Here is a 53,555-nt window from a genome sequence, read left to right as displayed (position 1 = left end):
CCGGTTGGTGACGATCAGGTTCTCGATGTCATTCTGGAACCAGGTCGCACCGAATTGCAGGCGCTTGTCGAAGAGCGGCTGCTCGAAGCCAATGTCCCAGCCACGGCTCTCTTCGGGCTTGAGGTTCGGGTTGCCGAAGAAATTGGAGCCCGGCCGGTAGTCGATGAAGAGTTCCGCTAGCGTCGGCGCCTTGAAACCGGTCCCATAGCTCGCCTTCAGCTTGGTCTCGGTGCCCGGTATGATATAGGCCGGCGCGATGCGGTAGGTCGTGTGGCCGCCATAGCTGTCGTCATGGTCGTGGCGGATGTTCGCGGCCAGGAAGAAGCGGTCGGCAACGTTGCCTTGGTATTCGAGATAGGCCGCCCTGTTGCCGTTCGAAGCCGTCAGGCTCGTCGTCTCCAGCCGCTCACGCTCCCAGGACAGGCCGCCGATCAGCAGATGGCCCTTGGCGATCTCGAAATCGCCGCGCCAGTCGAGCTTGACACGCTCGCCGAGGTTCTCGGTCGGGCGCCCGAGGATGCCGACTGCGTTTGGCGAGCGGTTCGAGCGATCCTGGTTGGTGTAGGAGACACCGAAGCGGTTGACGAACCGCCCGCCGAGTGGATCCCAGACCACCTCGCCGCGCGTGAAGGCCTGGGCGTAGTTCGAGAGGGCACGATAGGGTGTCGGGCGGCTCGGGAAGCCGCTGTCATAGGCCGAGCGGAACTGCCCGTCGGTATAGCGGCCGACCCAGTTGACGGTGAGCGTGTCGGTCAGCGCGAAGCCGAGGCGGCCGGAATAGCTGTAGGCGTCGTAGGCATTGGGGCGCACCCGGACACCCGGCGGAATCAGATCCGGTGGCACGGAATCGGTTGAGTCTGACCGCATATGCGAGACATTGAAGGCGTAGTTGAAGCGGTCGTCGCCGCCGCTGAACCCGGCCGCCTGGTTGAAGGTGCCGTGCGAGCCGGCCTCGACGCGGGCCGTCATCCTGGACGGTCCCTCGCCGCGTTTCGTCGTGATCGAGATCACGCCGCCTATTGCGTTGGCTCCGTAGAGACCGCTTTGCGGCCCGCGCAGCACTTCGATGCGCTCGATATCGTCGGTCAGCATCGAGCCGAAATCGAAGGAGCGGTTCGGCGTCGAGGGGTCATTGGCCTCGATGCCGTCGATCAGGACCTTGACGTGGTTCGAGTTGGTGCCGCGCATGAAGACCGAGGTCTGGCCGCCCGGCCCACCGATCTGGACGATGTTCAGGCCCGGCACGGCCGCGAGCGCCTGTGGCAGGGTGCGGCGCTGCTGCTGCTCGATCTCCTGCGCGGTGACGACGGTCACGGAGCTCGCGACTTCGCGCGCCGGCGTCGGCGTGCCGGTGGCGCTGACGACGATCGGGTCGAGCTCGACGACGCTGCCCGGCGCCTGCGCACGGGCGGGCGGGGCCAGCAACACGGCAGCGGCGGCGAGAGCCAATGCAATGATGGAAGACGAGCCGCGCTGCGCGGCTTTGGAGAGGGCGATCACGATGAGACCTCGGGCGTTGACGTCTGTGGCACGTCACCGCGAACGCGATCTCCCGTTCGCCCCGATGCACGGGGCAGACAGTCGAGCAGCGATCGAAACACCCCGTCCGAACGTGTTCGCGTGTGACCACGACTGACGGCAGGTCTCCTGGCTCGCGGGTCGTGGCCTCGTCGCCGCCTTCCCAGGTCCGAGGGCCCAGTGGCGTGTGGCGATGAGGCTCGCCGCTTACAGTTGCGGGGGCAGCCGCAGCATAGAATGGCCAGGCCATCCGCACTGCGTTCCCTTTTGATCCCGTGAGGGAACCGTCGCGTTCACGAGTAAGGCGGAAAAGTGGCAGGGTCAATCGCATGGGGTTAGCCAAAACGCGGCAGGTAATCGCGATCCAGCGGAATGTCCGCTAGCGGTCGCCTCGCCAACGACCGCTCTTGGCGCGTTCCGTCAGGATTGATCGCTACTTGAAGCGCGAAGAGTCGCCAGAGAGCCAAATGACGTCTTGGACAGAAATGAGTCATGCCTGACTGGGCGATTGGCTGAGTGATCGGTCGATACCCCACCGAATCTCGCAGCAAAGGCTTCGCCGCCATCAGGGCGACCGAGCAAAAAGCCTTGGCCGATTGGACAGCCCATGCCCTCCAACAGCGCTCGCTGAGCTTGCGTCTCTACCCCCTCCGCTACGACGGTGAGTCCAAGGGCGCGCCCCAGGTCAATGATCGCACGAACGATGACGGTCTTCGAAGGGCTGGCGGTCAGGCCTCCGACGAAGTTCCGGTCGATCTTGATCTCCGTGAGGGGAAAGGCTTCAAGCGAACGGAGGTTCGAATAGCCGGTCCCGAAATCATCTACGGAGAGGCCGACGCCGAGATTCCGCAGCCGGCGGAACGCCTCCAGCACGCCGGGCGTGTCATTGAGAAACATGCTTTCGGTGATTTCGAGTGTCAGCAAGCCCGGTCGGACGCCGGACTGTTGTAAGATGCGGTCGACAACTTCCGCCATGTCGCGATGCAAAAACTCGGTCGCGGACACATTCACGGAAAAGCGCAGCGGTTTACCCCGGTGTTCGTTGATCCTGCGCGCAAAGGCGGCGACGGCGGCAAGACCACGTTCGCCGAGATCGAGCAACACGCCGCTGCGCTCCGCCGCTTCGATGAAACGGCCCGGCGGGACGATGCCAAACAAGGGGTGATTCCACCTTATCAAGGCTTCCGCGCCTACGCATTCGCCCGTCGCGAGATCGATCTGGGGCTGAAAGTGATGGATGAACTCATCCTTTGCGAGAGAGGCTCTCAACTCGCGGGTCATCTGGACCCGATTGCGCGCTTCCTCTGCATCGGCACGCTGAAACCGGCGAGGTCCGCTCAGCGGAGCTGACTTCGCCGCATGCAGTGCAGCACCGGCATTGCGGATCAAGGAGACCAGGTTGCCGCGAGGGTCGCCAAGCGCATAGCCGATGGCGAAGCGCAGACAGACATTCGCTCCCGGGATGACGAAATCGGGAGCGAGAGCGGCGCAAACCTCGGCCACGATCGGTGGCCCGCTTGCCTCCTCCGTCAGTTCGAAGGCCAGGGCAAACTCGTTTGCTCCGATCCGGGCGATCAGAACAGCCCCGGTCCCGCGCAGTCGGCGGCCGGTTTCCATCAGCAATGCGTCCCCGACGTCATAGCCGTACCCGGCGTTGATATCGTGGAAGCCGATGATGTCGCATTTCACGAACAGTACGGGGCCGGCACAGGTAGCGAAGTGCCTTTCCACACTGACGATGAAGGACTGACGGTTGAGGCAGCCGGTTGCAACGTCGAGGTTTGCAGCGCGATCGAGGGCGATCTCGGTCTGTCGCGTCGCCGAAACGTCGCGAAGAATACCAAGGTAGAGGAGTTCGCCGCCGACCGTGAAAGGTCTTAGGCTCAGATGGTTCCAGAAGACCGACCCGTCTTTCCGATGATTGCGAAGCGTGACGTCGACCGGTTCAGCGGCCCTGATGGCCTCCCCGATGCGGGCGACTTCCGGTTGATGGCGTTCATTGCCCTGTAGGTAGCGACAATCCTTCCCGAGCACTTCGTGCCGTGCGTATCCGGTCAGCCGTTCGAAGGCCCTGTTGACGTAGACAAGCGGCCCACTTCTGCCGGAAATCCGGCCGATCGCCACACCGTCGGAAAATTCCTCGACAAGCGGGGGAAGAATTGAGCGGAGCAGCGCGTCGGAGCTGAGTTCTCCATCGCCGGCGCAGGGCCGCGGCGCGAATTTCATGAATTCTAACGGCTTCAGTTCCTTGAAGTCTTTCATGCCCAAGCAATGGCGCGGCTGCTCGTTGCCGGGCAACCGGCTGGCCTGGCCGTTTCCAGACAATCGTCAGCCGATTTCGGACATAGTGGGCCTCGACCCGTCTCCAGATGTCCGGAACCGATCGCGGTAATCCGAGGGCAACGCTCCGAGATGCGCAAGAAAGGCGCGGCGCATTGCCCGCGCCGAGCCGAAGCCGCTTTTCGCGGCGATCGAATCGATCGACAGCCGGCTACCTTCGAGCAGAAAGCGCGCGACATCGATCCGTGTGAGATCGACATATTCGGCCGGCGATGTTCCCACCTCTTGGGTGAAGACCCGCGTGAAGTTGCGCGGGCTCATCGCCGCGATGTTCGCCAGGGCGTTGACGGACAGATCGGCATTCGGGTGGCTCAGGATGTACTGCTGGACCTTGTAGAGGCGGCTGCGGTCGACGCCTTGCGCCGCCAGATGCATGCTGAATTGAGACTGGTCCCCCGGCCTCTTCAAAAACACGACCAGGCGGCGGGCGACATAAAGCGCAACGTCCCGGCCGAGATCCTCTTCGACCAGCGAAAGGCCGAGATCGATCGCCGCGCTCGATCCGGCTGAGGTGACCATGGGGCCATCCCGAATGAAGACCCGGTCTCCGTCCACCTTCGCTTCTGGAAAGCGCTGGGCGAGGAGAGGCGCATACTGCCAGTGCGTCGCCACATGGCGTGCGCTGAGAAGTCCGGCTTCACCAAGCAGGAAAGCTCCGGTGCAAACCGAGCCGTAACGTCGCGTCTGCGGGGCTGCGCGTGAGAGCCAGTCGATCATGCCCTTGCCGGGCGCATTGGGTATGCCCACGCTTCCAGCCACAAGAAGGGTGTCGGGATCCTTCGGACAGTTGAGGTAGTCAAAGTCCGGCAGAACTCTCAGTCCCGACCCGCAGCGAAGCGGGCGGTTTTCTTCCGCGACGATACCGACCTCGTAGAAACCTTCGGCAACCCGCGCGTTCGCTTCCGCGAACACGTCCATCAGGCCGGCGAGTTCCAGCGAGTGAACGTCGGAAGGCGCGAAGATGATGACCAGCACGCGGATGGTCCTCGTGAAGCGCTAAGCCGAATATGCCGGTATGCCAGCACGTAGCAGGCAGTCGGTCGATAGGGGCTTCGGACGGATCCCGGCATGGCGCCGGCCGTCTTCGGCTAAGCGCGGCTGCTCGAGAAAATCAGAGGGAGACCCCGCGATCGCCCCTCGCGTGCGAAGTTGATCGTCCTCTTGCCGTCACGCTGCCATCCTCTCAGGAATTGGCGCTTTCGGCAAACTTGGAGTGGCTAAAGCCGAACATCCAGTGCCCGGTTGCAGGCGCAGTCCCAAGGTCAGTCGTCGGAGCGAGGAGCGGTTGGCTCAGCCCCGCATCTGCATGTTCGGCCGAGCCGTCGCCACTTCTGCTATAGAGCGCCGGAATGCGGGTAACGTTCCGACAGAGCAGGAGCAGATTGTGACCGACCGATTTGAACGCCATCGCCAACCCTGGACATCTGAGGAACTTCAGAAGCTGAAGCTGCTCGCTGGGAAGGGCATGGCACTCAAAGCGATTTCAAAAGCGATGACGCGCAGCGAGGAATCCATCAAAGACCGCGCCAAACTCGATGGCATCAGGATTGCCAAGCTCCGTTAGTCCGGGCTCGCGGCGCGACCTTGCAATGCAAAGCCGACGCCCACTGTTGACCAAGGGTACAACGTCTGCTCTTGGCGCGTCGCGCCCGGATTTGCGTTTGTGGAAGATAGGTGTTGCCGTTCCGCTGTTTTTCGCTGGGCCCTCTTCAAGGCGTTTAGTTGGCGCTGAGATCGGCGCAGAACATGTCGGCGGGCCGTCAGCGTACGCTTGAATCCCGACGTCGGTCCTCGGTAATTCCGAGCATTCCTTACCGACAGCGCTCATGGTTGTGGTGATCAGATAGCCGGCCAGTGCGCGCTTGCTCGCCGATGCAGCTGGCAATGCCTCCTCCATGAACCTCTTGAAACAGGCGCGCGCCAGCGGTGTGTGCCTCCTTCGCCTCGGGCGCGTCGCGATAAAGCGGGCTGTATCATTGAGCGCTCCTCGCACGGCGGCCTCTTCGCATTCGGAGCGGATAAAGGCGTGCACGATCGCGCGCAGCCGGGTCGGTGGTGGGTTCGCGGCATCTCCGAGGATGTCGGTGAGCATCGCGTGCGTCTGTCGCCGCTCGTCGTAAAAAGCTAGAGGCTTCTCGCGGTAAGCCCCTTTGCGATGATTGGTCCGGTCGGCCTGCCGGTAGGCGAGCCCGATGCCGGCTCCAGCGTGATCTCGAAGAGCTGGTTGGGGCCCAGAGGCAGATCGGTGAGCTGCAGAGGCGCGGCTTTGGCCTGGTCAATCAGGCCGACAGAGCGCGGCCCGGTTTGTCGATCCCACAGCGTCCAGATCTGGAGGGCACGCCCTTTCGGCACGGCGATGTCCTGAAGAGGCAACAGTTCGGTCCGCCCATCGGCGAAGGTGTTGACCACGGCCGCCGCAACATTGGCGTCCGTCAGCAGAACCGCCACAAGAACCGGCTGTCGATCAGCGCGGGTCGATGCGAGGAAGAGGGTTCCGCCCAAAATGGCTGTAAGTGCCAGTCCGGCGAACGCGGCCCCGCGCCAGAGCCAAAGGCTGTCCCACCACTGTTGGAGCATCGAAGCCCGGTCAGGTTCATGTGATGCTGCCTGCTTCACAATCCGGCTTTTGCTCAAGCCGGCTTCGATCCGCGGCCAAACCTCCGGTGATGGCGAGATCTCAAGAGCCGATTGATCGATCACAGCAAATCGCGCCCGCCAGCGCTCCACCGCTGTGTCGAGTTCGCGATCATGGTCGATGTCCCGCTCGAACGCTTCTCGTTGAGCACCGTCGAGGAGGCCCAGCACATATTCCCCGGCCAAGGCTTCGCGATCCTGTTCCGATGTCATCCGAGGCACTCCTTGAGCGCAATCAGCGACCGCCTGATCCATGACTTCACAGTGCCGAGCGGCATACCGAGCTTGCCGGCGATCTCGCCATGGCTGAGGCCTTGAACGAATGCCAGCAGGATCATGTCGCGCCGCTGCGCCGGCAGCGCCTGAAGGCAACCTCGCAGCGCGTCCGCGTCGGAGAGCTTTGACATGGCCGCCTCTGGATCGTCCTCCTCGCTGACAGCTTCTATGGCGCCCGCATCCGCGTCGGTGTCGAGACGCCTCTCGTCCCGCAGGATGGACAGGGAGCGGTTGCGAAGGATGGCGTAGATCCAGGTCAAACCTGCGCCGCGCTCGGGATCGAAGCGAGCCGCGTGTTTCCAGATGAGGATGAAGGTGTCTTGCACCGCTTCTTCCGCCAATGCCCGGCGTCTCAGCATCCGCTGCGCCACCCCGATCATACGCGGGCACTCCTGGTCGTAGATGCGGCGGAGCGCGTTTTTATCGCCGCCTGCACACGCTCGCAGTTCCTGTTCGAGGTTGATCGCGTGCCGCTGCCTGGCATCGCCGGCCATGCATCCCCCTTCCAAGGCGCCGCGCTCCAAGCGGGCGACATCAAGCTACGCCATCGGCAGCCCGATGGATGCAGGCGCGGAACTATATTTTTGCGGCTGCATCCATCCGCCGCGTCGACCGGTATCGGCCACGGACGCCCTGGCCCATCCGATGCCCGAGGCGTTGCCGAAACCGGAGGACATCATGACCAAGACGATCCGCTTCGCACTGGCCTTTTCCACCATGCTGGCCAGCGGCATGGCCGCACAGGCCGCTACGCTTGCAGCTCTCACGGGCGACAATACGCTGACGATGATCGACACCGGAATGCTCAAGGCCGGCAAGTCGATGAAGGTCACCGGCATCTCCGGCAAGATCGCCGGCATCGATGTCAGGCCAGCGGACGGGATGCTGTACGCTTTGGGAGTCGACGGCACGATTTACACGGTCGATCAGACCGGCAAAGCGACGATGAAGTCCAAGATGGACACGGTGCTGCCAGCCAGCGCGATGGCCACGGTCGATTTCAACCCCGCCGCGGATCGGCTGCGCGTGATCGGCTCCGATGGCACCAATCTCCGGGTCAATGTCGACGACGGCAAGACGACGGTCGACGGCAAGCTCAAATTCGCCGAGACCGACATGCACAAGGGCGAGGCGCCGATGATCGTCGCCGGGGCCTATACCAATTCGGTCAAGGGGACGAAGGAGACGACGCTCTACGACATCGACGGCAAGATCGGCGGGTTGATCAAGCAGGCGCCGCCCAACGACGGCGTACTCGGCGCGGTCGGCAAGCTCGGGGTGATGCCGAAATCGGTGGCATTCGACATCGAGACCGCATCCGACGGGTCGAACACCGGCTGGTTGCTCGCGGACGGCGCGCTCCACAAGGTAGATCTTGCGACTGGCAAGGCGAGCTCCATGGGCAAGGTCCAGGGCATGTCTGGCACCGTGCGCGACATCGCGGTCCTGCCGGGTATGTGATTGGCGAACGGGCGGGCGAGCTGATGGCATGGCTCGCCCCTTTTGGCCTGCTGCCGGTTTCGTGGACACCGAGATTAGGTGCTTCATGAAGCCGGAGGTGACGTATGAGGCGAAGACAGCTTGGGCGTGAGTTCAAGATCGAGGCGGTTCGCCTGATCAAGGACCGCGGGGCGAGTGTGGCGCAGGCGTCTCGGGATATGGATGTTCATGAGAACCAGTTGCGCAAATGGGTGAAGCTGTTTTCGGCCGATCCTGCGCAGGCCTTTCCCGGCCACGGTCATATGAAGCCGGAGCAACGTGAGATCGAGAAGTTGCGGCGAGAGGTGGCGAAGCTCAAGGCGGAGCCCGACATTCTAAAAGGCCGCGGCCTACTTCGCGAAGGACCTGACAGGAGGTTCACCGGTGTTCTTCGCCATTCTGGCCTCCTGATGGGGGCCCGTTCTGGACCGATGGGCGTCCTGTGGCTGTGTGTGACCGGTATTCTCGGGCCCCGTCTCAGCTTGGTTTGCACCTTGCCGAGACGGGGATTTTGCGGAAGTCGAAGCTCAAAAACGGGGAACTTCGCCTCTAATTTCAATTCACTCGGCCTCGTCATGCGGCCCACGCGGCGTGGATCCACAGGGGCTTCGAATGGGACAGATGCCGGCACGCAGCAAAGGGTCGCGGTCGTTTTCATAAACTGCGGCAAACTTCGCCTTCCCCACAGGACGGCAACTCCCAGGAGGCTGCAGGCCCTTGACGGCTGGACGCGAGCAAGTCTAAACTTAACTCAATGGTTAAGTTTCAGGACGCGCCGCTCGACCGCACCTTCTCCGCTCTGGCGGACCCGACACGCCGGGCCCTGCTGGCGCGGCTGGAGCAGGAGGACGGGCTGTCCGTCAGCGAGCTGGCGAAGCCGTTCCCGGTCTCGCTGCCGGCGGTGATGAAGCATCTCGACGTCCTCGCGGACGCCGGGCTGCTGACACGAACCAAGGTGGGACGCACCGTATCCTGCCACCTGAATGCCGGGCCGATGGAGGAGGCGATGGGTTGGCTCGCGCGCTATCAGCGATTCTGGACACAGCGGCTCGACGCGCTGGCGGCGCTGCTCGATGCGCGTCGCCAGGGCCGCGAGTGACGAGGGCGGGGAGGGACCACGATGCATCAGCCGGTGACGCCGAGCCTCACGATGAAGCGCCGGCTGAACGCCAGCCCGGCCGAGGTCTACCAGGCCTGGACCGATCCCGAATTGCTGGTCCGATGGTTCGGGCCGGAGAATGTGGTGGCGCAGGAGGCCGAGCTCGATCCCCGCGTCGGCGGCGCCTATCGCGTCGTGATGCTGGAGGACAATGGCGAGCGCCATGAGGTGTCCGGGCGCTATCTCGAAGTGGTGGAGAACGAGCGGCTGGTCTTCTCATGGTCCTGGGTGACGACGCCCGAGCGGGTTTCGCGGGTGACGGTGGCCCTGAAGCCGGATGGCGACGGCACGATCCTGACCCTGCTGCACGAGAAGCTGTTCGACGATGCCGCCGTCCGCGGCCACACCCATGGCTGGACCGGCACCATGGCGAAGCTCGAGGCCTATTTCGCCTGAGGCGAAGCGAGGCGCAGCCCGTCGGGCAGCGCCGGGATGAGCTGCCGGCACGGGCCGGCGGAAGCACAGGAGAGGAGACGATGGAACACAGGATCGTATCCCGTGAGGAGTGGCTTGCGGCCCGCAAGACCCACCTCGCCGACGAGAAGGCGCTCACCCGCCGGCGCGACGCGCTTTCGGCCGAGCGACGCGCGCTGCCCTGGGTCAGGATCGAGAAGGACTATGTTTTCGAGGGCTGGGACGGCGGCTTGTCGTTGGCCGATCTGTTCGCCGGCCGGAGCCAGCTGATCGTCTATCACTTCATGTTCGGACCCGGCGCCAGGGAAGGCTGCCCGAGCTGCTCCTTCCTCGCCGACCATTTCGACGGCGCCAACCTCCATCTGAAGCATCACGATGTCAGCCTGGTCGTGGTCTCTCGCGCGCCCTATGCCGAATTCCAGACCTTCCGACACCGCATGGGCTGGGACTTCCCCTGGGTCTCCTCCGCCGGCAGCGACTTCAACTACGATTTCCACGTCTCGCCCAGCCCGGCGGAGAAGGCGGCCGGCCGCTACGAATACAATTACGAGCTTCATGACGGCGAGGGTGGTGAGATGCCCGGCTTCAGCGTCTTCTACCGCAACGACGCCGGCGAGATCTTCCACACCTATTCGACTTATGCCCGTGGTGGGGACCTGCTCATCGGAGCGCACAACTTCCTCGACATGACTCCGAAGGGGCGCAACGAGGGCAGGGCCATGGATTGGGTCCGGCACCATGACCGCTACGAGGATGAGCTGAAGGAGGCCGCGAGCTTCCAGCCGTTGCTGGCCACCGGCTCCTGCTGCGGCTGACGCGAGCCATTGTCACGCAATGGCCGAAGATATGCGTTGATATCAACTTGATGGGCGCGGGCCCGTGCCGCGCCGCCAGAACGGGAGACGATGGAAATGGCTTATGTCGAAGGTTTCGTGGTCGCGGTTCCCGCTGCCAACAAGGAGATCTACCGCAAACATGCCAGCGAGGCCTTGCCGATCTTCAAGGAGTTCGGCGTTACCCGGATGGTCGAGACCTGGGGCGACGAGGTCCCGGACGGCAAGGTCACGGACTTCAAGGGCGCCGTGAAGGCGAAGCCCGACGAGGTCGTGGTCTTTTCCTGGTTCGAGTATCCCGACCGCAAGACCCGCGACGCGGCCAATGCGAAGATGATGAGCGATCCGCGGATGAAGGCGATGGGCGAATCCATGCCCTTCGACGGCCGGCGCATGATCTATGGCGGTTTCGACGCGCTGGTCGACAAGGGCGAAGGTGGAGCGGCAGGTTATGTCGACGGCGTGCTGATTGCCGTGCCGCAGGATCGCAAGGCGGATTTCCGCAACCATGCGGCGGAGCTTGCCGCGCTGTTCACCGATCACGGCGCGCGCCGCGTCGTCGACGCCTGGGGTGACGACGTGCCCGATGGCAAGGTCACGGATTTCAAGGGCGCGGTGAAGGCGAAGGATGGCGAAACGGTGGTGTTCGGCTGGGTCGAATGGGCCTCAAAGGCCGCGCGCGACGAGGCTTGGGGCAAGATTCGTCAGGATGCGCGGATGAATAATGGCGCACCCATGCCGTTCGACGGCCAGCGCATGATCTATGGTGGTTTCGCGACGCTGCTCGATGCGTGAGGCGAGCCGGCGTGCGCGCCGGGGCAGGGCAGGTCTCCGGCCAAACATGACGGGGCTGCCCGGCAGCCCTTGCTCCGGCTGACAAAATCGCCGACAGGGATAGGGGCTGGCCCACCGGAACCCTTTCCATGCTCGCAGGCATTCCTATCGGCGATCTCGCCTTTCTCGCCGTGTCTCTCGTGCTGGCGGGAGCCGTGACGGGCCTGCTCGCCGGTGTCTTCGGCGTCGGCGGCGGTGCGGTCATCGTGCCGGTGCTTTACGAGGTCTTCCGTGTCATCGGCGTGCCGGAGGAGGTCAGGATGCCGCTCAGCGTCGGCACCTCGCTCGCCGTCATCATCCCGACCTCGATCCGTTCTTTCAATGCCCATCGCGCCAAGGGTCTCGTCGATCTTTCGATCCTCAAGGTCTGGGCCGTGCCGGTCGTGCTCGGCGTCATGGTCGGCAGCTATATCGCGCGTTACGCGCCGGCCGATCTCTTCAAGATCGTTTTCGTCGTGGTGGCGACGATCTCGGCCATCCGCCTGCTCTTCGCCGCCGATCGCTGGAAATTCGGCGAGGACATGCCGGGCAAGCCGCTGATGGTAGCTTACGGCAGCGTCATCGGCGTGCTCTCGGCCCTGATGGGCATCGGCGGCGGCCAGTTGTCCAGCCTGTTCATGACCTTTTACGGCCGGCCGATCCACCAGGCCGTCGCGACCTCCTCGGGGCTGGGCGTGCTGATCTCGATCCCGGGGGCGCTCGGCTTCATCTATGCCGGCTGGCCGAAGATGGACATCCTGCCGCCGCTCTCCCTGGGCTATGTCTCGCTGATCGGCATGATCCTGTTCATTCCGACCTCGATCTGGACGGCGCCGATCGGCGCGAGCCTGGCCCACAAGCTGTCGAAGCGCCGTCTGGAAGTGGCTTTCGGCCTGTTCCTGCTCTTCGTCGCCGCCCGCTTCATCTGGTCCCTGCTGCACTGAAGGCTGCGGAACCCCGGCAATGAACGAGGTCGCGATCCGCCTGTTGCAGCCGGCCGATCACGCCGCGCTCGCCGCGCTGATGGTCGAGATGCAGGGGCACTACGCCGTGCCGCGCCCGCCGCTCGCGGAAATCCGCGCCGGGCTCGCCGATCTTCCGGCCGGGGTCGAAATCCTCGTCGCGGTCGAGGGCAAGGCGCTTCTGGGCTTCGCCTCGGCCTGCAATCTCTACCCGGGACCGGGGCTGAAGACCGGCTTTTTCCTGAAGGAGATCTACGTCGCAGACGCCGCGCGCGGTAAAGGGCTCGGCCGTGCGCTGATGACCGCGCTGGCCAGACTGGCGGTGGAGCGCGGCCACAGGCGCCTCGACTGGACGGCTGACGCCGACGATCCGGCCCTGCTGCGCTTCTATGAAAGCCTCGGCGCCGTCGCTCAGACGAAGAAGGTGTTCTACCGGCTCACGGGCCCAGCGCTGGAAGCGGCTGCCGAGGGCAAATAGGGCCGAAGCCGCCGCAGACATTCTAGGGTTTCGGCTGGCGCAACCGCTCCGGTAATCGGGCCATGATCGTCAGCCGCTCGGTCTCGCTCAGTCGAGCCCATTGCGCGATTTCGGCGAGCGTGCGGCCGCAGCCTTCGCACAGCTTGGTCTGCGGGTCGATGATGCAAACCTTGATGCAGGGGGAGGAGGCGGCGCTCACCGCCCCACCCATCCCAAGGAGAGGGCTAAGCCGAGATAGATCGCGATTTCGCCGAGTTGCTGCGCCGCGCCGAGGATGTCGCCGGTTTGCCCGCCGATCAGCCGCTGTGCCAGCCGCGCCAGCACCGCGGCGGCCGCGTGGGCCAGAGCGAAGCCGAGCAGCAGGCCGGGCAGGGGTAGATGAGCGGCAAGGCAGAGCCCGGCCGCGAGGATCAGGCTGAGGCCCAGCGCGATCCGGGCCGTTGCGAGGCTGGGCCGGCCGACGGCGGCAGCGGCGCCGACGCTGCGGGCCGGCGGTTGCGTCGCGAGCAGGAACAGGCCTTCGGCGCGCGACCAAGGCGCGGCGGCGAGCACCGCGCCTGCCGCTCCCAAAGGGCCAGCCCGATCGAGGATCATCGCGATCAGGCCGGCGCGCAGCAGCAGCGAGAGCCCCAGCGCCATCGCGCCATAGGAGCCGATGCGGCTGTCCTTCATGATCTCCAGCCGCCGCTCGGGCGAAGGCCCGCCGAAGAGCCCGTCGGCGGTGTCGGCAAGCCCGTCCTCGTGGAAGGCCCCGGTGCTCAGAGCAAGCGCCGTCAGCACGAGGGTGCCGGTGACCAGTCCGCTCAAGCCCGCCAGGCCGGCCGCGAGCGCGACGGCCGCGGCAGGCAGCGCGATGACCAGCCCCGCGAACGGCAGGGCGCGCGGCACGAGCCTGAAGTCGGGGACGCCGTGCAGATCGCCTTCGCCGCGCAGCGGGGGCACAGGCAGGCGCGAATAGAAGCGGATGCAGATCGCGGTCGCGATCGCCCAGCCCGGCCAGGCGGAGCCTTCGTCAGCCGTCGGTTCCGTACTGGTGTCGGCTTCCGCCATGCCGGCTTCGCGCTCCCGTCGATTGTCTTCTGCCGGCCGAGCCTATAGCAGCAACGCCAACCTTGCCGCCATGGCGCCGCGCCTGGCGCCGCTCTTGTGGACGGACTTGACCATGGCCGCTTCCGGTTTGCCCTTCGACGATATCCGCGAGCTCATCGCCGCGATGCCCGGCCCCGACATGGCGGCCGCGAACGCTGTGCGCGCCCGGGATGCCAATCTCACCAAGCCGGCCGGCAGCCTCGGCCGGATGGAAGAGATCGCCGAATGGCTTGCGGCCTGGCAGGGCAAGGCGCCGCCGGCGGTGAACCGTCCGCTGGTCTGCGTCTTCGCCGGCAATCATGGCGTGGTGGCGCAAGGCGTCTCGGCCTATCCCCAGACCGTGACCCGCCAGATGCTCGAGAATTTCGCGGCTGGCGGTGCAGCCATCAACCAGATCTGCGCTGCCTTCGACCTCGGCTTCAAGGTTTTCGACCTGGCGCTCGACTTGCCGACCGGCGACTTCACGCAAGGCGATGCGCTCGACGAGCGCGCCTGCGTCGCGACCATGGCCTTCGGCATGGAGGCGCTGGCTGGCGGCGCCGACCTGCTCTGCCTCGGAGAGATGGGCATCGGCAATACCACGTCGGCCGCAGCGATCTACGCCGCGCTCTATGGCGGTGACGCGGCCCGCTGGTGCGGGCGCGGTACTGGCATCGACGATGAGGGACTGAAACGCAAGGTCGCGGCCGTGGAGAAGGGCCTGGCCCTGCACCGCGCCCATCTCAAGGACCCGCTCGAAGTGCTGCGCCGCCTCGGCGGGCGCGAGATCGCGGCGATCTGCGGGGCGATCATCGCCGCGCGTTCTCAGCGTATCCCGGTGATCCTCGACGGCTATGTCGTCACCGCTGCCGCCGCGATCCTGCACGCCATCGAGCCTTCCGCGATCGATCACTGCCTGGCTGGCCACCTCTCGGCCGAGGGCGCCCATGCCGAAGTGCTGGCCCGGCTCGGCAAGGTGCCGCTGCTGGCGCTTGACATGCGCCTCGGCGAGGGTTCGGGCGCCGCGCTGGCAGCAGGCCTCGTCAAGGCCGCGGCCGCCATCCATTCCGGCATGGCGACTTTTGAGCAGGCGCAGGTGGCCCGAAAGGATTAGAGCGTCGGCCCGAAAAGTGGAACGCGGCTTTCGAAAAAAGCCGACGCAAAATCAAAGAGCTAGAGTATCGGGCCGAATAAGATATTCAGTCCGATACTCTAGCTGGCACTCCCGGATTTCGGGCGTGCGAAAAGCCAGCGCTCAAGCTCGGGAACGTAACGCTCCTGCGTGAAGCCGGCCTTCTCGAGCACGCGCCGGGACGCAGCGTTGTCCGGCCGTGCGAACGCCCGCAACTGCGGCAGCCCAAGCTGCTCGTCCGCGAAGGTGACGGCCGCGGCGGCCAGCTCGGAGGCATAGCCCTGGCCCCAGCTCGCTCGGTCGAACCAGTAGCCGAGCTCGATGCCCCAGCCTGGGTCGAAGGGGTCGTCGAACAGGCCGCCCCAGCCGATGATCCGGTGCTCCGCTTTGGTACGGATGACCCAGGGCGCGCAGCCGTCCCGGCGGCGGCACCATTCATGGACCGCGACGCGGCGGCGGCAATCCTTCAGCGAGCGCACGACGTGCGTGTGGCGCATCGCGTCCGCGTCGCCGAGGAACGCGAACAGGCGCGGGACGTCCGCCAGCTTCGCGTGGTCCAGCAGAAGGCGCCGGGTTGCGATCGTCATGGGCTGGCCGCTGCGCTGGGCCGCATCGGGTCAGCCGTCGTAGTCGGTCTTCAGCGCCGCGCGCTCGGCATGGCGCTCGAGCGCAAGCTCGACCAGCCGGGTGATCAGGTCGCGATAGGCCATGCCCGAAGCCTCCATCATCTTCGGGTACATGCTGATGGCGGTGAAGCCGGGTAGGGTGTTGATCTCGTTGAAGTAGAACTCGCCGCTCTTCCGGTCGAGGAAGAAGTCGACGCGGGCAAGCCCGCTGCATTCCAGCGCGAGAAAGGCCGTCTTCGCCAGCTCGCGGACCCGCTCCATCTGCCCCGGTTCCAGCTTCGCCGGCAGGTCGACTGTCGCGCCGTCCTGGTCGATGTATTTCGCCTCGTAGGAGTAGAATTCATGCTTGGGATCGGCGTTGAGCTCGCTCGCCAGGCTGACGAAGGGCGGGTCGCCGTCGAGCACCGCGACCTCGATCTCGCGGGCGTCGATGCCCTGCTCGATCAGCACGCGCGTATCATAGCGGAAGGCATCGGCGAGGGCGGCGTCGAGATCCTCCCAGCGCTTGACCTTATGGACGCCGACGCTGGAGCCCATGTTGCAGGGCTTGATGAAGACGGGCAGCGTCAGCTTCGCTTGCGCCGCCGCAGCCACGGCCACAGGATCGCGGGCGAATTCGCGCTTGCTCGCCATCACATAGGGCGCGACCGGCAGGCCCGCGAGCGCGGCGAGGCGCTTGGCGATGTCCTTGTGCATGCCGACGGCGGAGGCGAGCACGCCCGAGCCGACATAGGCCGCCCCGCTCAGCTCCAGCAGACCCTGGACGGCGCCATCCTCGCAGAGCGGGCCATGGATCACCGGAAACACCACGTCGATGCCGTGACCGGCCGAGCTGCCGTCTAGCCCGATGGCCTCGAGCCGACCGGCATCGTCGGCGGCGAGGCGGATGGCCGGGGCGTCGGCATGGATCGGCAGGCTCTCGGCGTTCCATTCTGCGAGGCGCTTCGGGTCCTGCTGCTGCCAGCGGCCCTGCTTGTCGATGCTGATCGGGATCAGCTCGAAGCGCTCTCGGTCGAGATGGCGCACGACCGAGGCGCCCGACTTGAGCGAGACTTCATGCTCGCCGGACTTGCCGCCATAGAGCACCGCGACGCGGGTTTTTCCGTTCATGATCCGATGCTTCCAGTGTTCGGCGGGGGCAGAAGGAGGCGGGAGCGCATTGCGGCGCGCCGGGACGATCTGTGCTGGCCGATGGCGGCGTAATGATGGTGTTCAGGCGGCCCGCACGCGCGGCTCCGGCAGGGCCGGGAGGGCATCCATCACCCGCTCGGCCGGCAGGGTGATCGTGACTTCCGTGCCGGCGCGCGGCTTCGACTTGAGATGGAAGCCGCCGCCATGCAGCTCGACCAGCCCCTTGACGATCGGTAGGCCGAGGCCCGAGCCCTGCTCGGCCGTCTTGATCGCCAGCGAGCCGCGCCCGAAGCTCTGCATCACGATCGGGATCTCGTTCTCGGGGATGCCGGGGCCGGTGTCGGTGACCGTGACATACTGGCCGCCGGCCGCCGTCCAGCCGACCTTGATCGTGATCTCGCCGCCCTGCGGCGTGAACTTGATCGCGTTCGACAGCACGTTGAGCACGACCTGGCGGATGGCGCGCTCATCGGCCCAGACGCGTGGCAGCTCCGGCTCCGCCAATTCGCGGATCGTCTGGCCCTTCGCCTTGGCGCGCATCGCCAGCATGTGCCGGCAATCGTCGACCACGGCCGTCAGCGAGATCGCCTCCTCGTTCAGCTCGTATTTGCCGGCCTCGATGCGCGAGAGGTCGAGAATCTCGTTGATCAGGTTGAGCAGATGCTGGCCCGAGCCGTGGATGTCGGCCGAATATTCCTTGTAGGCGGCATTGGCATGCGCACCGAAGATCTCGTTCTTCATCACCTCCGAGAAGCCGAGAATGGCGTTGAGCGGGGTGCGCAGCTCGTGGCTCATCGTTGCCAGGAAGCGGGACTTGGCGAGGTTCGCCTCCTCGGCCTTGCGCCGCGCCTCGTCGGAATTGGCATTGGCGGTTTCGAGCTCGGCGATCAGCGCGTCCTTCTCGGCCCTGAAGCCGATCGTCGCGACCGAGCTGGCATAGAGCCGGTTGGCCAGAAAAATGAAGAAGAGCTGTGCCGAGGCCGCCATCAGCGCCATGGTGACGCTGTCGATGTCGCGCTTGTCCCAGAAGAACAGCATGATGCCGAGGATGATCGGGCTCAGGCCGGCATAGACCGCGATCGGGATCGAGGCGGACAGCATCACCGTCAGGGCGCTGACGATCAGCAATGCGGTCGTGACGAAGACCTTGGCGCCCGGCGCATCGACATGCGCAAAGAGGAACAGGATCGAAGCCCAGCACAGGCCGTGCAGTCCTTCCCCGAGCGTGAACAGGCGCCGCCATTGCATCGGCCGGATATCCTCCGGTCGCTTGTGGAGGTAGCGGCGCGACAGGGCGACGATGACGAGGGAGCTCGCCAGGACCGAGCCGCTCCAGACGGCGGCGAGATAGACCGGCAGCCAAAGGCAGGCTGCTGCCGCGATGCCGAGCGCGAGCACCATGGTGCCGACGGAGCCGGAGACCCGGTATTGGGCGAAGCTGCGCAACAGCTCGTTGTCGAAGGCGCGTTCGAGGCCGGTGGAGGAGGTGAGCCGCTCGCGCACCGTCTTCACCTCGCGGGTGAGCAGCTTGCGGCGCGCGACGGCGGCCGGGTCCGGCCCGCGCCCGCGCTGCACCTGTTCGGCCGTCACTTCCGCCATGATAGAGCGTACGCATCCTCGTTCGGCCGCACAGGCTGCGCGGCCGGCTCGCCATCATGGACACCAAATCGTTAAGCTCTTCCTGATGACGCGTCTCGGATTCGGTCGGTCTCCCTTTGGTCCCTTCGGTTGGCGCCGCGTCGGCCGCTTCACCGACCTCGTCGTTGCGCTCGGAATCCTCGGTTTCCTCGCGCTGGCTGGAGCGATCCTGCAATATCGCCTCGGCCCCGCCCGGGAGCTGATCGGCCCGGCCAGGGCGATCGACGGCGATTCCATCCGCCTGCTCGGCGAGGAGTTGCGGCTCGAAGGACTGGATGCCCCGGAATACCGCCAGTCTTGCATGGATGCGGCCGGCCGGAGCGTCGCCTGCGGCCGGGAGGCGCGGCGGGCGCTGCAGGCGCTGCTGGCACGGGGGCTCACGACCTGCGAAATCGGCAAGGCCGACCGCTACGGGCGCGGCCTTGCCCGGTGCCGGCAGGGCGACGAGGATATCAATGCGACGATGGTGCGGACCGGGCAGGCCGTGTCCTACGGTGCGTATCGCCGCGAGGAGGCTGAAGCGCGCGCGGCGGGCAGAGGGCTCTGGGCCCTGCGCTTCGAGCGGCCGGAGGCCTGGCGCCGTGGCCATCCGCGCTGAGGCGGCGCCCCGGGTCGGAGCGCGGCCATCCTGGCGTCAAGAACCACGAGGATACGGTTGACCGTCCGGTGCCGGCCGTGATCCGGTGCGGCCGGAGACGGAGAGGGTCGGATGAAGCTCTATGATGGCGGGCGCGCGCCGAATCCGCGCCGGGTCCGCATCTTTTTTGCGGAGAAGGGCGTGCCGCTGCCCGAGCTCGTCCCGGTCGACATCGCGAAGAAGGAGCACAAGAGCGCCGCCTTCACCCGGCTCAACCCGTTGCAGCGGTTGCCGGTGCTCCAGCTCGACGACGGGACTGCCCTGGCCGAGACCATCGCGATCTGCCGTTATGTCGAGGGCCTGCACCCGCATCCGCCGCTTTTCGGCCGGGAGGCTCGCGAGCAGGCGCTGATCGAGATGTGGAACCGCCGGATCGAGCTGGGCCTGTTCGGCAGCGTCGCGTCCGTCTTCCGCCACAGCCACCCCTCGATGGCGGAGCTCGAGGCCCAGGTGCCGGAATGGGCCGAGGCCAACCGCGAGCAGATCGACGATCATCTCTGGGTTCTGGAACTGCAACTGGCCGCCAATGCCTTCGTCTGCGGCGACAGCCTGACCGTGGCCGATATTACCGCCGGCATCGCAATCGACTTCATGAAGCCGTCGCGCATCCCGCTGCCGGAGGATTTCGTGCACATCCGCCGTTGGCATGGCGAAATCTCGGCCCGCCCGAGCTGGAAGGCGTGATGCGCGGCCTCGCACTCCTCCTGTCGATGCTGTGCGGGCTGGCGCTTCAGGCCCAGGCCGCGGAACGCCTCAATGGCGAGCAGATCCAGCGGGCCTTCGAGGGCAATACCGTGACCGGCCGCTACACCAATGGCGGCTTCTTCACCGAATACCATGCCGCCGACGGGCGCGCGCTCGGCCACAATGGCTGGCAGCCCAACACCGATGCCTGTTGGATCACCAAGCGCGACCAGGTCTGCTATTATTATGGCCCGCCGGAGAACCGCACGGTCCATTGCTTCACCGTCGAGGTCAGCGGCGATCTCTACGTGCTGCGCAACAGCGGCAACGGCATGGTCAACGCGCTTGCCAAGGTCGAGATCGGCAATCCGCGCAACCACACGGACAACGGCAAGCCCTGGTATTGCGACGGCCTGATCTCGCAGGTGCCGGCCGCGCCGATGAGCCGGCGGCTGGCGCGGCGATGAAGCCGTCCGCCGCCCGATGCATCCTCGCCGGTCTTGCCCTGCTCGCCGCCGGCGCGGCCGGGGCGGCAGAGCGCCTGACGGGCGCGCAGATCAGGCAAGCCTTCGAGGGGAACACCGTCACGGGGCGCTACACAGGCTCCAACCTGCCGTTCAGCGAATATCATCATCCCGACGGTCGGGCCCTCGGCCACAACCGCAACCTCCCGAACACGGATGCCTGCTGGACCACGACAGAGGACGCCGTCTGCTATTATTACGGCCCGCCCGACAAGCGCCGCACCTATTGCTTCACCATCGAGACCAGTGGAGCGCTCTACGTGATCCGCAGCCGCCCCAGCGGCCGGATCAACGGGCTGGCCCGTGTCGAGCCCGGCGACCCGCATGATTTCAGCCGCAAGTCCGGGAACTGGTTCTGCGACGGGCTGATTTCGCGGGCCCTTCCGCGCGCGCGGTTGGCGAAGGTGGCGCTGGATGGCGCCCGCGCCCGCCGGAGCGATGGCGCGCTGGGCCGAGATGGCGGGCGATGACCGCTGACGAAGGCCTGGAGGCCATGCTGCACGCGGTGCGGGCCTGCCGGATCTGCCGCGATGCGCCGCGCCGCCTGCCGCCGCTGCCGCACCAGCCCCGCCCCGTCATCCAGGCCTCGGCGACGGCGCGGCTGTGCGTCGCCGGCCAGGCGCCGGGCACCCGTGTCCATGCCAGCGGTCGGCCGTTCACCGATCCGTCGGGCGTCCGGCTGCGGCGCTGGCTCGGCATCGACGAGACGGTGTTCTACGATCCCGCGCGTGTCGCGGTGGTGCCGATGGGCTTCTGCTTTCCCGGCCAGGACGCCAAGGGCGGCGACCTGCCGCCGCGGCGCGAATGCGCGCCGACCTGGCACGCACGCGTCTTCGCGGCCATGCCGCAGATCGAGCTCGTCCTGGCGATCGGGCGCTATGCCCAGGACTGGCATCTCGGTGACCAGAAGGGCCGCGATCTCACCGCAATCGTCGCCGACTGGCGCGCTTTGCTCGATCGCCCCGCCATGCCTCGCGTGTTGCCGCTGCCGCACCCGTCATGGCGCAACAATGCCTGGCTGCGCCGCAATCCCTGGTTCGAGTCCGAGCTCGTGCCGGTTCTGCAGCGGGAGGTCGCGCGGCTGATCGCCTGAACGGAGGAGGCCTCAGCGAAACGGGGCCGCGTCGAGGTTGCGGTCGATTCCGCGCCGGACGCTGATCACCGAGCGGACCGGCCCCAGCTCCGTCTGTCCGCGGCTTTCCAGATAGAGCATGCCGTCTGCCCGGCTGCCGTAGCCGTTCCGCGAGCTCTTCCCGATTTCCGCCCGGACGGCTCCGCCGGCGCGCACGCAGAAGCTCGAGCCTTCCAGCCGCACGAAGCCGGCACCGTATTCGGGGCAGGGGCGCGCGCCCTTTGGGGCAGCCGGCGCAGGCCTGTTGTAGGACTCGCGCGGCTGCGCGCGGCCGGGCAGCGCCTGCCCGATCGACTGGGCGAGGGCGGCGCCTGGCAGCGCGGCGAGAAGCAGGGGGGCGATGAGACGGAGCATGGTCGATTCCCGTGGCGACGACGCAGTCTGGCGGTGCCGCAAGGCGCAGTTATGGCATTCGCGCCTATGGCATGTGCGCAGCTTGCCGTCACGATATCGTGCGGCCCCGACCGCGCGTGTCGGCAGCCGGCGCGAGAGGCGGCGGCGGGAGGTCATCGAAAAACCCCGGCTTGCGCCGGGGTTTTCAAGGTGGGCCGTTGCCGGCAGGTCGCTCTCTGTCAGAGCTGATTCGAGACGCGCGAGCGGATCAGGAAGTTGTCGTAGGTGTATTCGGCGACCTGGAACCAGAGGTATTCGTCGCCGCGGAACGCCGACATCGCCTCGTAGATCTTCTTGAAGTCGGGGTTCTTCGCGCTGGTTTCGGCATAGACCTCCTTCGAGGCCTTGAGACAGGCTTCGAGGATGTCCTGCGAGAACGGGCGAAGCTGCGCGCCGCCACCGACCAGCCGCTTGAGGGCGGCCGGGTTCCGGGCGTCGTACTTCGCCTGCATGTCGACATTGGCGAGCCCGGCGGCCGTGGTCAGCAGTGACTTGTAGGTCTTCGGCAGTTCTTCCCACTTGGCGGTGTTGATGAAGAAGTGCAGCGCCGCGCCGCCCTCCCACCAGCCGGGATAGTAGTAATAGGGCGCGACCTTGTTGAAGCCGAGCTTCTCGTCATCGGCGGGGCCGACCCATTCGGCTGCATCGATGGTGCCCTTCTCCAGCGCGGGGTAGATGTCGCCGCCGGCGATCTGCTGTGGAACGACGCCGAGCTTGCTAAGCACCTGTCCTGCGAAGCCGCCGATGCGCATCTTGACGCCCTGCAGATCCGCTGCCGTCTTGAGTTCCTTGCGGAACCAACCGCCCATCTGGCAGCCGGTGTTGCCGCCCGGCAAGGCGTAGATGTTCGATTTCTTGTAGAATTCGTTCATCAGCTCCATGCCGCCGCCATGGTAGAACCAGGCGTTCTGCTGGCGGGCATTGAGCCCGAAGGGAACCGCCGTGCCGAAGGCGAAGGTCGGATCCTTGCCGACGTAGTAATAGGAAGCGGTGTGGCACATCTCGACGGTGCCGTTCGTGACCGCATCGGCGGCCTGCAGGCCGGGAACGACCTCGCCGGCGGCGAAGACCTGGATCTGGAACTTGCCGTCGGTCGCCTCCGACACCGCCTTCGCGAGGACCTCGGAAGCGCCATAGATCGTGTCGAGCGATTTCGGGAAGGAGGAGGTGACCCTCCATTTGACCTCCGGCATCGACTGGGCGATGGCCGGGCTGGCGATGATGCCGGCGGCGGCGCCGGCTCCTGCTGCGGTCAGAAAGTGACGACGCTTCATCAGTAATGTTTCCCCCTGAGTTTGCGCGCCGGTTGATCCGATCGTCGCGTCGCGCCAGCAAATCAGGTCTGTCGCTTCATGCAAGTCAAAAATGCATGGGGTGCATGTATTTTTTTCATGAATTGCGGCAACTCGTCGCAATGGGGTGGTCGGCAGGCTCCTTGGCGTGCGGACAGTTTGCGTCTTTCCGATCCACGCCGCGTCGCTGTCGAATGTCTCATGACCCAAGTATGCCGACGCGTGGTCACTCGCGAGCGAGGCGCGCGAGTGACTCTGAATATTTGATCTGTACATGTTTTTCTGAAGATAACGGCCTGAATCACGCGGGATTTGACATTGAAGTCCGAAAGTTGCATCTTAGAAAAATCGATGTAGGCCGAACGAATTGGCCCCGCGTCATAGGACGCATTGCTGACGAACTTCCTGCTCAAATCGAAACGCGCGTCACATACGTGGCGCGTGACCGGTCGCTTTTACAGGAGGTCGTCATGGCCAGCGGCACAGTTAAATGGTTCAACACCGATAAGGGCTTCGGCTTCATTCAGCCGGAAGATGGAGGCCAGGATGCCTTCGTTCACATCAGCGCCGTCGAACGGGCGGGGCTTCGCACGCTCACCGAGGGCCAGAAGGTCTCCTACGAGCTGGTGCAGGACAAGCGCTCCGGGAAGGTCTCTGCGGATAATCTGCAGGCCGAGTAAGCGGAATCGCTATCCCTTGCGACACTCGATCAAGGTGGCGACCGCGGATGTGTCGGCGCCGGATCCTATCGCGATGGATGGCTGCGAGGGTCGGGGGTTCGCCCGGCCCTTTTTCATGTCGTCGAAAGGAATTTCGCATGCAGGTTTTGGTGCGCGACAACAATGTCGATCAGGCACTGCGCGTCCTCAAGAAGAAGATGCAGCGTGAAGGCGTGTTCCGCGAAATGAAGGCGCGCCGCGCCTACGAGAAGCCGTCGGAACGACGGACCCGCGAGAAGGCGGAAGCCATCCGCCGTGCGCGCAAGGCTGCACGGAAGCAGGCGCAGCGGGAAGGTTTGCTCCCGGCACCGAAGCGGGTCGAGCGTCCGGTTCGTTCTGCCCAGCAGCCGCGATAGGCGAGGGTTCAGATTGAGTTTCAGTCCCCATAGCTTTGCGGATCGTCAGGCCAGTTCGACCGCTGCCAAAAAGGCATTGCTGGAGCGATTCAAGGCTCGTCCCAGGGCGGATGATCCGGTCATGATCCAGCGCCGGGCCGAGCGGGAAGCTGTCGCGACCGCCCGGTCCGCGCGCGAAGCGGTCAAAGCCGCGGAGCGTGCCGCCGAGGCGCGTCTCGCGGCCGCTGAGCGCGAGCGCATCGCCGAACTGGCGCATCTGGAAGAACTGACCCGCCAGGCTGCAGCTCAGGCCGAGCTGGCCAGGATCGAAGCGGAGCGGCCCCGCAAGGTTCTGCTCGAGGCCGTTCAATACATGCAGGCTCGCACCGCAGGGAAGCGTCGTTGACGCGTTGCCGGGCTGGGTGCCTGGAAGGAGTTGTCGATGTCAGGCAGCAGGATTTCGCCGGAGGAGGCGCAGTTGCGGGCGCAGAGCAAGGCGACGCTCGCGGCGCAGCGTCGCGCCGAGGCCGAAACCGCATTGGAGGCGCTGCGAGCCGAGCAGCTTGCGGTCCGGGAGCGCACTGCAAGGTTGCGCGCCCTTAGGCTTGCCAAGGAGGCAGCCGATGCCGAAGCCGCGTCCGCTCTTCAAAGCGCGCTGCCGCGCCGCGGCTCCGCCAAGAGCGGGGCTCGATCACGACGCGTTTCATCCTGATCTTCCGCGAGGAGAGGCGGCAATGGATACGACCGTACGGCCCAACCTCTCCAATCGCTGGGGCGTTACCGACCTGCTGGAGCGCTCGATCTGCTCGATCGTTCGAGACCCCAACGACCAGTTCTGGATCGTGATGACCGCGGACGAACTGCCTCAGATGAACGATGTCCGGCGGGGTCCATTCAAGACCGTCGAAGGCGCAATGACTGCCATCGAGAAAAACCTGAACGGATCGTGCCGGCATGGGACGGCGATCAGACTGATCGACGCCTTTCCCTGACCGCGAAACCATCGCGGAACGGACATAATGGGCCGGTAACGAGTGGAGCGCCTGCGATAGGCTGGCCCTCGGCAGATATGCTTGGGCCGATTTCTCCTCTTTACCGACAATTGAAATGCCGTTTGGCGGTATTTCTGCCGCTTGGGCTTTGCCAGGCGGCCTGACCGGCAGCGCATCGAACGCGCGCCAATGAATCTCTATGAAGAACAAAACGCGATACGAATATAAGAAGACTCGAACTCATGGGGCAGCGGCATCGCAACCCCTGCCGTCCAAATCCTTGCCGGATTGGAGGCCCGAAACCTCTCCTCTTTCGCGCGAGGAGCTGCGCGAGATCGTCGTCCAGATCATGGGTTGAAAGACCATCGCCGGGCGCCGCAAGATATGGGTTCGGCAGGCACGCAGGCCATCTTGCACAAGGTCAGGAAGCGGCGGTTCGACAAGCGGTCGAGCGCCTTGGAGCGCGCTCAACGATTGCAGCCTTCGGGTCGAGCGTCCCGGCCGAGGAGGAGAAGACGTCATGTCGGATCAGAAGACCGTCGATGCCGCTCTTATCGAAAATGTGGAATGGATCACGCCTGCGGGCCAGCATCACGTTGCCTTCAAGTTCACGGCGCCGGGGCACAGTCAGGTCTTTCTGCTCGATCAGCTTCAGGCTGAGAAGCTGGCTGCCGGTCTGATCGCCTACATGCCCGCTCCAATGAGCGATGAGGTCCAGATCGACATCCCGGCCGGCCTTGCGGGAGAACAGGAGGCGACCGCCACGTCCGTCGATGCAGTCGGCCCAACAACCGGCGATGAGCTGACCGGCGAGTTCCATCTACGTCTCACCGTCGGCGATCGCGACGTGACGGTCACGATGCCCCATAGCGAATTGCTGAGGCTCGTCGGTCAGATGCAGATGAGGCTTCAGGAACATCGGGCGCGCACCGCCAACTGAAACTGCGCGCCTCCGCCGCCATCGGCCACGGGTGGCGCTGCGGGCGGGATGTTAGCGGAGAGGTCTGCTGTCTCGTTCTGCCTGCATGAAACGGGCGGGGTCGCGTGACCTGGTCCGTTCCGTCCGAAAAAAAGCCCGGCCGAGGCCGGGCTTTGGGGTTTCCCGCCGGTAGGACCCGGCTGTCGAGCGCGTCAGCGCGCGCGGGTGCGCACCTGGAAGACGTCGAAGGTCAGCTCGGCGATCTGCCACCACAGATATTCGTCGGAGCGGAAGGCGGCCATCGCGTCGATGGCCTTCTTGAAATCGGCGTTCTTGGCCGAGATTTCGGAGTAGAGCTCGTTCGAGGCCTTGAGGCTCGCTTCCAGCACGTCCTGCGGGAAGGGGCGCAGCTGCGTGCCGGCCGCGACGAGGCGCTTCAGCGCGCCCGGGTTCACCACGTCGTACTTCGCCGCCATCTGCGTGTTGGCGTAGGTGCAGGCGGCGGTCAGCGCGGCCTGGTAGGCCTTCGGCAGCGCGTTCCACTTTTCCAGATTGACGAAGGCGTGCACCGTCGGGCCGCCTTCCCAGAAGCCCGGGTAGTAGTAGTACGGCGCGACCTTGGCGAAGCCGAGCTTCTCGTCGTCATAGGGGCCGACCCACTCGGCGCCGTCGATGGTGCCCTTTTCCAGCGCCGGGTAGATGTCGCCGCCGCCGAGCTGCTGCGGCACGACGCCGAGCTTCTGCAGCACCGAGCCGGCGATGCCGCCGATGCGCATCTTCAGGCCCTGCAGGTCGGCCGTGGACTTGATTTCCTTGCGGAACCAGCCGCCCATCTGAGCGCCGGTGTTGCCGCAGGGCAGGCCGTAGGCGTTGAACTTCTTGTAGAACTCGTTGAACAGCTCGTTGCCGCCGTTCTGGAACAGCCAGGCGTTCTGCTGGCGCGCGTTGAGGCCGAACGGCACCGAGGCGGCGATGGCGAAGGTCGGATCCTTGCCGACGTAGTAGTACGAGACGGTGTGGCACATCTCGACGGTGTTGTTGCTCACGGCGTCGAGCGCCTGCAGCGCCGGGACGATCTCGCCCGCCGCGAAGACCTGGATCTGGAACTTGCCGTCGGTCAGCTCGGAGACCATCTTGGCCATGACCTCGGCGCCGCCGTAGATCGTGTCGAGCGACTTCGGGAAGGAGGAGGCGAGGCGCCACTTCACTTCAGGATTCGACTGCGCGACCGCCGGCATGGCGACTGCACTGGCGGCCGCGCCGGCCGCCGCGGTCTGGATGAACTGACGACGCTTCATGGGGGGACATCTCCTCGGAAGTCACTCGATTTTTCGAGCTTGTACGGGCGCGACGCGGCACATGCCGAGCATGCGCCGGGGTTCTAGCCGAAGGCTGCATGAATCGCGAGGGGATTCAACCGCCTGGACTGAGACTTTCGGCTAAACCGCCGTAGCGGAAGCGGTTCTCATGCCGGTCGTCGCGGCCTTGGCTCGCGGCGGCCGTGCTGGTTTAAGGACGGCATGATCGAGACAGAGCGACTCCTCCTGCGCCGCCCCTCCCGCGAGGATCTCGATGCGATCCACCGGATGCGTTCCGACCCGGCGGTGGTGCGCTTCATCGGCGGCAAGCCGCTGTCGCGCGAGGAGGCCTGGCAAAGGCTGACGCGCAGCGCGGGCAACTGGGCCCTTCTCGGCTACGGCTTCTTCGCGGTGATCGAGCGGGCGAGCGGGCGCCTGGTCGGGGAGGCCGGGTTGATGCAGGCCCATCGCGGGCTGGGCACCTCGTTCGACCCGTTTCCCGAGGCCGGCTGGGTCTTGTCGCGCGACGTGCAGGGCAGGGGCTATGCGACCGAGGCGGGCCTGGTGGCGCATGACTGGTTCGAGCGATCCTTCGGGCACCAGCGCACGGTTTGCATCATCGCGCCGGAAAACGCCGCTTCGCTGCGCGTCGCCGCCAAACTGGGGTACACACCCTTCGGGTCTGCCTGCTATCACGATTCGCCGGTGACCATGCTCGAGCGTCGGGCCGGCTGACGCCTCGGTTGCGGGCGTGCCGCGAGGGAGACACTAATGGATCAGGACAAGCTCGGGAAGCTTCGGGCGCGCTACGCCGGGGCGAGCGGCGGCGACATTCACGATCCTCGCTTCGCCAAGGTCGCGGCCGACCAGTTCCAGGGCGACAGGCGCAAATGGCCCTTCGCCGACGTCGCGACCTTCATCGGTGCTCCCTACCGGCCCGATGCGCTGTCCAAGGCGGACCTCGGCGGGCTCGACGTCGCCATCATCGGCCTGCCGATGGATCTGGGCGTGACCAATCGCGCCGGCACGCGGCTCGGGCCTCGCGCGGTGCGCGCCATCGAGCGCATCGGGCCCATGGACCATGTCCTCGGCACGGCGCCGTTCGGCATGGTCAAGGCGGCCGACATCGGCGACGTGCCCTTCCGCTCCCGCTACTCGCTGGAAAGCTGCCACGAGGATATCGAGGCGACCTTCCGCACGATCGTCGAGGCCGGCGTCTCGCCGCTGGCGGTCGGCGGGGATCATTCGATCACCTATTCGATCCTCAGGGCGGTCGGCGCCAGGCGCCCGGTCGGCATGGTCCACATCGACGCCCATTGTGACACGTCCGGCCCCTACGAGGGCTCGAAATTCCATCACGGCGGGCCCTTCCGGCAGGCGGTGCTCGACGGCGTGCTCGACCCCGAGCGCGTCATTCAGATCGGCATCCGGGGCGGGGCGGAGTACCTCTGGGAGTTCTCCTATGAGTCCGGCATGACGGTGATCCATGCCAATGAGGTCGACGATCTCGGCCTCGAAGCCGTGATCGCGAAGGCGCTGGCGGTCATCGGCGACGGCCCGACCTATGTCTCTTTCGATGTCGATTCGCTCGACCCGGCCTTTGCGCCGGGCACCGGCACGCCGGAGGTCGGCGGGCTGACGCCGCGCGAGGCGCTGGCGATCCTGCGCGGCTTGAAGGGACGAGACATCGTCGCCGCCGACGTCGTCGAGGTCGCGCCGCAATACGATTCCACGAGCAATACGGCGCAATGCGCGGCGCAGGTGCTCTTCACCGAACTCTGCCTGCTGGCCGAGGCGCGCGCTGCAGGAAAAGGAAGACCATGATGATGCGACGTTCGATAGCCCGGATCGCCGCCATCGGCGGCGTGTGCCTGCTCGGCTTCGCGGCGCGCGCCGAGGTGCCGCCCAACGGCTCGGCCTATATCGACGCTTCGGTCGACGCCCTCGACAGCATGATCAAGGTCGAGCGGGGCAAGGGCGGTTTGCCGCGCCTGGCCGATCCGGTCGACGGCAAGGTGCTGGAGGATGTCTGGAACGAAGCCGCGATCCTGGGCAAGGGGCCGTATACGGCTGCCGACGTCCCGGGGCTCCTCAATATCGTGCAGAAGCAGACGCGCGTTCTGCAGGCTTACGAGCTCTATTCGCCCGATCCGGGCAAGGCGCCGGATTCTGCCCGCAACACGGTAGAGTACCAGGACGAGATTGTCCGCTCGCGTGCCTTCCTGCTGAAGGCGATCGCCGCCTCCGTGGAGGCCGTCAACGATTTCGACGCCCATCTGAAGAAGGAGGAGCGGACGGAGGAGCGCATCCAGGGGCTGCGCAAGATGCGGCTCGGCCTGCTGGAGATCGTTTCCGGCGCCGTTCTGCTGCTGCGCAATCCCGCGCTGCGCGAGCCCAACCAGACGCTGCTGGCGAATGCACTCGCGGAGAGCGCGGCGTCCGTCGTGGCCGGCATCGCCCCGCCGGACCGCAAGGCGCTGGTCACGGCGCTGCACGCGGCCAAGCCGGTCCTGAAGCCTGCCGCGGAAAAAGCGGTGTCGACCTTCGTGGCGGCCGCGGGCAAGCCCGGCTGCGAAGGGCTCTGCCGGTTGCCGTAGCGCGCTCGGGAGAGGTCTCGCAGCCCGCCCTCCGATCTCCGTTCAGCGGCGGGTCGCGAGCCAGATCACATGGCGCGCGCCCCGGCGCGAGCGGCTCGCGCGCACTGAGATCTCGTCTGCGGCGAAGCCGGCATCCCGCAGCCGGCGGGTGAAGCCGTGATCCGGGCCCGAGGACCAGACCGCCAGCACGCCGCCCGGGCGCAGCGCCGCCTTGGCTGCGCCGAGGCCCGCAAGGCCGTAGAGCCGGTCGTTGGCTGCGACGGTCAAGCCTTCCGGACCGTTGTCGACGTCGAGCAGGATGCCGTCATAGCGAGCCCGGCCGGCTGCGATCACCGCGGCCACATCGCCGATCGTCAATGTCACCCGCGGATCGTCGAGGCAGCCCGCGAAGACCGGTGCCATCCGCCCGCGCGCCCAGCCGGCCACGGCCGGGATCAGCTCGGCCACCTCGATCGTCGCCGCGTCCGGCAGCGCGGCGAGCGCCGCGCGCAGCGTGAAGCCCATGCCGAGCCCGCCGATGAGCAGGGAAGGGGGGCGCTGCCGCAGGCGCTCGCAGGCCAGCCGCGCCAGCGCTTCCTCCGACCCGCTCAGCCTGCTGTTCATCAACTCGTTGCTGCCGAGCATGATCGAGAACTCGCCGCCGCGCTGCTTCAGCCGCAGCGTGCCGCTGCCATCGGGCAGATCGGCGGTGTCGAGCACGGTCCAGGGCAGCATGCGCTTCTCGCGAGCGGAGTGGGAACGCCGATCCTATAGCCTGCTGCGGCACAGCGGGAGACCGCGAGCTTGCTGCAGTGCGGTATGCGTGCGGGACATGCGTGGAGAGGGATTCGACGGTTGTCATGACGTCCCTGTCGCGCCTATTTGATGTTGCGGCGCAGCATCGCGCCCGAGCCCTTTCCGAAAGCCCCCGACGATGACCCTTGCCGCGCATGATCGCAGCCTGACCGCTTCCGCGCCCGCGACGGTTCCGGTTGGCCTGGTGATCTTTGCGCTCGCAATGGGCGGGTTCGCGATCGGCACCACCGAATTCGCCTCGATGAGCCTGTTGCCCTTTTTCTCCGCCGGGCTCGGCGTCGACGAGCCGACGGGCGGGCACGTCATCAGCATCTATGCGCTTGGGGTTGTGGTGGGCGCGCCGTTGATTGCGGTGCTGGCGGCGCGGGTGCCGCGCCGGACGCTGCTGATCGCTCTGATGGGGGTCTTCGCCCTCGGCAATCTTTTGAGCGCGCTCGCGCCGAGCTATCACTGGATGCTGGCCTTCCGCTTCCTGAGCGGTCTGCCGCACGGCGCCTATTTCGGCGTCGCGGCCTTGGTCGCCGCCTCGCTCTCGCCTCCGAACCGGCGCGCCCAGTCGGTCGCACGGGTCATGCTGGGCCTGACGGTCGCCACGATCCTCGGCGTACCGGTGGCGAGCTGGATGGGGCAGGCGCTCGGCTGGCGCGCGGGCTTCGCGGTCGTGGCGGCGCTTGCGATGTTGACCGTGCTGCTGGTCGCATTGTTCGCGCCGCGCGATGCGGTGGCGCCCGGCGCGAGCCCGCTGCGCGAACTGGGAGCGCTGAGGCGCCGGCAGGTCTGGCTGACGCTCGCCACCGGTGCGATCGGCTTCGGAGGGCTGTTCGCGGTCTACACCTACGTCGCCTCGACGTTGATGGAGGTGACGGGAGTGGCGCCGGCCGTCGTGCCGGTGGTGCTCGTCGCCTTCGGGCTCGGCCTCACCGCCGGCACGCTCTTTGCCGGCTGGGCCGCCGATCGGGCGCTGGTTCCTGCGACGGCGGGGCTGCTGCTCTGGAGCGCGCTGTGGCTCGCAGCCTTTCCCTTCGCGGCGGGCAATATCTGGGCGGTCTCCCTGGTCGTCTTCATGATCGGCAGCGGCGGCGGGCTGGGGGCGATGCTGCAGACGCGGCTGATGGACGTCGCCGACGACGCGCAGACGCTGGCGGCCGCGCTCAACCACAGCGCCTTCAACACCGCCAATGCGCTCGGCCCGTGGCTCGGCGGCCTCGCGATCGCGGCGGGCTTCGGCTGGACCTCGACCGGCTGGGTCGGTGCCGGCCTGGCTCTGGGCGGCCTCGCGATCTGGATTCTCGCGGTCCTCGACGAGCGCCGGCACCGCGGCTGACCTCGACTTTCGCCGCATGGACAATGGCCCGGCAGCCTTTTGGGCAGCCGGAACAGCGGCTTACCCTGCGCCATATTTCAGCGGCTTCGCCTTCAAAAGCCGCGCCTGCCCTCTTGCGGGCACCATCGAACTGCGCCCAATCTGTGCGCACGGGGCGCCGCTGGGGAAGATCACAACAGTGCGGCGGCGCCTTCGACCTTGCGGGAGGCACCATGAAGAGTTTCGTTCGTTTGATCGCCGCTGCTGCGCTGACGGTTGCAGGCGCGACCGGCGCCCTGGCCCAGGCCAAGGAGTGGAAGGAGATCCGCATCGGCACGGAGGGCGCCTATCCGCCCTACAACAACCTGAACGCCAAGAAGGAGCTCGAGGGCTTCGAGATCGACTACGGCAACCTGCTTTGCGAGAAGATGAAGGTGAAGTGCACCTGGGTGGTGCAGGACTGGGACGGCATCATCCCGGCGCTGCTCGCCAACAAGTACGACGTCATCTTCGCCGGCATGAACGCGACCGACGAGCGCAAGAAGCAGGTCGACTTCACATCGGTCTACAGCAAGACGCCGATCTGGATGATTGGACCCAAGAGCACCAAGTCGGACGATATTTCGCCCGCCGCGCTCAAGGGCAAGGCGGTCGGCGCGCAGGGCTCGACCATCCACGCCAACTATCTCGAGAAATTCTACAAGGATTCCGATATCCGGCTGTATCCGACTCAGGAGGAAGCCAATCTGGACCTGCTGAACGGCCGCCTCGACTATATCGTCGCGGATGCGCTCGCCCTGGCCGATTTCCTCAAGGGGAAGGGCAAGGATTGCTGCCGCAAGATCGCCGAGGTGAAGCGGGATGACGCCATTCACGGCCCCGGCGTGGCCGGCGCCGTCCGCAAGTCGGACACTGCCCTCAAGGAGATGATCAGCAAGGCGATTGCCGAGACGATGGCCGACGGCTCGCACAAGAAGCTCGAGGACAAGTGGTTCAAATACGACTGAGCCGGCAGTCCTGATCCGTTCCCGTCGGCCCGGAGAGGCCGGCGGGCTCCAGCCTCTCCTGTTCCGGCAACTGCATGCTCGACAAATTCGCCCTGCTCGGTTTCGGGCCCGAGGGCTGGGGTTGGGCCCTGCTGCAGGGCGCCGGCGTCACCATCTCGATTGCGCTTGCGACGCTGCCCTTCGGCCTTGCGCTCGGCCTCCTCGTCGCGCTCGGCAAGCGCTCCGACAGCGCCGTGCTGCGTGCCGTCGCGACGCTCTACACCACGATCTTCCGCGGCGTTCCCGAGCTGCTGACCCTCTACATCATCTATTTCGGCGTGCAGTTGCTGCTCCAGCATCTGTGGCAGAAGCTCGGCCTGCCGGGCTCCTTCAGCATGCCGCCCTTCGTGGCCGGCATGGTCGCTCTCGGCGTCGTCCTGTCGGCCTTTTCCAGCGAGGTCTGGGTCGGTGCGCTGAACGCGATCCAGAAAGGCCAGCGCGAGGCCGCGGCGGCGCTGGGATTGAGCAAGGCGCAGGCATTCCGCCTCGTCGTGCTGCCGCAGCTGATCCGTGTCGCCTTGCCCGGCCTCGGCAACAACTGGATGGTGCTGCTGAAGGAAACCTCGCTGGTCTCGGTCATCACCTTGCCCGACATCATGTTCATCACCACCCGTGCCAATGTGGTGACGAAGGAGCCCTTCCTGTTCTTCGGCGCGGCGATGCTGATTTATCTGGTGTTCTCGCTGATCTCGGCCAGGGCGCTCGGGCGGATGGAGCGGCGCGCCAATCGCGGCTTCGCCGCCTTCGGGGGCGCGATGCGATGAGCTGGTGCGAGTATCCCGGCTGGCTGGCCGGCAGCGAAGTCCTCCAGAACTACGGTTGCCGCATGGCGTCGGGCTTCTGGATCACGATCGAGCTCGTGCTGATCTCGGTGCTGATCGGCTTTGCCATGGCGCTCGCGCTTGCCATCGCCCGGCTCTACGGCCCGCGCTGGGCGAGCCTCGCCGTCGGCGGCTACACCACCTTCTTCCGGGGCACGCCGCTGCTCTGCCAGCTCTATCTCGTCTATTACGGCCTCGGCCAGTTTCGCGTCTTCTGGCAGGATATCGGCCTCTGGTGGTTCTTTCGCGATCCATTCTACTGCGCAGCGTTGACCTTCACGCTCAACACCGCGGCCTACCAGGCCGAGATCCTGCGCGGCGCCATTCAGGCCATCCCGCGCGGCCAGTTCGAGGGCGCCGCCTCGCTCGGCCTGCACCGCTGGGCCACGCTGCGCCTCGTCGCGCTGCCGCAAGCGATGATCCTGGCGCTGCGCCCACTCGGCAACGAACTGATCGTGATGATCAAGGCGAGCGCGATCGCTTCGCTGGTGACGCTGTTCGACCTGATGGGCGCGACGCGGCTCGCCTTCGCGCGGTCCTTCGATCTCTCGATCTATCTCTACGCGGCGCTGATCTATCTCGTGCTGGTCGAGATCATCCGGCGCATCTGGGACCGGGCCGAACTCCGGCTCAGCCGGCATCTGGCGCTGCGCTGAAGCGCTCTCAGCCCGGCAGCGTCAGCACGACGGCGCCGCGCGGGGTCGCGACAACGGTATGCTCGTACTGGACCGTTGGTGCGCAAGGCTCGCTGTAGAGCGTCCAGCGATCCCTGTCGCCCTGCTCGGCCCAGTCGGCGCCGAGCGACAGGAACGGTTCGACCGTGAAGACGAGCCCGTCCGTCATGGTCCGGCGCTCGCGCCGGTCCGGCCAGGTCGCGATCTCGGTCGGCTCCTCGTGCAGCGAGCGGCCGACGCCATGGCTCGCGAGATTGCGCACCAGCGTATAGCCGTTCTTGTCGGCGAAGCGTCCGACCGCCTGGCCGATGCCGGCGAGTGGCTTCCCGGTGCCGACCTGCCCGATCCCGGCCCAGAGCGCCCGCCGGCCGTCGCGGCACAGGCGCTCGAGCCTCGGCCTGACCGGCGGCACCGGGAAGGATGCGCCAGTATCGCCGAAGAACCCGTCCTTCTCCGCCGAGACGTCGATATTGACGAGGTCACCCACCTGAATGCGCCGCTCGCCGGGAATGCCGTGCGCGATCTCCTCGTTGATGCTGATGCAGGTCGCGCCGGGGAAGCCGTAGGCGAGCTCCGGGGCGGGGCGGGCGCCGTGCCGCTCGAGCAACCGGCGTCCGATTGCATCGAGCTCCGCCGTGGTCATCCCCGGCTCGAGCGCCTTGCCCATGGCGGCAAGCGCGCGGGCCACGATGGCGCCGATCTGCCTGAGCGCCTGCAATTCGCCGTCGTTCGAAATGGTCATGAGATGGAGCTAAGCCGCGCGGCCTCCAGCCGCAACCCGGCAAGCTGCATGTGAGGCTGGCGCGCATCCGCCTTTCCTGCCCGCCTGCCACGCGTTAAAGCGGGACGGTCTTCGGAGAAGGAAAGCGGGAGTTCGGCATGGCCAAAGTCGCATTCATCGGTCTCGGCGTGATGGGGTACCCCATGGCGGGCCATCTCAGGGCCAAGGGGCACGAGGTCACGGTCTACAACCGCAACCCGAAGAAGGCGCAGGACTGGGTGGCCCAGCATGGCGGACTTTCGGCGCCGACCCCGGCGGATGCCGCGAAGGGGCAGGAGATCGTCTTCGCCTGCGTCGGCAACGATGACGATCTGCGCTCTGTCACCATCGGAGAGAACGGCGCCTTCGCCGGCATGGAGAAGGGCGCGGTCTTCGTCGATCACACCACGGCCTCCGCCAATGTCGCGCGCGAGCTCGCCGAGGCGGCCAAGCAGGGCGGTTTCGGCTTCGTCGATGCGCCGGTCTCCGGCGGGCAGGCCGGCGCCGAGAACGGCGTGCTGACCGTGATGTGCGGCGGGGCGCCCGAGACCTACGCCCGCGTCGAGCCCGTCATCGCGGCTTACGCGCGGATGTGCAAGCTGATGGGGCCGGCCGGCTCCGGCCAGCTCACCAAGATGGTCAATCAGATTTGCATTGCCGGCCTCGTCCAGGCGCTGTCCGAAGGTATCCACTTCGCCAAGCGCGCCGGGCTCGATGTCGAGACCATGCTGGAGGTGATCTCCAAGGGGGCCGCCGGTTCCTGGCAGATGGAGAACCGCGGCAAGACGATGAACCAGGACAAGTTCGACTTCGGCTTCGCCGTCGACTGGATGCGCAAGGACCTCGGCATCGTCCTCGACGAGGGGCGCCGCAACGGCGCGCAGCTGCCGGTGACGGCGCTCGTCGACCAGTTCTATGCCGATGTACAGAAGATGGGCGGCAATCGCTGGGATACCTCCAGCCTGATCGCCCGTCTGCAGCGCTGAGCCGCGGCCATCTCCATCGCAGAGTCGCAGCGGGCCCTTGCGGGCCCGTTCGCGTTCCGGCCGCGGCAACGACCGTTCAGGGATGCTTCTCGAGCTTGAGCCGGGAATCGGGCCGCTTGCGCTGGCGGTGCATGGTGTAGAGGCCGCTGCCGACGATGAGCGCGATACCCGCGAAGGCGAGGCCGTCGGGAACGTCTCCCCAGACGAGATAGCCGATCAGCGCCGCGATCACGATCACCGCATAGCGGTACTGCGAGACGACGCTGACGTCGGAGCGGCGGAAGGCGCTGATGATGCAGAAGGTGCCGGCTGTGACGAGCAGCGACGCCAGCAGCACATAGAGCGTCTCGTGGCGCCAGACGGGCAGCCAGGATTCCGTGATGCCGAATCCTGCCCCGAGAAGCCCGACGAGAACGGTCGTCGTCAGTGAAACCACGGTCGATGGCACTTCCGGTCCGATCATGCGCGTGGAGAGGTCGCGGCCGGCGGTGAAGATCGTGCTGATCAGGGCCACGATCGCCGCGATGCCGAAGCTGTCGGCTCCCGGTCGCACCACGATCAGCACGCCGACGAAGCCGACGATCAGCGCCAGCGTCCGCCGCCAGCCGACGCTCTCGATCCGCAGCGCGACGGCGAGCACCACGATCAGCAGGGGCGAGGCCATGTTGATCGCAGTGATCGTCGCGAGCGGCAGCAATCCGAGCGACCAGCCGAAGGCGAGCGCGCTGGCCGCTTCCAGGAGGCCGCGCAGGACGACGCGCGGCTTGAACATCATCGCGAGGCGGTCGTTTTCCCGGACGGCGAAGACGAGGGCGAGGCCGATCACGACCGCGAATGCGGCGCGCAGCGTCAGGGCTTGCCCGGCGGGGTAGATTTCCCGCGCGAGCTTCATCAGCGTATCGTTGCAGACGAAGAGCGTCATGGCCGCGAGCATGAAGAGAATGCCGCGGCGATTGTCGGCTGCGCTGGCCAAGGCGCTGTCCTGTCGGAAAGTCGCTTACGCGTCGAAGCGGGAGAGCGAGAAGGGGGCGAGGTCGAAGGGTGATTGGCCGACCGTCGAGAGATCGGCCAGGATTTCGCCGATGGCGCTGGCGAATTTGAAGCCGTGACCGGAGCAGGCCGAGGCGAAGACCGCCTGCGGAACGCCCGGCACCGCATCGACGATGAAATGCTCGTCCGGCGAGACGGTGTAGACACAGCCCTTGAGCGTCAGCGGCTCGCCGGCCGCGTCGGGGATATAGCGCGCCAGGCATTCGCGGATCATCGCGACCTGGGTCGGGCTCGGCGTCCGGTCCGGCTCGCGCGGATCCATCGGCTCGCGGCCGAAATGCGGCCCGCCGAGCTTGAAGCCAGGATGTTCGTAGAGCGGGAAGCCGTAGAAGTTGCCCTCGTCGACGTGAAGGATGAACACGGGGAAGGCGCCCTCCCGGAACAGCTCGGGCCGCCGCGTCGTGAACCAGCCGATCGCCTGCTTCACCGTGGCGACGCGCTGGCCGAGTGCCGGCACGGCGTCGGCGATCCAGCCGCCGGAGGTGATGACGAGCCGCCCGGCGGAATAGCTGCCACGCTCGGTCCGGACCATGACGCCGCCCTGTGCCGTCGGGGTCCAGTCGAGCAGCGGCTCGTTGGTCCGGATGTCGGCGCCATGGGCCTGCGCCAGTCCGACATGGGCGTAGATCGCCTTCTCGGACGCGACGAAGCCGCCATCCGGTTGCCACAGGCCGAGATGCCCGGCCGGGAGCTGGAAGCCGGGGAAGCGGCGCATCACCTCCGCGGCGTCGATCACCTCGTGGGTCAGCCCGTGGTCGAGGCAGGATTGCAGCGAGGATTCGACGGGGCCGCCGCCCTCCGGCGCGAGATCGAGCGAGCCTGTGACGTGCAGCAGCTTCAGCCCGGCCTGTTCGCCGGTCTCGCGCCAGAGCTCATGCGCCCGGCGGACGATCGGCACATAGTGCGAGCCCTCGAAATAGGCGAGGCGGATGATGCGGGAGAGGCCGTGCGAAGAGCCCATCGTATGGCCGAGGTCGAAGCGCTCCAGCCCGAGCACCTTGAGCCCTCGGCGTGCGAGGTGCCAGCAGGCGGCCGATCCCATGGCGCCGACGCCGGCGACGATGACGTCATAGCTGTGCTGGCTCATGCCCTTTGCCCCGAAACCCGGAAAGCCAAGCCATACAGGGCGTTGCGAAGCCGGTCCATCGTGCTGGAAGCCGGGCCGATGCGCGGTCGGTGGAAGCCTTTGTTAACGGAGCGCCGCAATAAGGATGGGCGTGACGCTGGGTGAGATCGAGGGGCGCATGACGGGCAGGATTCGGCGCTGGTTCGGTGCCGGCAAAAACGTCGAGAGCAACGTGCCCGCCATCACGCAGCCGGTCGAGGTTGCCGGCAGCGCGCCCGCGGTCTTCGTCCCCGACAGCGCAACCGTTTCCGCCGCCGTCGACGACATCGAGGCCGAGATCCTCGCTGCGATGCATAAGCTGACATGCGAACTCGGTGAGGCGGGCAAGCTGTCCGCCGGCTTCGAGCACGGTTCGCGCAACATCCTCGAAAGTGCCGGCGGCATGCGCGTGGCTGTGGTGTCGGCCAACGAGAACGCCTCCGCGCTGGCGGCTGCGAGCCAGCAGGTCTCGGATGTCGCCGAGAAGGTCGACCTGTCGCTGGCGAGCCTGCGCAACAGGCTCGACGCCGCGGTGTCGCGCGCTGGCGAGGCGACGGTGATGCTCGACGGTCTTGCGGCGGCGACCGGAGAAATCCGCGGCATCGTCGATTCGATCGCCGACATTGCCCGCCAGACCAATCTGCTGGCACTGAACGCGGCCATCGAAGCTGCGCGCGCCGGTGAGGCCGGGCGCGGTTTCGGGATCGTCGCCCATGAGGTCAAGTCGCTGTCGGTCGAGGTCAGCGAAGCGGCCGAGTTGATCCGCGCCCGCGTCGACCGGCTCACCGAGGCGGCGCAGGGCTCGACCGAGATCGTCAACGACGCGCTCCAGATCGTGCGCGAGGTCAACCCGATCATGGGGCTGATCGGCACCGCCTCCCAGGAGCAGGCGACGACGACGGCGGAACTCTCCCGCAATGCGCGCGAGACGGCCGACTTCGTCAACGGCGTCGCCCGGCGAGCTGACGAGATCGACCGCATCGCGCAGGCGACCATGCTGGAGAGCGAGCAGGTCCGCCGCGCGACCGAGCGTGGTGGACGGGTCGTCGGCAACATGCTGCGGCGTTTCAAGCCGACGCTCCGGCATTCGCCCTTTGCCGACAGGCGCCGCTACGACCGTTTCCCGGCAGCGCGCCGGGCGCGCCTCTCGCTCGGCGACATGGACATTGCCGGGGAGGTCATCGATCTCGGCCGCGGCGGCGCCCTGCTCGCCGACGCTCCGGAGGCGCGGCGCTGGTCCGGGGCCTCCGGGAATGTGACGATCGACGGCCTGCCGACGCTGCCGTGCCGCATGACGGCGGTCAGCGACCGGGGGCTGCACATTGCCTTTACTCCGGATGCAGTGGCGGGCAGCGATGCATTGGCGCTCGCGATGGAGGAGATCGAGCGTGCCTACCGGCCCTTGATCGAGCATGCTCAGGATTTCGCGCGCAGGATCGGCAGCGCCATGGAAACGGCCCTCGACCAGGGGCTGACCAGCGAGAGCGAGCTGTTCCTGACCCGCTACATTGCCGTCGAGGACAGCGAGCCGCGCCAGTATCTGAGCCCGAGTCTGCCGGCGCTGGAAGCGGTCCTTCCGCCGGTCCTTGCCGGCACGCTCGCGAGCGACCCGCGCCTGGCCTTCGCCGTGGTCGGGGACAGGAACGGCTACGTCCCGGTCCACAATGCCGCATTTTCGCTGCCACCGCGGCGCGGTGAGGCGGCGTGGAACGAGACCTATGTCCGCAACCGGCGCATCTTCGACGATCGCGTCGGCATCGGTTTCGGCCGCTCGGTCCGCCCCTTCCTCGCGCAGCGCTCGCTGCAGGATGTCGGTCGCGGTCCGGAGGTCTTCAGCGAGATCGGTGCTCCCGTCAGGGTGCGCGGCCGCCATTGGGGCGGGGTGAGGATGGCCTACCGGCTCTGAAGGGTCCTCACAGCCTGTCCCAGTTCACGCTGACGTCCATCTTGCGGAGCGCTTGCTGCCAGAGGCCGGCGGCCTGCTCGAGGCGCTGGGGCTCGTAGAGCCCCTGGACCTGGTGCACGCTCAGCGTCCAGCTCGCGGCGCCGGAGTGCTGCCAGACCTTTGCCAGCAATTGCCTGAGCTTCTCCGGGTCGCGCGCTCCGGCGCCGTTGCCGAACATCGTGTACTGGCTCGAGTTCTGCAGCATGTCGGAGACGATCAGCAGCTTGCGATCGCCGGCCTCGACCCGGTTCTCGCGGCGCGCCACGACGTCGCCGATCGCCTCGACGATCGGCGACTGGTTGCCCTTGCCCGGCTGGGTCAGGACCTTCAGGGCGTCGTCGAGCGGGCGGCCGAACTTCTCGACCCATTTGACGTATTCGCGCCGCGGGTTGCCAATGAACTCGCTCGCGGTCTTGCCGGGGTTGCAGAGCGAGATCAGCGCGGGGAAGCCGGGCTCGAAGACGTCGTTGAAGACATAGATCGAGAGCATCCGGTCGGCCGGCAATTCGTCGCCGACCTGCTTGACCAGCGCCTTGAGGCGCCCGGCCTGGACCTCGCTCCAGGGGTCGCTCTTGTCGACGAGGATCAGCGTCTGCCCGACCGGGCCGGTCTTCGGGCAGAGCGTCTCCTGGTCGCGCGGCGGCCCGCGCAACAGGGAAGGGGCGGCGAAGAAGCCGACGAGGGCGACGCCGGCGAGCAGTGAGGCGACGATCGCCCAGTTCTCGGTCTTCATGAGTTGAGCCTAGCGCGGCATGGCGGCGAATTCCTCGGCCGCCTGCTTCTGCGCTGCCTCGTCGCGCTCGAAGGCCTCGCGCCCGGCCTGCGCCGCACGCAGCTTGACCTGCTCGACCTCGCCGGCGAGGTCGATGCCGCGCAGCAGCACGAGCCGGTCCTTCAGCGTCGCCTCGATCAGCGCCGGCATCGTGCCGAGCTGCTGCTCGAAATCCTCGATCTGGCGCCGGGCCGCCACATATTCCGGCAGTTCGCCGGGCTGGTCGATCTCGGCCAGGTTGAGGGCTTGCGCAAAATAGGCCGGCGGCAGGTCCGTTCGCACACGCAGGTTCGCCTCGCGATACTGCATCATCGCCGCATCCTTCGCGGCGCGTAGCTGGCCGAGGCGGGAGACGTAGATGTCGCGCGTCTTTTCGGCCTTGGCCTTCAGGCCCTGGAGCTTGCCGAGCTCGTCGCGGCAGTCCTCACGGAAGCCGTCGATCTGCGTCCTCAGCGCCTCCAGCTCCGGCAGCAATTCGCCGTCGAGCCGACGGCGTTCCTCCTCGACCGCGCCCCAGCGCTGCCGCCAGCGCTTGTAGGCCGCGGCGTGGCCCGGATAGCTGCCGAAGGCCGAATAGCCCTTGGTCGCCGAGACGAAGGCGACGATGCAGCCGATGATGACCAGCGCCACCGATTTCAGATCGTAGATCGCGAAGGGGTTCTCCAGCATCCGCGGCATTACCTGGAAGGAGCGCGCATCCGGATTGGCGATCAGCATCTCGCGGTAATGGCCGACGGCCAGATTGAACAGCACGATCAGCGCGATCATCCCCGCATAGGCCGGCAGCGCCCAGAACAGGTGCGAGCTCTTCACATGCTGGCAGTAGCGCGCAGGCCCGACCCCCATGAAGAAGCCGAGCGAAATGTTCAGCGCCGAGATGATGACGGCCGTCGCCGCGCCGCCGACAAGGCCGAAATCGCTGGCCTCGGCGAAGAAATTGCCGTTGAGCAGGCTCTCGATCACCAGCGGCACGACGAGGAAGAACAGGATGAACTGCCATTTGTCGAGCTTGGGATCGGCGCGGCGCTTGTTCTCGTAGTTGAAGAAGGCGTATTCGCGCTTGGCCCGCAGCGCATCGTAGACGCGCTGCTCAAGCTCGCTGCCATGCTTGTTGAGGGCGGCGCGCATGGTCGCCTCGACGCCGCGCACGCGGCCTTCGAAGCGCTGCTGCGTGAAAAGCTCGCGACGGCCCGCTACCTCGGCCTGGAGCGCATTCAGACTCGCCGCGGCCTCCTGGCGGATCGTGGTGAAATGCTCGCGGGCGCGGGCGATCAGCGTCTGTTCGGTCTGCGACAGCATCGTCGCATGGGCTGGCGGCTGGTTTTCGATCGCATCGCTGGCGCCGTGATGCCCGGCCTTGACCGACTCGGCGAGGTGATGCGCCGTCATCGGGGCGATGCTGCTGCGCCGTTGCGGCTCGGCGCTGCCGTTCTCATTCGCCATGGGCAGACCGCATCAGGAAATGGCGGGCATCGACGACATCGACCCAGAAGTCGCGAAAGCCGGGATAGGCCGGCCGCAGATAGGCGCGCTCGAACCAGATCGTCAGCACGAGGAGCCCGGCCGTGCCGAGCACGGGCAGGATCGTGCCGGCGAGAGCGGCGGTATCGAGCTCCCAGAGCCGCCAGGTCAGCCCGGCAAGCGCGAAGGCGCTGGTGATCGCGAGCAGGGCGAGCACGCAATGCCGGCCGGTGTCGTAGGCGAGCTGCAGCCCGGCCGTCATCAGGGTCACGGCGAAGGCTGCAGCGAGTTCCAGCACCGCAAGTCCCGCGACGAGGCCGGCGATCGTCGCGCCGATCCCCGTCGGCGAGGCGGGCAGGAGCACCGCATGGACATTGCGGCCGGTCGACCAGCCGAGATGGAGGCAGAAGAGCAGGGTCGCCGCGACCAGGATGGCGACCAGCGGTGTTTCCCGCCGGAGCCGTGCGGCCATGATGAGCAGCCGGGCAGCGTGTGTCTGCCGCGCAGCCTCATGGAGCGCGCGGCCAGCTGCCCCCAGCCGGCGCACCGCTACCTGAACCATTGAACGCAACCGCCCCGCCATGGTCCCGACGGTTACCGCATTCGCCCGGCCGGTCAAGGGAAGGGCGCCTGCCGTGCTCAGCCGCCGGTCACACTCATATGTCGGCCGACGGCGGGGCGCGCATGGCGGCGGTCGATGACGAAGTCATGGCCCTTGGGCTTGCGGGCGATCGCCTCGTCCATGGTGCGGAAGAGCAGGGCGTCGTCCTTCGAGGAGCGCACGGCGGCCCGCAGATCGGCGGCGTCCTCCTGGCCCAGGCACATATAGAGCGTGCCGGTGCAGGTCAGGCGCACGCGGTTGCAGCTCTCGCAGAAATTATGGGTCAGCGGGGTGATGAAGCCGACGAGTCCGCCGGTCTCTTTGACGCGGACATAGCGCGCCGGCCCGCCGGTCCGGTAGGGGTCGTCGACCAGCGAATATTTCTCGGCGAGGTTGCCGCGCACCACCGAGAGCGGCAGGTACTGGTCGATGCGCCCGACCTCGATCTCGCCCATCGGCATGACCTCGATCAGCGTCAGGTCCATGCCGAGCCCATGCGACCAGAGCATCAACTGCTCGATCTCGTCGTCGTTGACGCCCTTCAGCGCCACGGCGTTGATCTTGACCCGGATGCCGGCCTTGCGCGCCGCCTCGATGCCGCCGAGCACGACGTTGAGATCCCCGCGGCGGGTGATCTCGCGGAACTTGTCAGGGTCGAGCGTGTCGAGCGAGACGTTGACGCGGCGCACGCCGTAGCCGGCGAGCTCGTCGGCATATTTATGCAGCAGCGAGCCGTTCGTGGTCAGCGTCAACTCGTCGAGCGCGCCGGAGGTGAGATGGCGCGAGAGCGAGCGGAACAGGCTAATGATGTCGCGCCGCACCAGCGGCTCGCCGCCGGTGAGCCTGAGCTTGCGCGTGCCGCGCGCGACGAAGGCGCTGGCGATCCGGTCGAGCTCCTCCAGCGTCAGCAGCTCCTTGCGCGGCAGGAACTGCATGTTCTCGGCCATGCAGTAGACGCAGCGGAAATCGCAGCGATCCGTCACCGAGATGCGCAGATAGGAAATCGTGCGGCCGAACGGGTCGACCAACGGCGCCCGCGTCAGCGGCTTCATGTCGTCGAGCAGCACGTCTGCCTCAACTCCGGCTGCGGCGCCCGCTCCGCATGGGATGCAGGCGCTTCTTCACATTGCTATAGCGAGACATTGGCACCGATGCGTCTGAGGTCAAGCGCATGGCTGCCATCCGCGACGAAAGAAGGCGCACGATCATGTCATCCTGGCCGACCGAGATCCGTCTCGCCAAGGACCGCCGCACGCTCCACGTCAGCTTCGACGACGGCGCAAGCTTCGCGCTGCCGGCCGAGCTGCTGCGGGTCGAAAGCCCTTCCGCGGAGGTGCAGGGCCACCATCCGAGCCAGAAGACGATCGTTGCCGGCAAGGCCGCGGTCGAGATCCTGAAAGTCGAGCCGGTCGGGCACTACGCGGTCAGGCTCGGCTTCGACGACATGCATGATACGGGTATCTACGCCTGGGACTATCTGCGCGAGCTCGGCGAGCAGATGGACGAGAAGATGCGCGCCTATGAGGCGGCTCTGGCGGCGAAAGGGCTGTCGCGGCAGAGGCGATAGCGACGGACAAGGACGGGGTTCAAGCTGACGTTAGGTCCTGCGCTTCGTGCAACCCTGGGATGCGGGTTCCGCCACAGGACTTAACATGTCCTTAACGCGCCGACCCTAGCCATAATCACACGCTGCTCGAATCGTCGACGGCGCTGGCTACGGGGGACTTGATGCGCGCAGGCTCGAAGGGTTTCGGAGCCGGAAGGCTTCTTCTGACTGTCAGCGTTGCCGCATTGGCTTCGTCCTCAGTTCTCGCGGGTGATTTCACGGCTGGCACCGATGCCGAGCTTCGCGCGGCGATCAACGCCGCCAACGCCAGCCCGGACGCCAGTTCGACGATTACGCTGACCGGTGATTTCGCCATCAGCACGGTGGCGCTGCCGATCCCGGCCAAGGCGATCACGATCGATACTGCGGGCTTTACGCTGGGCGGCCCTCCGGGGGTGAACAACAGCGGCGCTCTCCAGTTCAGGAACCTGAACGGCGGAAGCATCACCCTGCTGGGCAGCTATCTGGGCGGCACCGGCACGGCAGGTGCCAATGCCACCGGAGGCTATGGGCTTTTCGCTATCGGAACCGGCGCCGGTCCGCAGATCGTAAACAATGGGACGCTGACGGGCGGCGACGGCTACGCGGTGAGTGGACGAGGTGGAGCCGGTGCCCGTGTCCAGAATGGTACGTTCGTCAACAATGGCACCGTGCAGGCTGGCGACGGACGCGGCCCGCAGCAGGGAGGCGTCGGGCTTGAACTCGCCAGTGTCTCGCTGACCAACACCGGGCTCATCCAGGGAGGGTCGTCGGCGACGGCAGCCGGAGGCGCCGGCCTTCAGGTGATCGGCGGCGCGGGCAACACGCTGGTCAATACCGGTACGATCCGCGGAGGCACCGGTGCAACCGCCTCGGTTCTCACCTCCGGCGTGCTTTGGGGTAGCTCCGGCTTCGATAGCTTCGACAACAGGGGCGTCATCGAAGGCGGAAACGGCGGATACGGCATCTGGAGCAGCGGCACGTCAACTGGCGTCGGTATCATCAACAGCGGCACGATCAGGGCTGGAACGGGCCAGGATAGCGCTATCCTCGTCGGAAGCGGTGCAACGAGCTTCCTCAGCCTCGAGCTTCGGGCCGGTTCGCTGATCGTGGGCAACGTCGTCGCCAGCGCGGCTGGGTCCAACGACGTGTTGCGGCTCGGCGGCGTCGCCGATGCCAGCTTCGACGTTTCTGCCATCGGTCCGGCCGCGCAGTACCGCAACTTCGAGACGCTGGAGAAAGCGGGCAGCAGTACCTGGACGGTGACTGGCAGCGGCGACTTCGCAGGGTCGACCAACGTGTTGGCCGGCAAGCTCGTGGTGAACGGCTCGCTTGCCACTTCGGCCGTGACGGTTGCATCGGGAGCCACGCTCGGCGGCTCGGGCACGGTTGGCGCCACGACGATCCAGTCCGGTGCCACCGTCGCGCCAGGCAACTCGATCGGCACGCTGACGATCAACGGTGCATTCGCACAAGCGGCCGGCTCGACCTATCAGGTCGAGGTCGACCCCGGCAGCGTCACCTCGGACCTGATCCGGGTCAATGGCAGCGCGACGTTGGCGAGTGGCGCGGGACTATCGGTCATCAACTATACTGGCATTCCCTATGTCGGAGGGCAGCGCTACACGATCCTGTCCTCGGCCGGCGGGCTGACGGGTACTTATGGCTTTCCGGAGCAGGTGCTGACGCCCTTCCTGAGCCTGCGCGACAGCTATGACGCCAACAACGCCTATTTGACGGTGGTCCAGACCGCCACAGCCGGAGGCATTGGCTCGACGCCGAACGAGGTCGAGGTCGGCAACAGCGTCGATAGCCTGCCGGGTGGAGATCCCGTGCAGAGCGGGATCTACAATCAGGCGACCATCGGCGCGGCCCGCGCCGCCCTGAATCAGATCTCCGGGGAAATCCATGCCTCTGCCAGGACGGCGCTGATCGATGAGAGCTGGCTGCTGCGTGCGGCGGTCAACGACCGGCTTCGTGCGGCCTTCGGAGGGGTCGGCGCCCCGGTCATGCCGACGCTGAGCTATGGCTACACGGCTGACCGCTCTCCCGCCGTTCGTGGGCCGATGCCGGCGCTCGGCGCGGATCGGTTCGCCGTCTGGGGCCAGGGCTACGGCGCATGGGGCCGGACAGGCGGCGACGGCAACGCGTCGAAGCTGACGCACGCGACCGGCGGCGTCTTGGCGGGCGCCGATGTGGCCGCGTTCGATCATTTCCGTTTCGGCGTGCTCGCGGGCTACAGCCGCAGCACATTCGATGCGAAGGCGCGGATGTCGTCGGGCGAGAGCGACAACTATCACCTCGGCCTCTATGGCGGCGGCCGCTGGGGGGCGCTCAGTCTGCGGACGGGCGCGAGCTATACCTGGCACGATATCTCGACCAGCCGGGTCGTCTCCTCCGCCTTCCTGAGCGGCAATCCGCGCGCCGACTATAACGCCGGCACCGCGCAGCTCTTCGGCGAGCTCGGCTACAGAATGGATGCCGGCGGCATCGCCCTCGAGCCGTTTGCCGGGCTCGCCTATGTCAACCTGCATACCGGGCGCTTCGCCGAGCGCGGCGCTGCGACCGCGCTGACCGCGCAGGCCGAGGATGCGGGCCTGGGCTATTCGACGCTCGGATTGCGGGCCTCGACGAGCCTCAGCATCCAGGGCATGGATCTGACTGTGCGCGGCGGCCTGGCATGGCGCCACGCCTTCGGTGACGTCGATCCCTCGGTGACGATGGCCTTCGCCGGCTCGACGGCCTTCACCGTCGCAGGCCTGCCCATCGCGCGCGACGCGGCCATGGTCGAGGCCGGGTTGGATCTCGCGATCGGCCGCAGCACGAAGCTGGGCGTCGCCTATACCGGCCAACTGGCGGAAGATTCCCAGGACCACTCGTTCAGGGGTGTCCTGGCCGTGACGTTCTGACGGCGGCGGGTATTGTGCGAGGCGGCGGCGCAATCACCTGCGCCGCATCGCAGGACCGCGGGAAGTCCAGTCGGTGCCGGGATTTGTTCGGGCGCCGGCCTCCCGCGCTTGTCCTCAAGGCACCCTGTTCCCGCGCGGCAGCCATGCAGAGATGCTTGGCAGCGGGTTGGCCGCCCGGGGCTGCACCAAGGCTCCTACGAGGGCACGATCTTTCTTCTGTCGCAAGGGCCGGCAACCGCGTGCGTGACGCGCAGTTTGCCTGAACGCAAAAAGCCGGCGTAGCCGCCGGCCTTCGAAACAATCGCCTCGGCGTCGCTCAGCGGGCGACGACGACGCGGGTGCCGACCTTGGCGCGGTCGTAGAGGTCGATCACGTCCTCGTTCAGCATGCGGATGCAGCCCGAGGAAACGGCCTGACCGATGGTCTCCGGCTCGTTCGAGCCGTGGATGCGGTAGAGCGTCGAGCCGAGGTAGAGCGCGCGCGCGCCGAGCGGGTTGTCGGGGCCGCCGGCCATGTGGCGGGGCAGGTCGGGACGGCGCTTCAGCATCTGCGACGGCGGCGTCCAGCTCGGCCACTCCGCCTTGCGCGTGATGGCATGGGCACCGGCCCAGTCGAAGCCGGGGCGGCCGACGCCGACGCCGTAGCGCATCGCCTTGCCGTCCGGCAGCACGAAATAGAGGCGCCGCTCCGTGGTGTTGACCACGATCGTGCCCGGGCGCTGCCTCGTCGGATAGTCGACGATCTCGCGCGGGATGGCGGTCGCCTGCGCCTTGGCAGGGTCGACATACGTGACCAGCGGCTGGCGTGTCAGCGGGTCGATCTCGGCACGGGCGGCGCTGCCAAGAGCGAGCAGTCCAAGGCCGACGAGCACGGCCAGGCGGGTGGAGCGAAGCATCGAAGGAACCTCGGGCGGTCGGTGGCGCAGGGCACGAAGTTGACACGGAAAAGTCAACGTCTCCTCAATCTCCTGTCAGACTCAACAGGAGCGTGCAATTGCGCCGCCATCACATCGGTGAGAGCGGCCGAGCTTTGCCCTGCCGCGTTGCGCGCCTGCAACATTGCCTCCCGGCGAAGGCTGCCGGGCTCAGCTTCTCAGGACGACGCAGGCGCCCCTGTCGGCCTTGATGCGTCGGCACAGCGCGGCGGCTTCGGCGCGTGTCGCCGCCGGAAGGCGGACGCGATAGAATGCCCGCGTGCCCCGGCTGCGCAGCCGGGTGCCGATGACCATGGGCTGCAATTCGCCGATGATGCTGCGGTGCTGTGCGCCGGCGCGTCGGAACGAGGCAAGCGCGCGGGCCTTCGAGAAATTGCCGGCGAGCTGCACGCCCCAGGGAGCGAAGGGCGCCTCGGCGATGGCGGGCAGGGCCGGGCGCGCCCGGCGGAGGGCGACGAGGGTCGGCCCGCAGCTCGCCTCCGGGCCGCGCGTGGCAGGCAGCCGCGGCGGCGAGCGGGTGTCGCCGTCGGCGGAGCCGGCGGCATCCTCCGCCCAGTCCTCGGCCGGGCTCCCGGTGATCGAGAGAACGTAGTTTTCCGTCTCGAAGGGCAGGAATCGGCTTTGCCCGGCTTTGCGCGCTGCGAGCCAGCCGGCGACTCGGTTCGGGCCGCCATTGTAGGCTGCTGCGGCGAGCCCCCAATTGCCGAAGCGGTCGCGCAGCTCCGCCAGGAAATGCGCGGCCTTGGGCACGGCCTGCTCGGGGTCGAAAGGGTCGGCGAGCCCGCGCTCGCGCGCCGTGCCGGGCATGAACTGTGCCACGCCCTGCGCACCGGCCGGGCTGGTGACGCCGGGCCGGAAGCTCGACTCCTGGAAGATCAGCCGCGTCAGGAACGCCGCCGGCACCGAATGCGCCCGCGCCGCATCGTCGATCAGCCGGCACAGCGCATCCTCGATGCCGGAGGAGGGCGGTGCGATCTCCTCGGCCGCCGCCGGCCCGATGGCGGCGAGCGCCGCCGCGAGCATGATCGTGCGCAGGCATCTCGCCGGGCGGGGCAGGAGACGGTGGAGGTCCGAGGGCATCGGCCGTCTTCTTCGCATGTCGGGCGCGCCACAGCCAGCCGCGACACGGTTCCCGATTGTTCTGGGGTGCCCGCCTGTGCGAAGAGGCGCGGCGATCGGCGGCGCGGTCGCGGCAGGGAGCTGAATGCTGAGATGGCGAAAGCCTGGAAAGCCTGGTCGCGGTGGTTCCTGCTGGCAGCGGCATCCTTCGCCTTGCTGACATTCGGCTTCGTCGTCGCGCTCGACCCCTTCGGCATGCGGGTCCATGCCGGGCAGGCGGCCCGGCCGATCATGGACATCAACCAGCGCTACATGTATCCGCAGCTCGTCCGGTCGGGGGCCTTCGACGCTGCCGTCGTGGGCACCTCGACCATGCGGCTGATCGATCCGCGCGCGCTTTCGCGCGATCTCGGCGGGCATTTCGCCAATCTCGCGATGAACGCGGCCACGCCCTGGGAGCAGACCCAGACCGCGCGCCTCTTCCGCAAACATACACCCGCGCCGCGCTGGCTGATCTGGGGGCTGGACGCCAATTGGTGCGAGCCCGACGCCACCGATCCGGCAAAGCGGCTGACGCCGCGGCCGGTGCCGGCCTGGTTCTCCCGCGAAGTCCGCTGGTTCGATTGGCTCAAGCTGATGAACCTGACCAATCTCGAGATCGCCGGCCGATTGTTCGCACATCGCATCGGCTTCGAGCCGGAGCGCATCCGGGGCGACGGGTACGAGGTCTTCACCCCGCCTGAATGGAGCTACGACCTCGCCCGCGCCCGCGGTCATATCTACATGGGCAATGGTGGCGATCCGCTGGATCTCAGCCCCTTGCCGACGGTGCCCGTGCCTGCGGCCGAGAGCGCGGCCTGGCGCTTCCCCGCCCTGGAATGGCTCGATGGAGCGCTGGGCGCCTACCCGCCGCCGACGCGCCTGATCCTGGTGATGCCGCCGTCCCATGTCGCTGCCTTTCCACGGGAGGGCAGCGTCGCCGGCCAGCGCTATGGGGCCTGCAAGGCCGCGATCGCCGCCCTGGCGAAGCGTCGTGGCGCGACAATGGTGGACTATGCGCATCATTCTCCGGTGACGACGCAGGACGCCAACTACTGGGACGCGCTGCATTTCCGCCTGCCGATCGCGCAGCGGGTCGAGGCGGAACTGGTGGAGATCGCCAAGGGCGGCGCGCCGCGTCCGGACGGGGCCGCGCGGGTCCTGCGCTAGAGCAGCGGACCGAAAAGTGGAATCCACTTTTCGCGGAAATGCGATGCTCCGGCAATGAGATAGATTGTCGTTACCGCCTCCGACAGGACGCGCGATGATCCAGGCGTTCGGCGCAGGCCGGGTTTTCTAGAGCTGCTCGATCGAAGACAGTGAGAAATCCTCGCCGGCCGGGTTCTCGCCGACCACCAGCATCGTGTCGCCGGTGTAGTGATGGGGCGGAACGGGCAGGTTGTAGGGGGCGGGAACACCACGGAAGACGCGTCCGGCCAAGTCGTATTTCGATCCGTGGCAGGGGCAGAAATACCCGCCGGGCCAGGAGGTGTCGATGCTGGAATCGCCGGGATCGGGCCGGATGGCGGGAATGCAGCCGAGATGCGTGCAGATGGCGATGAGAACCATGAATTCCGGCTTCGTCGACCGACACCAGTTCCGGGCATAGTCCGGTTGCTGGACCATCGCCGAATCGGGATCGCCGAGCCTTGCGAGCAGCTTTGGGTCGCGCAGTTCGGCCAGAGCCTGCCCGGTGCGGTGCAGGATGAAGACCGGCTTCCCCTGCCAGAACACTGAAATCTGCTGGCCAGGCTGGAGATGGGAAAGGTCGACGGTGATGGGCCCGCCTGCCGCCTTCACCTCGGCGGAGGGCTTCATCGAGGCGAGCAAGGGCCAGACGGCCGCTCCGGCACCGACGGCGCCGAAGGCTCCTGTTGCTAGGAAGAGAAAGTCACGCCGGGAGGGCGACTGCGCAGGCAGTCGTAGTTGGGCTTGCGTGGACATCTTTCACGTCCCACTGTGCTGTGCCGCGTCGCCCAACGGCTGAATGGCGGCGATATGCCACCCTTCTCAAGAAGTGGTGCCGAACCCGCTGGAAACAAGAGCCGCGAAGCCGCTCAGGCCGAGCTTCCCTGCGGCGCGAAAGCCGCCAACGGCATGCCACACAGCGCCAACCAAGCCTGCAAGCAATATCGGAATGCCGGGAAGGAATGGTGGGCGATACAGGGATCGAACCTGTGACCCCTCCCGTGTGAAGGGAGTGCTCTACCGCTGAGCTAATCGCCCGGACGGGCCTCTCCTAGTCGGCGGGCCCGATGCCGTCAAGGACGGTTGTGTGCTCAGGAGGCGATGGCCACCGGATCGAGGGCGCGGGCGACCGCTGCCGGAAGCTCGTCGAAATGCTGGATGATGAAATCCGGCTCCAATGTCTCGATCGGGACGTCGGTATAGCCGAATGGCACGCAGATCGACGGAATGCCGGCCGCTCTGGCGGTGGCGATGTCGGTGCGCGAATCGCCGATCATCACCGCCCGCTGGGGATCGCCCTTGGCCATCTCGATCGTCATGGTGAGATGGCGCGGATCGGGCTTGAAATAGGGAAAGGTGTCGCGCCCCGCCACCGCGGCAAAGCGGCCGGCGATGCCGAAATGATCGAGGATCAGCCTGGTATGCAGGATCGGCTTGTTGGTGCAGACCGCGAGCGCATAGCCCTGGCCGGCCAGGCGGTCCATCGCGCCGAGGATGCCGTCGAAGAGGTAGCTGTGGGAGGCGACGTCCCGCGCGTAGATCGCGAGGAACTCCTGGAACAGCCGTTCCAGCGTGTCCGGTTCGAGCGGGCGCCCCGAGACCGTGAAGCCACGCTCGATCAGGGCCCTGGCTCCGGCACCGACCAACTCGCGCGCCCGTTCCAGCGGCAGGGCGGCCAGTCCTTCCTGCGTCAGGATGACGTTCAGCGTGCGCATGATGTCCGGCGCGGTCTCGGCCAGGGTGCCGTCGAGGTCGAAGACGACGATGGGGGAGAGGCTCATGATCGCGAGGGTCCCTCGGCTGCGGAGATTGGAGTGCGACCGCTTAAAGGTGCTTCGGCGGCGCTTGGCAAGCACGGCTGGCGCATGGCGGTAAGGCTGGCCTCAAATCCGCGCTGCTTGGTGCTACTCTGCCGTCGATTCGCCGCTGCTCGGGCGGCTGGGAACCTTGTGATGCTGAAGATGCCCGATCGACTGTGGCGCGGTTCGCGCGCTTTGCGCTGGTGCTTCATGCCGCTGCTCGTGGCAGGCCCGGCCTTCGCCGGCAATTTCGAGTTCGCGCCGGCGCCGCAGAACGACCTCAACCGCGTCTATCGCGTCGACAGGGCGACCGGGGAGGTCGGGGCCTGCCAGTTCCAGCTCAAGGAAGGCGGAGTCGGCGTCACCATCTGCTTTCCGGCCGGTGAAGGAGCCGGTCCGCAGACGCCGGGCGAATATGGCCTGATGCCGTCCCGGCACGAGAAGGAGGGCGGCATCTTCCGCGTCAACCTGCGGACGGGCGAGATGAGCATCTGCTACGTCTTCGACGACAAGACGGTGTGCACGCCGCAGGGGAAATAGGTCCGACCGGCGCAATTTCCGAGATGGGGGCTGGACTCGGCTCTGCCGGCACGGCAGGAGGGCGCGCCAGCCGCTTCGGCGGCGACCGACCTCCAGAAGGCCCTCCGGATACGACGATGAACGCCGACGAACTGAAGAGGCAGGCCGCGGCCCGCGCACT

General features: G+C 66.7%; 58 protein-coding genes, 1 tRNA gene, 1 pseudogene and 1 riboswitch (2 of these 61 cut by a window edge). Of the genes and pseudogenes, 33 read left to right on the top strand and 27 right to left on the bottom strand.

The window, feature by feature from the left end; translation table 11 throughout:
- The 6 genes from BGO20_RS07890 to BGO20_RS07865 all read right to left on the bottom strand — a co-directional run.
- On the bottom strand, window positions 1-1,500 hold the 5' portion of the coding sequence (locus BGO20_RS07890; RefSeq protein ID WP_291661282.1) for a TonB-dependent receptor plug domain-containing protein. The gene continues 450 nt to the left of window position 1, outside the view; 1,500 of the gene's 1,950 nt are visible here — the first part of the coding sequence; its start codon is at window positions 1,498-1,500; its stop codon lies off the left edge, out of view.
- Between the two features lie 120 nt (window positions 1,501-1,620).
- Window positions 1,621-1,822: riboswitch (cobalamin riboswitch) on the bottom strand.
- Window positions 1,823-1,938: 116 nt separating this feature from the next.
- Window positions 1,939-3,780 (bottom strand): putative bifunctional diguanylate cyclase/phosphodiesterase, encoded by a 1,842-nt coding sequence (locus tag BGO20_RS07885; protein WP_291661281.1) that lies wholly within the window; start codon window positions 3,778-3,780, stop codon window positions 1,939-1,941.
- Between the two features lie 66 nt (window positions 3,781-3,846).
- A complete protein-coding gene (locus BGO20_RS07880; RefSeq protein ID WP_291661280.1) occupies window positions 3,847-4,833 on the bottom strand; it encodes a GlxA family transcriptional regulator in 987 nt (328 codons plus the stop codon).
- 508 nt (window positions 4,834-5,341) lie between these two features.
- Window positions 5,342-5,950 carry a hypothetical protein gene (locus BGO20_RS07875; RefSeq protein WP_291661279.1) on the bottom strand — a complete coding sequence of 203 codons (609 nt, stop codon included), beginning with the start codon at window positions 5,948-5,950 and terminating at the stop codon, window positions 5,342-5,344.
- 32 nt (window positions 5,951-5,982) lie between these two features.
- Window positions 5,983-6,705, bottom strand: a complete 723-nt coding sequence (locus BGO20_RS07870) for an anti-sigma factor (RefSeq protein WP_291661278.1) — start codon at window positions 6,703-6,705, stop codon at window positions 5,983-5,985.
- Window positions 6,702-7,262, bottom strand: coding sequence for a sigma-70 family RNA polymerase sigma factor (locus tag BGO20_RS07865; protein ID WP_291661276.1), 561 nt, complete (start codon window positions 7,260-7,262; stop codon window positions 6,702-6,704). Before BGO20_RS07865 ends, BGO20_RS07870 begins: the two co-directional genes overlap by 4 nt.
- Here BGO20_RS07865 and BGO20_RS07860 point away from each other — a divergent pair.
- The 8 genes and pseudogenes from BGO20_RS07860 to BGO20_RS07825 all read left to right on the top strand — a co-directional run bounded on the left by BGO20_RS07860 (window position 7,228) and on the right by BGO20_RS07825 (window position 12,906).
- On the top strand, window positions 7,228-8,229 hold the full coding sequence (locus BGO20_RS07860; RefSeq protein ID WP_298920642.1) for a DUF4394 domain-containing protein: 1,002 nt from the start codon (window positions 7,228-7,230) through the stop codon (window positions 8,227-8,229). The genes BGO20_RS07865 and BGO20_RS07860 overlap by 35 nt on opposite strands.
- Before the next feature lie 104 nt (window positions 8,230-8,333).
- Window positions 8,334-8,699: pseudogene (locus BGO20_RS07855) on the top strand (transposase); the annotation flags it as partial.
- A 302-nt stretch (window positions 8,700-9,001) separates the two neighbouring features.
- Window positions 9,002-9,346 (top strand): ArsR/SmtB family transcription factor, encoded by a 345-nt coding sequence (locus BGO20_RS07850; RefSeq protein WP_291661273.1) that lies wholly within the window; start codon window positions 9,002-9,004, stop codon window positions 9,344-9,346.
- Window positions 9,347-9,367: 21 nt separating this feature from the next.
- Entirely contained in the window at window positions 9,368-9,802 is a 435-nt protein-coding gene (locus tag BGO20_RS07845) for an SRPBCC family protein (protein ID WP_291661272.1), read from the top strand.
- Between the two features lie 80 nt (window positions 9,803-9,882).
- A complete protein-coding gene (locus BGO20_RS07840) occupies window positions 9,883-10,635 on the top strand; it encodes a DUF899 domain-containing protein (RefSeq protein ID WP_291661270.1) in 753 nt (250 codons plus the stop codon).
- 96 nt (window positions 10,636-10,731) lie between these two features.
- Window positions 10,732-11,448: a DUF1428 domain-containing protein gene (locus BGO20_RS07835; protein WP_291661269.1), complete on the top strand. Its 717-nt coding sequence runs from the start codon at window positions 10,732-10,734 to the stop codon at window positions 11,446-11,448.
- A gap of 128 nt (window positions 11,449-11,576) precedes the next feature.
- A complete protein-coding gene (locus tag BGO20_RS07830) occupies window positions 11,577-12,410 on the top strand; it encodes a sulfite exporter TauE/SafE family protein (RefSeq protein WP_291661268.1) in 834 nt (277 codons plus the stop codon).
- 19 nt (window positions 12,411-12,429) lie between these two features.
- Window positions 12,430-12,906, top strand: coding sequence for a GNAT family N-acetyltransferase (locus tag BGO20_RS07825; protein WP_291661267.1), 477 nt, complete (start codon window positions 12,430-12,432; stop codon window positions 12,904-12,906).
- A gap of 22 nt (window positions 12,907-12,928) precedes the next feature.
- On the opposite strand, the gene BGO20_RS07820 is transcribed toward BGO20_RS07825, so the two are convergent.
- A complete protein-coding gene (locus BGO20_RS07820; protein ID WP_465246008.1) occupies window positions 12,929-13,105 on the bottom strand; it encodes a DUF1289 domain-containing protein in 177 nt (58 codons plus the stop codon).
- Complete coding sequence (locus tag BGO20_RS07815; RefSeq protein WP_291661264.1) at window positions 13,102-13,956, bottom strand: adenosylcobinamide-GDP ribazoletransferase; 855 nt, start codon at window positions 13,954-13,956, stop codon at window positions 13,102-13,104. The genes BGO20_RS07820 and BGO20_RS07815 overlap by 4 nt, the downstream gene beginning before the upstream one ends.
- 112 nt (window positions 13,957-14,068) lie before the next feature.
- Here BGO20_RS07815 and cobT point away from each other — a divergent pair, with 112 nt between their 5' ends.
- Window positions 14,069-15,088, top strand: coding sequence for a nicotinate-nucleotide--dimethylbenzimidazole phosphoribosyltransferase (gene cobT, locus BGO20_RS07810; protein WP_291661262.1), 1,020 nt, complete (start codon window positions 14,069-14,071; stop codon window positions 15,086-15,088).
- Between the two features lie 98 nt (window positions 15,089-15,186).
- Here cobT and BGO20_RS07805 read toward each other — a convergent pair whose 3' ends face one another.
- From BGO20_RS07805 to BGO20_RS07795, 3 genes are all read right to left on the bottom strand, one after another.
- Window positions 15,187-15,693 (bottom strand): GNAT family N-acetyltransferase, encoded by a 507-nt coding sequence (locus tag BGO20_RS07805; protein ID WP_291661261.1) that lies wholly within the window; start codon window positions 15,691-15,693, stop codon window positions 15,187-15,189.
- A gap of 30 nt (window positions 15,694-15,723) precedes the next feature.
- Window positions 15,724-16,842, bottom strand: coding sequence for a D-alanine--D-alanine ligase family protein (locus tag BGO20_RS07800; protein WP_291661259.1), 1,119 nt, complete (start codon window positions 16,840-16,842; stop codon window positions 15,724-15,726).
- A 102-nt stretch (window positions 16,843-16,944) separates the two neighbouring features.
- A complete protein-coding gene (locus BGO20_RS07795; RefSeq protein WP_291661258.1) occupies window positions 16,945-18,462 on the bottom strand; it encodes a sensor histidine kinase in 1,518 nt (505 codons plus the stop codon).
- 85 nt (window positions 18,463-18,547) lie between these two features.
- Here BGO20_RS07795 and BGO20_RS07790 point away from each other — a divergent pair, with 85 nt between their 5' ends.
- The 5 genes from BGO20_RS07790 (at window position 18,548) to BGO20_RS07770 (ending at window position 21,439) form a co-directional block, all read left to right on the top strand.
- The gene (locus tag BGO20_RS07790; RefSeq protein WP_291661257.1) at window positions 18,548-19,099 is read left to right on the top strand and encodes a thermonuclease family protein; all 552 of its coding nucleotides are present in this window, start codon (window positions 18,548-18,550) and stop codon (window positions 19,097-19,099) included.
- A gap of 111 nt (window positions 19,100-19,210) precedes the next feature.
- Window positions 19,211-19,822, top strand: coding sequence for a glutathione S-transferase family protein (locus tag BGO20_RS07785; protein WP_291661256.1), 612 nt, complete (start codon window positions 19,211-19,213; stop codon window positions 19,820-19,822).
- A complete protein-coding gene (locus tag BGO20_RS07780) occupies window positions 19,822-20,289 on the top strand; it encodes a hypothetical protein (protein WP_291661254.1) in 468 nt (155 codons plus the stop codon). The genes BGO20_RS07785 and BGO20_RS07780 overlap by 1 nt, the downstream gene beginning before the upstream one ends.
- The gene (locus BGO20_RS07775; RefSeq protein ID WP_291661253.1) at window positions 20,286-20,816 is read left to right on the top strand and encodes a hypothetical protein; all 531 of its coding nucleotides are present in this window, start codon (window positions 20,286-20,288) and stop codon (window positions 20,814-20,816) included. The genes BGO20_RS07780 and BGO20_RS07775 overlap by 4 nt, the downstream gene beginning before the upstream one ends.
- The gene (locus BGO20_RS07770) at window positions 20,813-21,439 is read left to right on the top strand and encodes a uracil-DNA glycosylase family protein (protein ID WP_291661250.1); all 627 of its coding nucleotides are present in this window, start codon (window positions 20,813-20,815) and stop codon (window positions 21,437-21,439) included. The genes BGO20_RS07775 and BGO20_RS07770 overlap by 4 nt, the downstream gene beginning before the upstream one ends.
- A gap of 12 nt (window positions 21,440-21,451) precedes the next feature.
- Here the strand turns inward: BGO20_RS07770 and BGO20_RS07765 are convergent, their stop codons facing one another.
- Window positions 21,452-21,832 carry a porin family protein gene (locus tag BGO20_RS07765; protein ID WP_291661249.1) on the bottom strand — a complete coding sequence of 127 codons (381 nt, stop codon included), beginning with the start codon at window positions 21,830-21,832 and terminating at the stop codon, window positions 21,452-21,454.
- A gap of 218 nt (window positions 21,833-22,050) precedes the next feature.
- Window positions 22,051-23,145: a TRAP transporter substrate-binding protein gene (locus BGO20_RS07760; protein WP_291661248.1), complete on the bottom strand. Its 1,095-nt coding sequence runs from the start codon at window positions 23,143-23,145 to the stop codon at window positions 22,051-22,053.
- A gap of 488 nt (window positions 23,146-23,633) precedes the next feature.
- Here BGO20_RS07760 and BGO20_RS07755 point away from each other — a divergent pair, with 488 nt between their 5' ends.
- The 5 genes from BGO20_RS07755 to BGO20_RS07735 all read left to right on the top strand — a co-directional run bounded on the left by BGO20_RS07755 (window position 23,634) and on the right by BGO20_RS07735 (window position 26,149).
- On the top strand, window positions 23,634-23,843 hold the full coding sequence (locus tag BGO20_RS07755; protein ID WP_291661247.1) for a cold-shock protein: 210 nt from the start codon (window positions 23,634-23,636) through the stop codon (window positions 23,841-23,843).
- A 137-nt stretch (window positions 23,844-23,980) separates the two neighbouring features.
- Window positions 23,981-24,238, top strand: a complete 258-nt coding sequence (gene rpsU, locus BGO20_RS07750; RefSeq protein ID WP_291661246.1) for a 30S ribosomal protein S21 — start codon at window positions 23,981-23,983, stop codon at window positions 24,236-24,238.
- Between the two features lie 13 nt (window positions 24,239-24,251).
- On the top strand, window positions 24,252-24,623 hold the full coding sequence (locus tag BGO20_RS07745; protein ID WP_291661244.1) for a DUF6481 family protein: 372 nt from the start codon (window positions 24,252-24,254) through the stop codon (window positions 24,621-24,623).
- Window positions 24,624-24,840: 217 nt separating this feature from the next.
- The gene (locus BGO20_RS07740) at window positions 24,841-25,209 is read left to right on the top strand and encodes a hypothetical protein (protein WP_291661243.1); all 369 of its coding nucleotides are present in this window, start codon (window positions 24,841-24,843) and stop codon (window positions 25,207-25,209) included.
- A gap of 520 nt (window positions 25,210-25,729) precedes the next feature.
- Window positions 25,730-26,149: a hypothetical protein gene (locus tag BGO20_RS07735; protein ID WP_291661241.1), complete on the top strand. Its 420-nt coding sequence runs from the start codon at window positions 25,730-25,732 to the stop codon at window positions 26,147-26,149.
- A gap of 191 nt (window positions 26,150-26,340) precedes the next feature.
- Here BGO20_RS07735 and BGO20_RS07730 read toward each other — a convergent pair whose 3' ends face one another.
- Window positions 26,341-27,426, bottom strand: a complete 1,086-nt coding sequence (locus BGO20_RS07730) for a TRAP transporter substrate-binding protein (RefSeq protein ID WP_291661240.1) — start codon at window positions 27,424-27,426, stop codon at window positions 26,341-26,343.
- Window positions 27,427-27,648: 222 nt separating this feature from the next.
- On the opposite strand from BGO20_RS07730, the gene BGO20_RS07725 reads away from it, so the two are divergent.
- The 3 genes from BGO20_RS07725 to BGO20_RS07715 are packed head-to-tail and all read left to right on the top strand — an operon-like array spanning window position 27,649 to window position 30,023.
- Entirely contained in the window at window positions 27,649-28,161 is a 513-nt protein-coding gene (locus BGO20_RS07725) for a GNAT family N-acetyltransferase (RefSeq protein ID WP_291661239.1), read from the top strand.
- Window positions 28,162-28,197: 36 nt separating this feature from the next.
- Complete coding sequence (speB, locus tag BGO20_RS07720; protein WP_291661238.1) at window positions 28,198-29,250, top strand: agmatinase; 1,053 nt, start codon at window positions 28,198-28,200, stop codon at window positions 29,248-29,250.
- Entirely contained in the window at window positions 29,247-30,023 is a 777-nt protein-coding gene (locus tag BGO20_RS07715) for a hypothetical protein (protein ID WP_291661236.1), read from the top strand. Before speB ends, BGO20_RS07715 begins: the two co-directional genes overlap by 4 nt.
- A 42-nt stretch (window positions 30,024-30,065) precedes the next feature.
- On the opposite strand, the gene BGO20_RS07710 is transcribed toward BGO20_RS07715, so the two are convergent.
- Entirely contained in the window at window positions 30,066-30,737 is a 672-nt protein-coding gene (locus BGO20_RS07710) for a polyamine aminopropyltransferase (RefSeq protein ID WP_291661234.1), read from the bottom strand.
- Window positions 30,738-30,936: 199 nt separating this feature from the next.
- Here BGO20_RS07710 and BGO20_RS07705 point away from each other — a divergent pair, with 199 nt between their 5' ends.
- From BGO20_RS07705 to BGO20_RS07690, 4 genes are all read left to right on the top strand, one after another.
- Window positions 30,937-32,142: an MFS transporter gene (locus BGO20_RS07705; protein WP_291661233.1), complete on the top strand. Its 1,206-nt coding sequence runs from the start codon at window positions 30,937-30,939 to the stop codon at window positions 32,140-32,142.
- Window positions 32,143-32,354: 212 nt separating this feature from the next.
- Window positions 32,355-33,128, top strand: a complete 774-nt coding sequence (locus tag BGO20_RS07700) for a transporter substrate-binding domain-containing protein (protein ID WP_291661231.1) — start codon at window positions 32,355-32,357, stop codon at window positions 33,126-33,128.
- 74 nt (window positions 33,129-33,202) lie between these two features.
- Window positions 33,203-33,931, top strand: coding sequence for an ABC transporter permease (locus tag BGO20_RS07695; protein ID WP_291661229.1), 729 nt, complete (start codon window positions 33,203-33,205; stop codon window positions 33,929-33,931).
- Complete coding sequence (locus BGO20_RS07690) at window positions 33,928-34,644, top strand: ABC transporter permease (RefSeq protein WP_291661227.1); 717 nt, start codon at window positions 33,928-33,930, stop codon at window positions 34,642-34,644. Before BGO20_RS07695 ends, BGO20_RS07690 begins: the two co-directional genes overlap by 4 nt.
- 7 nt (window positions 34,645-34,651) lie before the next feature.
- On the opposite strand, the gene map is transcribed toward BGO20_RS07690, so the two are convergent.
- Window positions 34,652-35,404 carry a type I methionyl aminopeptidase gene (gene map, locus BGO20_RS07685; RefSeq protein WP_291661226.1) on the bottom strand — a complete coding sequence of 251 codons (753 nt, stop codon included), beginning with the start codon at window positions 35,402-35,404 and terminating at the stop codon, window positions 34,652-34,654.
- A 137-nt stretch (window positions 35,405-35,541) separates the two neighbouring features.
- Here map and BGO20_RS07680 point away from each other — a divergent pair, with 137 nt between their 5' ends.
- Window positions 35,542-36,408, top strand: a complete 867-nt coding sequence (locus BGO20_RS07680; protein WP_291661225.1) for an NAD(P)-dependent oxidoreductase — start codon at window positions 35,542-35,544, stop codon at window positions 36,406-36,408.
- 76 nt (window positions 36,409-36,484) lie between these two features.
- Here BGO20_RS07680 and BGO20_RS07675 read toward each other — a convergent pair whose 3' ends face one another.
- Complete coding sequence (locus tag BGO20_RS07675; protein ID WP_291661224.1) at window positions 36,485-37,381, bottom strand: DMT family transporter; 897 nt, start codon at window positions 37,379-37,381, stop codon at window positions 36,485-36,487.
- A 24-nt stretch (window positions 37,382-37,405) separates the two neighbouring features.
- Entirely contained in the window at window positions 37,406-38,545 is a 1,140-nt protein-coding gene (gene solA, locus BGO20_RS07670; RefSeq protein ID WP_291661222.1) for an N-methyl-L-tryptophan oxidase, read from the bottom strand.
- 157 nt (window positions 38,546-38,702) lie between these two features.
- On the opposite strand from solA, the gene BGO20_RS07665 reads away from it, so the two are divergent.
- Window positions 38,703-40,469: a methyl-accepting chemotaxis protein gene (locus tag BGO20_RS07665; protein WP_291661221.1), complete on the top strand. Its 1,767-nt coding sequence runs from the start codon at window positions 38,703-38,705 to the stop codon at window positions 40,467-40,469.
- Window positions 40,470-40,476: 7 nt separating this feature from the next.
- Here BGO20_RS07665 and BGO20_RS07660 read toward each other — a convergent pair whose 3' ends face one another.
- From BGO20_RS07660 to moaA, 4 genes are all read right to left on the bottom strand, one after another.
- Window positions 40,477-41,241, bottom strand: coding sequence for a hypothetical protein (locus tag BGO20_RS07660; RefSeq protein ID WP_291661220.1), 765 nt, complete (start codon window positions 41,239-41,241; stop codon window positions 40,477-40,479).
- A gap of 9 nt (window positions 41,242-41,250) precedes the next feature.
- On the bottom strand, window positions 41,251-42,723 hold the full coding sequence (locus BGO20_RS07655; RefSeq protein WP_291661218.1) for a hypothetical protein: 1,473 nt from the start codon (window positions 42,721-42,723) through the stop codon (window positions 41,251-41,253).
- Complete coding sequence (locus tag BGO20_RS07650; protein ID WP_291661216.1) at window positions 42,713-43,213, bottom strand: hypothetical protein; 501 nt, start codon at window positions 43,211-43,213, stop codon at window positions 42,713-42,715. Before BGO20_RS07650 ends, BGO20_RS07655 begins: the two co-directional genes overlap by 11 nt.
- 167 nt (window positions 43,214-43,380) lie before the next feature.
- Window positions 43,381-44,394: a GTP 3',8-cyclase MoaA gene (gene moaA / locus BGO20_RS07645; protein ID WP_291661715.1), complete on the bottom strand. Its 1,014-nt coding sequence runs from the start codon at window positions 44,392-44,394 to the stop codon at window positions 43,381-43,383.
- 152 nt (window positions 44,395-44,546) lie between these two features.
- Between moaA and BGO20_RS07640 the strand changes: the two genes are divergently transcribed.
- Window positions 44,547-44,909: a gamma-butyrobetaine hydroxylase family protein gene (locus tag BGO20_RS07640; protein ID WP_291661714.1), complete on the top strand. Its 363-nt coding sequence runs from the start codon at window positions 44,547-44,549 to the stop codon at window positions 44,907-44,909.
- A gap of 224 nt (window positions 44,910-45,133) precedes the next feature.
- Window positions 45,134-47,836 (top strand): autotransporter outer membrane beta-barrel domain-containing protein, encoded by a 2,703-nt coding sequence (locus tag BGO20_RS07635; protein ID WP_291661214.1) that lies wholly within the window; start codon window positions 45,134-45,136, stop codon window positions 47,834-47,836.
- 316 nt (window positions 47,837-48,152) lie between these two features.
- Here the strand turns inward: BGO20_RS07635 and BGO20_RS07630 are convergent, their stop codons facing one another.
- On the bottom strand, window positions 48,153-48,731 hold the full coding sequence (locus BGO20_RS07630) for a L,D-transpeptidase (RefSeq protein ID WP_291661212.1): 579 nt from the start codon (window positions 48,729-48,731) through the stop codon (window positions 48,153-48,155).
- 189 nt (window positions 48,732-48,920) lie between these two features.
- A complete protein-coding gene (locus BGO20_RS07625) occupies window positions 48,921-49,850 on the bottom strand; it encodes a lytic transglycosylase domain-containing protein (RefSeq protein ID WP_291661211.1) in 930 nt (309 codons plus the stop codon).
- A gap of 132 nt (window positions 49,851-49,982) precedes the next feature.
- Between BGO20_RS07625 and BGO20_RS07620 the strand changes: the two genes are divergently transcribed.
- The gene (locus BGO20_RS07620) at window positions 49,983-51,038 is read left to right on the top strand and encodes a hypothetical protein (RefSeq protein ID WP_291661209.1); all 1,056 of its coding nucleotides are present in this window, start codon (window positions 49,983-49,985) and stop codon (window positions 51,036-51,038) included.
- A 126-nt stretch (window positions 51,039-51,164) separates the two neighbouring features.
- Here BGO20_RS07620 and petA read toward each other — a convergent pair whose 3' ends face one another.
- The 3 genes from petA to gph form a co-directional block, all read right to left on the bottom strand.
- Window positions 51,165-51,812 carry a ubiquinol-cytochrome c reductase iron-sulfur subunit gene (gene petA / locus BGO20_RS07615; RefSeq protein ID WP_291661208.1) on the bottom strand — a complete coding sequence of 216 codons (648 nt, stop codon included), beginning with the start codon at window positions 51,810-51,812 and terminating at the stop codon, window positions 51,165-51,167.
- Window positions 51,813-52,019: 207 nt separating this feature from the next.
- Window positions 52,020-52,094, bottom strand: a tRNA-Val gene (locus tag BGO20_RS07610).
- Between the two features lie 53 nt (window positions 52,095-52,147).
- Window positions 52,148-52,837 (bottom strand): phosphoglycolate phosphatase, encoded by a 690-nt coding sequence (gph, locus tag BGO20_RS07605; RefSeq protein ID WP_291661206.1) that lies wholly within the window; start codon window positions 52,835-52,837, stop codon window positions 52,148-52,150.
- Window positions 52,838-53,065: 228 nt separating this feature from the next.
- On the opposite strand from gph, the gene BGO20_RS07600 reads away from it, so the two are divergent.
- Together BGO20_RS07600 and rpiA are read left to right on the top strand one after the other, a co-directional pair.
- Window positions 53,066-53,395, top strand: coding sequence for a hypothetical protein (locus BGO20_RS07600; protein WP_291661713.1), 330 nt, complete (start codon window positions 53,066-53,068; stop codon window positions 53,393-53,395).
- Between the two features lie 116 nt (window positions 53,396-53,511).
- A protein-coding gene (gene rpiA, locus BGO20_RS07595; RefSeq protein ID WP_291661205.1) for a ribose-5-phosphate isomerase RpiA crosses the window boundary here: on the top strand, window positions 53,512-53,555 show its beginning. The gene runs 658 nt beyond the window's last position; 44 of the gene's 702 nt are visible here — the first part of the coding sequence; the start codon lies at window positions 53,512-53,514; its stop codon lies off the right edge, out of view.

Source organism: Allobosea sp. 67-29 (assembly GCF_001898115.1).
Classification (GTDB): Bacteria; Pseudomonadota; Alphaproteobacteria; order Rhizobiales; family Beijerinckiaceae; genus Allobosea.
This window is presented reverse-complemented; position numbering and strand designations above follow the sequence as displayed.

Bases quoted from the DNA above. Each gene is read 5' to 3' on its own strand.
- map (WP_291661226.1), bottom strand. From the start codon at position 35,404: ATGACCATTTCGAACGACGGCGAATTGCAGGCGCTCAGGCAGATCGGC.
- BGO20_RS07660 (WP_291661220.1), bottom strand. From the start codon at position 41,241: ATGAAGACCGAGAACTGGGCGATCGTCGCCTCACTGCTCGCCGGCGTC.
- speB (WP_291661238.1), top strand. From the start codon at position 28,198: ATGGATCAGGACAAGCTCGGGAAGCTTCGGGCGCGCTACGCCGGGGCG.
- BGO20_RS07785 (WP_291661256.1), top strand. From the start codon at position 19,211: ATGAAGCTCTATGATGGCGGGCGCGCGCCGAATCCGCGCCGGGTCCGC.
- cobT (WP_291661262.1), top strand. From the start codon at position 14,069: ATGGCCGCTTCCGGTTTGCCCTTCGACGATATCCGCGAGCTCATCGCC.
- BGO20_RS07805 (WP_291661261.1), bottom strand. From the start codon at position 15,693: ATGACGATCGCAACCCGGCGCCTTCTGCTGGACCACGCGAAGCTGGCG.
- BGO20_RS07710 (WP_291661234.1), bottom strand. From the start codon at position 30,737: ATGCTGCCCTGGACCGTGCTCGACACCGCCGATCTGCCCGATGGCAGC.
- BGO20_RS07830 (WP_291661268.1), top strand. From the start codon at position 11,577: ATGCTCGCAGGCATTCCTATCGGCGATCTCGCCTTTCTCGCCGTGTCT.
- solA (WP_291661222.1), bottom strand. From the start codon at position 38,545: ATGAGCCAGCACAGCTATGACGTCATCGTCGCCGGCGTCGGCGCCATG.
- BGO20_RS07760 (WP_291661248.1), bottom strand. From the start codon at position 23,145: ATGAAGCGTCGTCACTTTCTGACCGCAGCAGGAGCCGGCGCCGCCGCC.
- BGO20_RS07600 (WP_291661713.1), top strand. From the start codon at position 53,066: ATGCCGCTGCTCGTGGCAGGCCCGGCCTTCGCCGGCAATTTCGAGTTC.
- BGO20_RS07725 (WP_291661239.1), top strand. From the start codon at position 27,649: ATGATCGAGACAGAGCGACTCCTCCTGCGCCGCCCCTCCCGCGAGGAT.
- BGO20_RS07700 (WP_291661231.1), top strand. From the start codon at position 32,355: ATGAAGAGTTTCGTTCGTTTGATCGCCGCTGCTGCGCTGACGGTTGCA.
- petA (WP_291661208.1), bottom strand. From the start codon at position 51,812: ATGTCCACGCAAGCCCAACTACGACTGCCTGCGCAGTCGCCCTCCCGG.
- BGO20_RS07795 (WP_291661258.1), bottom strand. From the start codon at position 18,462: ATGGCGGAAGTGACGGCCGAACAGGTGCAGCGCGGGCGCGGGCCGGAC.
- BGO20_RS07735 (WP_291661241.1), top strand. From the start codon at position 25,730: ATGTCGGATCAGAAGACCGTCGATGCCGCTCTTATCGAAAATGTGGAA.
- BGO20_RS07865 (WP_291661276.1), bottom strand. From the start codon at position 7,262: ATGGCCGGCGATGCCAGGCAGCGGCACGCGATCAACCTCGAACAGGAA.
- gph (WP_291661206.1), bottom strand. From the start codon at position 52,837: ATGAGCCTCTCCCCCATCGTCGTCTTCGACCTCGACGGCACCCTGGCC.
- BGO20_RS07630 (WP_291661212.1), bottom strand. From the start codon at position 48,731: ATGCTTCGCTCCACCCGCCTGGCCGTGCTCGTCGGCCTTGGACTGCTC.
- BGO20_RS07650 (WP_291661216.1), bottom strand. From the start codon at position 43,213: ATGGCCGCACGGCTCCGGCGGGAAACACCGCTGGTCGCCATCCTGGTC.
- BGO20_RS07730 (WP_291661240.1), bottom strand. From the start codon at position 27,426: ATGAAGCGTCGTCAGTTCATCCAGACCGCGGCGGCCGGCGCGGCCGCC.
- BGO20_RS07705 (WP_291661233.1), top strand. From the start codon at position 30,937: ATGACCCTTGCCGCGCATGATCGCAGCCTGACCGCTTCCGCGCCCGCG.
- BGO20_RS07740 (WP_291661243.1), top strand. From the start codon at position 24,841: ATGCCGAAGCCGCGTCCGCTCTTCAAAGCGCGCTGCCGCGCCGCGGCT.
- BGO20_RS07775 (WP_291661253.1), top strand. From the start codon at position 20,286: ATGAAGCCGTCCGCCGCCCGATGCATCCTCGCCGGTCTTGCCCTGCTC.
- BGO20_RS07790 (WP_291661257.1), top strand. From the start codon at position 18,548: ATGACGCGTCTCGGATTCGGTCGGTCTCCCTTTGGTCCCTTCGGTTGG.
- BGO20_RS07655 (WP_291661218.1), bottom strand. From the start codon at position 42,723: ATGGCGAATGAGAACGGCAGCGCCGAGCCGCAACGGCGCAGCAGCATC.
- BGO20_RS07885 (WP_291661281.1), bottom strand. From the start codon at position 3,780: ATGAAAGACTTCAAGGAACTGAAGCCGTTAGAATTCATGAAATTCGCG.
- BGO20_RS07870 (WP_291661278.1), bottom strand. From the start codon at position 6,705: ATGACATCGGAACAGGATCGCGAAGCCTTGGCCGGGGAATATGTGCTG.
- BGO20_RS07620 (WP_291661209.1), top strand. From the start codon at position 49,983: ATGGCGAAAGCCTGGAAAGCCTGGTCGCGGTGGTTCCTGCTGGCAGCG.
- BGO20_RS07765 (WP_291661249.1), bottom strand. From the start codon at position 21,832: ATGCTCCGTCTCATCGCCCCCCTGCTTCTCGCCGCGCTGCCAGGCGCC.
- BGO20_RS07840 (WP_291661270.1), top strand. From the start codon at position 9,883: ATGGAACACAGGATCGTATCCCGTGAGGAGTGGCTTGCGGCCCGCAAG.
- BGO20_RS07690 (WP_291661227.1), top strand. From the start codon at position 33,928: ATGAGCTGGTGCGAGTATCCCGGCTGGCTGGCCGGCAGCGAAGTCCTC.
- BGO20_RS07665 (WP_291661221.1), top strand. From the start codon at position 38,703: ATGACGGGCAGGATTCGGCGCTGGTTCGGTGCCGGCAAAAACGTCGAG.
- BGO20_RS07845 (WP_291661272.1), top strand. From the start codon at position 9,368: ATGCATCAGCCGGTGACGCCGAGCCTCACGATGAAGCGCCGGCTGAAC.
- BGO20_RS07695 (WP_291661229.1), top strand. From the start codon at position 33,203: ATGCTCGACAAATTCGCCCTGCTCGGTTTCGGGCCCGAGGGCTGGGGT.
- BGO20_RS07850 (WP_291661273.1), top strand. From the start codon at position 9,002: ATGGTTAAGTTTCAGGACGCGCCGCTCGACCGCACCTTCTCCGCTCTG.
- BGO20_RS07835 (WP_291661269.1), top strand. From the start codon at position 10,732: ATGGCTTATGTCGAAGGTTTCGTGGTCGCGGTTCCCGCTGCCAACAAG.
- BGO20_RS07680 (WP_291661225.1), top strand. From the start codon at position 35,542: ATGGCCAAAGTCGCATTCATCGGTCTCGGCGTGATGGGGTACCCCATG.
- BGO20_RS07815 (WP_291661264.1), bottom strand. From the start codon at position 13,956: ATGGCGGAAGCCGACACCAGTACGGAACCGACGGCTGACGAAGGCTCC.
- BGO20_RS07825 (WP_291661267.1), top strand. From the start codon at position 12,430: ATGAACGAGGTCGCGATCCGCCTGTTGCAGCCGGCCGATCACGCCGCG.
- BGO20_RS07875 (WP_291661279.1), bottom strand. From the start codon at position 5,950: ATGCTCACCGACATCCTCGGAGATGCCGCGAACCCACCACCGACCCGG.
- BGO20_RS07715 (WP_291661236.1), top strand. From the start codon at position 29,247: ATGATGATGCGACGTTCGATAGCCCGGATCGCCGCCATCGGCGGCGTG.
- BGO20_RS07780 (WP_291661254.1), top strand. From the start codon at position 19,822: ATGCGCGGCCTCGCACTCCTCCTGTCGATGCTGTGCGGGCTGGCGCTT.
- BGO20_RS07800 (WP_291661259.1), bottom strand. From the start codon at position 16,842: ATGAACGGAAAAACCCGCGTCGCGGTGCTCTATGGCGGCAAGTCCGGC.
- rpsU (WP_291661246.1), top strand. From the start codon at position 23,981: ATGCAGGTTTTGGTGCGCGACAACAATGTCGATCAGGCACTGCGCGTC.
- BGO20_RS07625 (WP_291661211.1), bottom strand. From the start codon at position 49,850: ATGCCCTCGGACCTCCACCGTCTCCTGCCCCGCCCGGCGAGATGCCTG.
- BGO20_RS07755 (WP_291661247.1), top strand. From the start codon at position 23,634: ATGGCCAGCGGCACAGTTAAATGGTTCAACACCGATAAGGGCTTCGGC.
- BGO20_RS07770 (WP_291661250.1), top strand. From the start codon at position 20,813: ATGACCGCTGACGAAGGCCTGGAGGCCATGCTGCACGCGGTGCGGGCC.
- moaA (WP_291661715.1), bottom strand. From the start codon at position 44,394: ATGAAGCCGCTGACGCGGGCGCCGTTGGTCGACCCGTTCGGCCGCACG.